The sequence below is a fragment of the Lysobacter sp. GX 14042 genome (assembly GCF_021390425.1).
GTDB lineage: Bacteria > Pseudomonadota > Gammaproteobacteria > Xanthomonadales > Xanthomonadaceae > Novilysobacter.
Map to the genome: position 1 here is coordinate 1 of NZ_JAJUWY010000009.1, position 56070 is coordinate 56070.

Consider the following 56070-nt stretch of genomic DNA (forward strand, 5'->3'; position numbering starts at 1 on the left):
CCACCTGCGCCAGGACAGCGTCGCGGTCGAGGCCGGCCAGCAGGTCGCCGCCGGCGACGAGCTCGGCCGCTGCGGCAACAGCGGCAACACCAGCGAGCCGCACCTGCATTTCCACCTGCAGGACAGCCCGGTGTTCGGCGAGGGCCTGGGCCTGCCGGCGTTCTTCAACGACTACACCGCCGACGGTGAGGCAGTCGAGCGCGGTGAGCCGGTGCAGGGCCAGGTGGTGCGGGCGGAATAACGTGGCCTCCCTCTTAACCCGCGGAATGCAAGGGTGGTCGCTCCGCCCCACCGGAGCCACTCCATGCCCTTGTCCGCCTTCGGCCTCAACTGCACGCTGACCGCCTCGCCTGCCGAGTCCTCCACCCAGCTTCTGCTCGACCAGGTCCTCGCGGAGCTGGCGAAGCACGACGTCGCCACCGACAGCACCCGCATCGTCGACCACGACATCAAGCCCGGCGTGCGCGCCGATGAAGGCAATGGGGACGAGTGGCCGGGCATCCGCCAGCGCATCCTCGACGCCGACCTGCTGGTGGTCGCCACGCCGATCTGGCTGGGCCAGCCCAGCAGCATCGCCAAGCGCGTGCTGGAACGGCTCAATGCCTTCCTCGGCGAGATCGACGACAACGGCTGCTTCCCCACCCATGGCCGCGTCGCCACGGTGGCGGTGGTCGGCAACGAGGACGGCGCCCACCACGTCACCGCCGAGCTGTACCAGGGCCTGGCGGACGTCGGCTTCACCATCCCCGCGAACGCGGCGAGCTACTGGGTCGGCGAGGCGATGCAGAAGACCGACTACAAGGACCTGCCGGAGACGCCGGAGAAGACCGCCTCGACCACCACAACCCTGGCCAGCAACGCGGTGCACCTGGCCCGGCTGCTGCAGGCGAACCCCTACCCGCCACCCAATCCCGGGTAAGGCACGCGCGCGCCGCAACCTGCGATCATGGCGGATGGCCACGCCCCCGACCTTCGCCTCCCTGCCCCTGTCCCCCGCCCTGCTGCCGGGCCTGGACGCGCTGGGCTACTCCAGCATGACCCCGGTCCAGGCCCAGGCGCTCCCGGCCATCCTGGAGCGCCGCGACGTCATCGCCCAGGCGCCCACCGGCAGCGGCAAGACGGCGGCCTTCGGCCTGGGCGTGCTGCAGGCGCTGGACCCGGAGGCGGTACGTACCCAGGCCCTGGTCCTGTGCCCCACCCGTGAGCTTGCCGACCAGGTCGGCAAGCAACTGCGCAGGCTCGCCACCGGCATCGCCAACCTGAAGCTGTCGGTGCTGTGTGGCGGCATCCCGCTCGGCCCGCAACTGGCCTCGCTGGGCCATGCCCCGCACGTGGTGGTGGGCACGCCTGGCCGGATCCAGGAGCTGGTGCGCAAGAAGGCGCTACGACTGGACGGCGTCCGCGTGCTAGTGCTGGACGAGGCCGACCGGATGCTCGACATGGGCTTCGAGGCACAGATCCGCGACATCGTGAAGCGACTGCCGAAGGACCGGCAGGCGCTGCTGTTCTCCGCCACCTTCCCGGAACCGATCCGGCTGCTGGCCAGCGAGATGCTGCGCGATCCCGTCGAGGTGAGCGTCGACAGCGCCGCGCCGGTGGCCATCGAACAGCGATTCTTCGAAGCCGAACACACGCGCAAGGCCCCGGTGCTGGCGGCGCTGCTGCTGCGCCACCGGCCGGAATCCTGCGTGGTGTTCTGCAACACCCGCCGCGACGTGGGGGAACTGGTCGGCTCCCTCGGGCACTACGGCTTCACCGCCCTGGGCCTGCACGGCGAGCTCGACCAGCGCGACCGCGAGGAAGTCCTGGTGCGGTTCGCCAACCGCAGCTGCAGCGTGCTCGTGGCCAGCGACGTCGCGGCACGGGGGCTCGACGTGGAGGGCATCGACGCGGTGGTGAACCACGAGCTGCCGACCGACGTGGAAACCTACCTGCACCGCATCGGCCGCACCGGCCGCGCGGGCCGCGCCGGGCTGGCCCTCAGCTTGTGCACGCCACGGGAGATGCCGCGCGCCCTGGCGATCGAGCAGCAACAGGGAGCACCACTGCGCTGGGAGCGGGTGGAACCCCTGTCCGGGAAACCGGCCCGGGTCCCGCAGGCGCCGATGGCCACCCTGCGCATCGACGCCGGCCGCGGCGACAAGCTGCGTCCGGGCGACATCGTCGGCGCCCTGACCGGCGAGGCCGGGCTGCACAAGGACTCGATCGGGAAGATCGACGTGTATGACACGCGCAGTTACGTGGCCATCGCGCGGGCCCAGGCAGTGCAGGCGCAGGCGCGGCTGCGCGCGGGGAAAATCAAGGGCCGCCGGTTCCGGGTGAATGCACTCTAGGCTTCGGTCTGCATGCCTCCCACGCCAGCGCTCCGCGAACGCGCGGCACCTCGATCACTGTCAAGTCTCCACTCCTTGTCGAACGCAGGCAGAAATGCCGACTGTAGATGCGTTTTCCGAGTCGGAATCGGCGAACCGATCTACCGATATCGCAGTCAGCACCGGCGGTGTGCGCCGGGCTTCGTCGCTGTCGGCAACTGCAAAGCACAATCGGGAATCGACGACGCGAACCTGCGCCTGCTGGTACATCCCGGCCGGCTGGGTGCAACCGCCGGTGGCGGGCAGGGCGGCAAGTCGGTCTCCCCTATCCCTTGGCGTCTTATCCGCTTCGTGTCCGCGCACGGGCATACACCCCAGCCCCCTCCCGCTTGCCCACGGCAATCACCGTGACAACGAGCACCCCATCGTCCACCTGGTAGACGAGCCGGTAACCGACGGCACGGAGCTTGATCTTGTAGCAATCCCGCAGTCCGTGCAGCCGCGCGGACGGCACGTGCGGGTTCTCCAGACGCTCACCCAAGCGTGCCTTGAACTGCTCGCGGATCGGCGGCGCGAGCTTGCGCCATTCCTTCAGTGCCGACGTTACGAATTCCAGTTCATAGCTCATCAAGCGTGACCTTTACCCGACGTTCCTTCGCACGGGCTCGGACAAGTTCAGCCAGCTCGAGGTCTTCCAGACGCTCCATGAGCCGTTCATAGGTCGCTGCGGGCACCAGGTATGCAGAAGGCCTGTTGTGTACCAGCACCGCAACGGAGGCCCCCTCCGCCGCGTCGATGATCGCGCTCGGGTTCCTCTTCAGTTCGGTGATGCTGACACTGGCGTCGGCAAGAATACGCTGCATATTTGGCACCTCTCAAGGTGCCAAATATGGCCCTTTCAAGGAATCCCGTCAATCCGGGGGCGCGGGGAGGACGGCAATCATGCCGGCTTCCCGATGGAGGCCGCGACCTGCCGCAGGGCCTGCTCGAACACCTCCACCGGCTGGCCGCCGGAAACCAGGTGCTTGCGCTCGAGGATGACCGCCGGCACCGAGCGGATGCCATGGGACTGGAAGAAGCGCTCGCCGATGCGGACCTCTTCGGCCCAGGCGCCGGACTCCAGCACCTCGCGCGCACCCTCCTCCGGCAGCCCGACCGAGGCCGCGATCGCGGCCAGCGTGTCGTGGTCGGACACGTCGCGCCCCTCGGTGAAATAGCCGCGCAGCAGCGCGTGCTTGAGCTCGCGCTGGCGGCCCTCCGCCTCGGCCCAGTGCAGCAGCCGGTGGGCGTCGAAGGTGTTGTAGATGCGCTGGCGCTTGTCCATGTCGAAGGTGAAGCCCACTGCGGCGCCGCGCTCGACGATCGCCTGCTGGTTGGCCTCGGCCTGTGCCGCCGGCATGCCGTACTTGCGTTGCAGGTGCCCGGCGGCGTCCTCGCCTTCGGCCGGCATGTCGGGATTGAGCTCGAAGGGCTGGAAGTGGATGTCGGCCTCGACTTCACCGCGGGTGCGCTCCAGCGCCTGCTCCAGGGAAGCCAGGCCGACCGCGCACCAGGGACAGACGACATCGGAGACGAAATCGATGCGCAGGCGCACCGGGGAAGGGGGTGGCTCGGCCATGGCTCGCGTGCTCCTGTTTCGGTACCGGTCCAGACTACCCCGCCGCGAGGCGCGGGCATGCCGCTGAATGCCGTTGCCGGGCGCCACCCTGGCAGGCGGGGCATGCCGCGGCAGGGTGTAAAATTGCCGGTTTTCCGCGGCGAACCATGGCGAAGGCATCACAAAGGGAGGCGGTTCCGGCTCCGGCGTTCATACGCCTGCTTGCGCGCCTGGCCGACGTGGACCTGCGCGCGCCGGGCCACGCGCTGGTGGACCGGCTGGGCGAGTGGATCGACTGGACCCGGGCCGTCGCCCTGTCCAGTGCGCTGGACGGCCGGCTGCCGGCGGCCCACCGCGCCCCGGAGGGTGACGGCGATGCGCAGCAGGAGTGCGCGCGCGTTCGCGCCGCGCTGGTGGCCGCCATCGGCGCCGACCCCGAAACCGCGGCCCCCAGGTGGCGGGGCAAGCAGCCCGGTCCGGACGGCTACGCGGTCTTCCGCGAGCGTTACCTGGACCTGCAGCGGATGATGCAGGCCGAGGTCGGGCGCCTGCGCGGCCAGCTGCGTGACCGGCTCGGCCAGGCCTCGGCGGAGCTGGCCCGGCTTGCCAAGGTGGATGCGGTCATGGATGCGACGCTGAGCCCGCGCGAACACGTGCTGCTGGCGACCGCCCCCGCCCTGCTGGGCCATCACTTCGAACGCCTGCGCGCCGATGCCCTGGTTCCGCAGGCGCACCTGGAGTTCCCGCCAGACCCCGGGACGACCGGCACCGGCGCATGGCTGGATGTGTTCCGCCAGGACATGCGCAACGTGCTGCTCGCCGAACTCGACGTCCGCTTCCACCCCGTTGAAGGGCTGCTTGCAGCGCTTCGCACCGAATAGCCCGAACCCCATGCTCAGAAACCTGCTTCACCTTCTTGTGTTCCTGGCCGGCCTGGCCGCCGTGTGCTGGATCGGCGCCGGTTATCTCGGCTCCAACCTGCCAGCAGCCACCATCACCGCGGTGATCGGCGCCTGCTACGTCGCCGGCGCACTGGAGCTGCACCGCTACCGCCAGGCCACTGCCACGCTGGCCCGGGTGGTCGCCGAGGCGGACGCGGCCACGTCCGGGCTCGGTGACTGGCTCGCCCGGCTGCACCCAAGCCTGCGCAACGCGGTGCGCTTGCGGGTGGAAGGTGAGCGCGTCGCCCTGCCGGCGCCCGCGCTCACGCCGTACCTGGTCGGACTGCTGGTGCTGCTGGGCATGCTCGGCACCCTGCTGGGCATGATGGCCACCCTGCGCGGCACCGGCCTGGCACTGGAGAGCGCCAGCGACCTGGACGCGATCCGCGGTTCGCTGGGCGCCCCGGTCAGGGGCCTGGCGTTCGCCTTCGGCACTTCGATTGCCGGCGTGGCCAGTTCGGCCATGCTCGGCCTGCTGGCCGCCCTGTGCCGGCGCGAGCGGCTCCACGCCGTGCACCTGCTCGACGTGCAGATCGCCACCACCCTGCGCCCGCACTCGCAGGCCTGGCAGCGCGAGGAGGCATTCCGCCTGCTGCAGCAGCAGGCCGGGCTGATGCCCACGCTGGTCGAGCGCCTGGACGCCATGACGGCTGCACTGGAGCAGCAGAACCGGGTGGCCGCGGAACAGTTGTCCGCACGCCAGGACGACTTCCACGCCCGCACCGAGGCGGCCTACACGCGTTTGGCCATGTCCGTCGAGCAGTCGCTGAAAACCGGCGTGGCCGAGAGCGCCCGCGCCGTCGGCACCGCGCTGCAACCGGTGATGGAGGCCACGATGGCCGGCCTCGCCCGCGAGACCGCGTCGATGCAGGCCGCCGTCACCGGCGCGGTGCAGCAGCAGCTCGACGGCCTGGCGGCCGGCATGGAAACCGCAAACACGACCGCGGCTGCCCACTGGGCGGGCGCCGTGGCGGAGCAGCAGCGCGCGAACGCCACGCTGGTGGAGGGCCTGCGTGAATCGCTGGCCCGGTTTACCGACAACTTTGAACAGCGCTCGACGGGGTGGCTGGAGTCCGTCTCGACCCGGATCGATGCGGCCACTGCCGCCACGGCGGACGCCTGGAGCAGCACACTGGCCCGCCAGGAGGCGGTCAACGAAGCACTTGCCGCGCGCAACGAGCAAGCGCTCGCCCACGCGGCGACCACGTTCCAGGAACGCGCCAGCGGCCTGGCCGGCGTGATGCAGCACTCGCATGCGGAGTTCCAGGAAGCCCTGGAGTCGCGCGACCAGCAGCGCCTCGAGCGCTGGACCGAAGCGTTCGGCGCGATGACGGCCCAGGCCCAGGCACAGGCCCGCGACACCATCGCCGAGATCTCCCGCCTCGTGGACGCCGCATCGGAAGCCCCCAGGGCCGCGGCCGAGGTGGTCGCCGAGCTGCGGCAGAAGCTGTCCGACAGCATGGTCCGCGACACCGCCCTGCTCGAGGAGCGCACCCGGTTGCTGGGCACGCTGGAAACGCTGCTCGACGCGGTCAATCATGCCTCTACCGAGCAGCGCACTGCCGTGGATGCCCTGGTCGGCACCTCGGCCGACCTGCTGGAGCGGGTCGGCACCCGCTTCACCGACCACGTCGAGGCCGAGACCGGCAGACTCGGCACCGCCGCCGCGCAGGTCACCCACGGCGCGGCCGAAGTGGCGGGACTGGGCGAGGCCTTCAGCGCCGCGGTGCGGCAGTTCGGCGACTCGGCCACGGCCCTGGGCGGGCAACTGCAGCAGATCGAGGCGGCGCTGGAAAAATCGCTGGTCCGCAGCGACGAGCAGCTGGCCTATTACGTTGCCCAGGCCCGCGAGGTCGTCGACCTCAGCACGCTGTCGCAGAAACAGATCATCGGCGAGTTGCAGCAGCTCGCCGGCTCGCGCAGCCCGGGCGGAGCCTGAACCGCATGAGCGACGAGATCGAGTTCGAAGGCGAGTCCACCGCGACGACCTGGACCGCGTTCGGCGACCTGATGTCGGTGCTTCTGGGCGCGTTCGTGCTGATCCTGGCGGGCGTCATCGGCATGCAGCTGCAGCTCTCGGACCGGCTTGATGAGGCCGTCAGCGAGGCGCAGCGCCTGAGGACGCTGGAGCAGGCGCTCGCCGCGCCCCTGGCCGAGGGCCGGATCACCGTGATCGACGGCCGCATCGGCATCAGCGGCAGCGTGCTGTTCGCGCTCAACTCCGACCAGTTGCAGCCGGAAGGCCACGAGTTGCTGCAAAGCCTGGCGATGCCGCTGTCGGGCTATCTGCAGTCGCGCGAGGAGATCCTGATGGTGAGCGGCTTCACCGATGACCGGCCGGTACTGGACAGCAACCGCCGCTTTGCCGACAACCTGGAACTGTCCGCCGCCCGTGCACTTACCGTCACCCGCGCCCTGGTCGCCAACGGCGTGCCGGCCGGACAGGTGTTCGCCGCCGCCTTCGGTGACCAGCAACCGGTTGCCTCCAACGCCGACGAGCAAGGACGGGCGAAGAACCGGCGGGTGGAAATCGCGCCGGTTCCAAGGCCGGGGACAGGGAGCACGTCGGATGCGGGCTGACCGCGCCAGCCGCAAGCCGGGGCCGCTGCGGGCGTTGCTCGACCACATCGAGGCATCGGCGGGCGCGCTCGAGCGCCCCACGCTGGAGGAATTCCAGGAGCTCTGGGGTCGCATCCGCAACGACAGCCAGGTGCGGCAATCACTGGCGGCGGTCCCCGAGGGCGCCGGGCCGCTCCACTCCAGTACCCTGCTCCACCGCGCGATGGGCCTGATGCGCGACGCCTCGCCGGGCTACCTGGAACACTTCATCGCCTACGCCGATGCGCTGTCGTGGATGGAGCAACTGCAGGACGGGGACTGCGACGGGAGCGGCAATCCCGCGAAGACGCGCGCACGCAAGCGCGGCACGTAAGTCGAGCCGGCCCATCGCGCGCCACGTGCCGCGGCAGGACTATCCTGCCCGGACCTTTCCCGTTCCGGCGCCAATGAACCTGCCCGCCCCGCACTTCTACGACCGCGAAGACTTCGCCCGGAGCCGCCATGCCAGGGGAGACGACGGGCAGGCTGCGGTGCTGGAGATCGACCTGCGCCTGGCAGGGGGCTGAGGGAGCGGGGCGGCATGTCCGTGCGGCACCGCCTCGGCCAGCGGCTCGCCCGCTACCTCGCCCGGCCACGCGCCGGACACAGCTCGCTGCCGGCCACCACGCCGGAGGACCTGGGCGCGGTCCTGCAGGTGGGCGACGTGCTGCTGGTGGAAGGCACCAGCCGGCTGTCGACGGTGATCAAGTACCTGACCCAGTCCACCTGGTCGCACGCGGCGCTGTATGTCGGCGACCGCCTCGGCGGCGCCGCGATGCTGGTGGAGGCCGACGTGGCCGAGGGCGTCCGGCGGGTGCCGTTGTCGCTGTACTCGGACCTGCACACGCGGATCTGCCGACCGGTGGGGCTTGGACCGGCGGATGTGGATGCGCTTCTGGATTTCGTGCGCACCCGGCTGGGCAACGCCTACGACCTGCGCAACGTGTTCGACCTGCTGCGCTACCTGGTACGGGTGCCGGTGCCGACCCCGATGAAGCGGCGGATGATCGCACTGGGCAGCGGCGACCCGACGCGGGCGATCTGCTCGACCCTGCTGGCGCAGGCGTTCGAATCGATCCGCTATCCGATCCTGCCGCAGGTCGAGTCGATCCCACCGGCACACCCCGGCGCGGCGCGGGTCCGCCGGGAGATCCTGCACATCCGTAACTACTCGCTGTTCGTGCCGCGCGACTTCGACGTCTCGCCGTACTTCCGCATCGTCAAGCCGCGGCTGGACGAGGACTTCGATTACCGCCGGCTGAGCTGGGGCGATACGGGACCGGCCGCGGGGGACGGGTGAGCGGCCCGCCCTTTCGATTCCTTCTTCCGGTGGCTCAGCGGGTCACGTTCCGCACGAGCCGGGGCAGGTGCCACGCCCCGCCGGGAGCCACAAGCCGGCAAAATCCGCTGCTGCTGTCGGCGGTCTGCACGAACCGCTCGCCATCCCAGGTCCAGCTCGCGTGCCAGAAGCAATCGCCGAGGCCGCGGCCCTTCTGCATCGCCTGGATCTCCCCGCCCTCATGCCTGCTGGCCGATGTGGTCACCAACTCCGGATCGTAGGGCGCCTCATCGTTCACGACCCAGTAGCCGATGCCCTCGTTGTAGGCACCCGTCCAGCAACGGGTCGACACCAGCAGCTTCTCCGCGTCGAGCCGCATGGCCTCAAGGGGCGTGGACCGCTCCTCGTCATTGAGATCCCGGCACTCTTCGGGATCCGGAAGGCTTTTCACCACGGCGGAACGCAGACCCGGAAGATGGGCCAGGCGATCATCGGCAGGTTGTGCCGCGACAGGCGCCACGGCGCGCACGACGGGTGCGGCGACTGGTGGCGGCACGGCGTCCTCGCTGCGCGTACCGCGCCGTACCAGTGCACCGGGCGTGCCCAGTCGCCCCTGGAATTCATCCATTTTCAGCAATACCGCAGTCGCGCCCTGGTCGGAGAGCACCCAAGGGCTGTCGGTGCCCTCTCCGTGGAAGACGATCGTGCTGTCGCGCTTCAGGGCGTGGATCAGCGCCTTGAGCTGCCCGGAAGACAGCTCGCCGGTGCCCTCCACACGGTTGAAGTCGACGCGCCCCAGATGCTGGTCATTGATCCGCAACTCCAGCGCGGCAGGCATCGCCGTTTCCTCGTACTGGCCCAGCATCACCCGGGCCTCGACCGGGGCGCCCGCGCCGGCGCGCCTTGTCAGCAACACCGAGACGGGAGAACCGGGGCCGGATTCCTTGCCGTAGCCCGCGGCACGACAGGTCCGCGTGTTGTCGCAGACCAGCAGCCAGTCGTGGTGCTGGAACTCCAGTCCTACCGCTTCGCCCGCCGTTGCCGTGGGCACCACGAGCAACAGCAGGCCGGCAGCCGCCAGGAGCGGGAGCCCGGATGCACGCCAGGGTCTTTCCAAATGCATCATCGGCTTCCCCTCAGTCGGTGTCCGGGCAGTCGGCTTCGACGTCATACCCGAGATAGTAGTAACCGCTCCAGAGGATCCCGCCCGCACCCGGAGCGCCCGAACGTACGCGAAAGCGGACCCCTTCGCCGGTAGCGCAGTGCTCGAAAACATCGCGCCGGCCATCGCGATCGACATCCAATGCATCATCCGGCGCCGCAACCTGCTCCGGCACCAGCACCCCGATTGCCAGCCCATCGGAAGCGTCGGGCTCGATGAGGTAGAACGACAGGCCGTCTGCCACGTTCACTTCGCGTCGATCGTCGTCCAGCGCGGGACAGGCATCACCCGGACCGGCACGTCGACCGACCTTCGCGCGCACCGCCTGCTGCGGCCCATCCAGCATCACCACCACAGCTCCGGTACCGGGGGCGACATCGGCTTCGGCCAGCGCAATGCAAGGGCCGTGCACCCAGCCGATCGGCGGCGGCCCACCGGCATCCCGCTTCACCACCGATGCGCAGGCCGACAACAGCAGGCAGGCCAGAACGGAAGCTCCCATGCGACAACGATGGGTCATGCGCCTATCTCCCGTTGAAAGACCAGTGGGGTGCATCGGAGCGCAGCTTGCGCACGCCGTAGGATGCGCCGACATCGTGCAGACCGAGGTTCGAATTGACGTTTGGCGTCCAGGTTACGGTCACCGCCGATCCATCCTTGCGCGGCAGCTCGATCACCCCGCTCCAGCGGATCGTCATGTCGATCGCTCGCCCCGAAATGTGATTGCTGGTCAACGCCGGCGGATGGATGCTGCGTGGCGGCATGGCCAAGCCGAACCCCCGGACCATTTGCAGCGCGCCAGTCCTGCTCGCGGCCTCGTCGTGATGGTCCCAACGGATACCCACCCCTGGCATGGAGATGGCCTCAGCGGCCATGCACTTGCCGTTCGCAATTTTCCATGACCAATGGAACAGGTACGCACGCTTGGGATTCCGACGCGTCGCGGAAACCTCGACGGTCGCTCCTGCATCCGCCAGTACGGCGAGGAAGGCCTCGACATCACGACGGAGCTTGCCTCAAGGTCTTCGATCCGTCGGCTGTTCCTGGCATGGGTGTTCGCCCACGCCACCCAGTGCGCGCCGCTTCTGGCGTCCATATTCTCCTCCTTGAGTCGGGTTCATCCTTGGTCGGCCGAGCAATCCGTGCGGCTGATGGCAGCCTACTGCAACTTGGGTGCCGTCACAGCATCGGCAGCTTGAGCCCCTGCTCCTTTGCACACTGCTTCGCGATCCCGTAGCCGGCGTCGGCGTGGCGCATGACACCGGTGCCCGGGTCATTCCACAGCACGCGGGCGATGCGCCTGTCGGCCTCCTCGCTGCCATCGCAGACGATGACCACGCCGCTGTGCTGGCTGTAGCCCATGCCGACGCCGCCACCATGGTGCAGGCTGACCCAGGTCGCGCCGCCGGCGACGTTGAGCATCGCGTTGAGCAATGGCCAGTCGCTGACCGCGTCGCTGCCGTCCTTCATGGCTTCGGTCTCGCGGTTGGGACTGGCCACGCTGCCGCTGTCGAGGTGGTCGCGGCCGATCACCACCGGCGCCTTCAGCTCGCCGTTGCGGACCATCTCGTTGAACGCCAGGCCCAGGCGGTGGCGCTGGCCGAGGCCGACCCAGCAGATGCGCGCCGGCAGGCCCTGGAAGTCGATGCGCTCGCGGGCCATGTCCAGCCAGTTGTGCAGGTGCGGATCGTCGGGGATCAGCTCCTTCACCCTGGCGTCGGTCTTGTAGATGTCCTCGGGGTCGCCGGACAGCGCCACCCAGCGGAACGGGCCGATGCCGCGGCAGAACAGCGGGCGCACGTAGGCCGGCACGAAGCCAGGGAAGTCGAAGGCGTTGGCACAGCCCTCGTCCCTGGCCATCTGGCGGATGTTGTTGCCGTAGTCGACGGTCGGGATGCCCTGCGCATGGAATGCCAGCATCGCCTCCACGTGCACGCGCATCGACTGCTTGGCGGCGTCACGGACGCGCCCCGGGTCCGCCTGCTGCTCCGCCAGCCACTGCTCCAACGTCCAGCCGACCGGCAGGTACCCGTGCACCGGGTCATGGGCGCTGGTCTGGTCGGTGACGCAGTCCGGACGCACGCCGCGCCTGACCAGTTCGGGCAGGATTTCGGCGGCGTTGCCCAGCAGGGCGATCGACTTCGCCTCGCCGGCAGTGGTGTACTTCGCGATCCGCGCCAGCGCGTCGTCCAGATCCACCGCCTGCTCGTCGACGTAGCGCGTGCGCAGGCGGAAATCGATGCTGGCCTGGCGGCATTCGATGGTCAGCGAGCTGGCGCCGGCCAGGGAGGCGGCCAGCGGCTGCGCCCCGCCCATGCCGCCCAGGCCCGCGGTCAGGATCCAGCGGCCCTCCAGGCTGCCGCCGTAGTGCTGGCGGCCCATCTCGACGAAAGTCTCGTAGGTGCCCTGCACGATGCCCTGGCTTCCGATGTAGATCCACGAGCCGGCGGTCATCTGGCCGTACATCATCAGGCCCTTGCGGTCGAGCTCGCTGAAGTGTTCCCAGTTGGCCCAGGCGGGGACCAGGTTGGAATTGGCGATCAGCACCCGCGGGGCGTCGGCATGGGTCGGGAAGATGCCGACCGGCTTGCCGGACTGCACCAGCAGGGTCTCGTCATCGCCCAGGGTGCGCAGCGACTCGAGGATCCTGTCGTAGGACTCCCAGTCACGCGCGGCGCGGCCGATGCCGCCGTAGACCACCAGGTCCTGCGGACGCTCGGCGACGTCCGGGTCCAGGTTGTTCTGGAGCATCCGGTACGGTGCCTCGGTCAGCCACGAGCGGCAGTTCAGCTCGGGGCCGCGCGGAGCGCGGACGGTACGGGTCGGATCATGACGGGTGGACATGGCGGCTCCTTGGACAGCGAACGGGCGATTATCGCAGGGCCGCCAAGCCGGATGCCTCCCCTCCGGTACACGAAGAGCCCGGCCGGAGCCGGGCTCCTGGATCGTGCGCCCCGGGGATCGGACGCGGCGCCGGAAACCTCAGCGGATCGCCGGATCGAGCCTGCGCAGGGCATCGGCGATATCGGTGGCCCCGGTGCTTTCCAGGTCGCGCCGGCTGTAGACCCGGCCGTTGGCCGCCACGCATCCGTCGCGGTCCAGCGATCCGACCTCGCCGCGCTCGACTGCGCGGTCGTCGCGGTCGCGCAGGTGGGTGCCGGTGTAGCGCAGGCAGTCACGGTCGGCGTCGACCCGGGCCTGCCTGCCGGCTTCGCGTTCCTGCGGCGGCGGCTCCGTGGCCTGGGCAAACGCGGCGACGGGGAGCGAGATCGCGATCAACATCAGCAGCTTCTTCATCGTCAGCCTCCTCGGATATGGGCCGGATGGCCATCTCGACCATACGCCGGCACCGGGCGGCATGCAGCCGACGACCGGCAACCATTCACCGGCACCCGTGACCAACGGGCCGCGGGACTGCAACACCGGCCCGATATCATTCGCCGGATGAGCATGTTCCGCACCGCGGCACTGGCCGCCTCACTCCTCCTCGCCGCCTGCGGCACCACCCCCGGCCCGGAGACCGCCCCCCAAGGCCCCGCGCAGGCCGCGGCAGAGCTCCGCCCGAGCGTGCTGCTGGTGTCCATCGACGGCTTCCGTGCCGACTACCTGGATCTCGGCCTCACCCCCAACCTGCAGCGCCTGGCCGACGGCGGCGTGCGCGCACAATGGATGACGCCCTCCTATCCCAGCCTGACTTTCCCCAACCACTACACCCTGGTCACCGGACTGCGTCCGGACCACCACGGGGTGATCCACAACACGATGCGTGATCCGGTGCTGGGCAAGTTCCGGATCAATGATCGCGAGGCCGTCGGCAGTGGCGCCTGGTGGGGCGGCGAGCCGATCTGGGTGGCCGCGGAAAAGGCCGGCCTGCCGACCGCGGCGATGTTCTGGGTCGGGTCCGAAGCCCCGGTCGCGGGCGTGCGGCCGACCCGCTGGTCGCGGTTCGATGCCGGCGTCGGCGTGGACGAGCGCATCGACCGGGTGCTGGGCTGGCTTGCCGAACCGGAGGAGACCCGGCCGCGCCTGGCGACGCTGTATTTCGAACACCTGGACAGCGCCGGCCACCGCAACGGCCCGCGCGCCCCGGAAACCCTGCAGGCACTGCGGGAAATGGACGCGGCGATCGGCCGTCTGGTGGAAGGCCTGGCCGCCCGCGGACTGCAGGACCGCGTCGACCTGGTGGTGGTGTCCGACCACGGCATGGCCGAGGTCCCGCCGGGCCACGTCGTCGTCGTGGAGGACATGGTCGAACCGGCCGACGTCGAACTGGTCAGCGCCGGACAGTCGGTCGGCTTCCAGCCGGTGGCCGGCCGCACGGCCGCCGCCGAGGCCCGACTGCTCGGGCGGCACGACCACTACGAATGCTGGCGGCGCGGCGAGCTGCCGCAGCGCTGGCACTTCGGCACCCATCCGCGGGTCCCGGCGATCGTCTGCCAGATGGACGAGGGCTGGGATGCCCGGCCCCGCGAATATGCCGCGCGCGGCGGCGACCGGCCCCGGGGGTCACACGGCTACGATCCGGCGCTGCCGTCGATGCGGGCGATCTTCATCGCCGACGGGCCGTCGTTCGTCGACGGGCTCGAGCTGCCGCCGATCGACAATGTCGATGTGTACCCGCTGCTGGCGGAACTGCTCGGGATCGAGCCGGCCGCCCACGACGGGGACCCGGCGGCGCTGCGCCCGGCATTGGACAGCGCCGGCGCTCGCTAGCGCTGCGGCGTAGTGGGGGTACCGGCACCGCCGTTGGTGACGCGGCTCGCCGGTACCGCCCCGCCGCCCTGGTGCCAGGTGAAGGTGTAACGGCCATCGGCATGGCGCTGCGGACGCAGTACGGCGTCGAACTGCAGTGGATAGAAGTCACCGGCGCTGTCGTAGCCCATCTGGAACACCGGCTGGCCCGCCGGCTCGATTTCCAGCCCGTCGCCGCTTCGCCGCAGTTGCACCCGCATCAGGCCGTCCAGCTGCCAGGTGCCTTCCAGGGCCTGGAGCAGTTCCGCCGGTGGCGTGGCGACCGTGCGCGGCCCGCCCAGCGGCACGCTGTCGTCGAGCAGGTGAAGGGCCAGGCTGCCCAGTCCCCCAAGCGAGTGCAGGGCGGTATCCGACAGCACCACCACCGCGCGCCCCTGCTCCCGGTCGAAGCCCACGAAGGAAGAGAAGCCGCCGGTGCCGCCCTCATGGGCGTGGATCGTGCGCCCGTTGAGCGGAGCCAGCATCCAGTTCATTCCGGTCGCCGGTCCACCGCCGTGGGCGACCGGTTGCCGGGTCATCTCCAGCGCGGCATATACCGGTGCCGTACCAGCGCCGAGCTGTCCCTGCACGTAGGCCAGCATGTCGCCGAGGGTGGCGTGGACCCCACCGACGCCGGCCAGGTCGGTGTGGAAGCTCCAGGCCGGGGTCGGCTGTCCGTTCGGCAGGTGGCCGGTGGCCACCCGCACGCCATCGGGCCGCTCGTTGACGTAGGCGTGGTCCATCCCCAGCGGGCTGAACAGGCGCTCATCGAGCAGGCGCTCAAAACCCATGCCCGCCCGGCGCGCGACCGCGTACGACAGCAGCATCGAGGCGTAGTTCGAATACTCGAACCGCGTGCCCGGCGCGCGCGTGAGCGAAATCCGCCCAAGCGCCTCCAGCAGGTCGTCCGGCGCCATCGCCGCGTACGGATCGGCCGGATCGGGGATCGGCACGCCCGGCGGCAGTGCCGGCAATCCACTGGTGTGGGTGACCACGTGGCGCAGCCTGATCGGCTCCCCTTCGAAGGCCGGCACCGCGGTAGCTTCCGGCAGCCAGTCCGCCAGCGGGTCCTCGAGCGAACCCTCGCCCCGCGCGATGAGCCCGGCCAGCAGCGTGGCGGTCATCGTCTTGGATACCGAGCCGATCTCGAAAGCGCTGTCGGGGCCGATGCGCCCGTCATCGGCGGGATCGGCGCAGGCGTAGGCGCGGCTGACGTTCCCGGAGTCGACCACCGCGGCCGCGAAGCACGCACCGGTACGGTCGCCGTGCAGTCGTTGCCCGACCAGTCCGGCAAGCTGGCCGTCGGTCATGGCGTGGGCCGCGCCGCTGGCAAGCAGGACGGCAAGCACCGCAGGGGCAAGGTTCATCGGCTTCATGGCGGTTCCCGTGTTGGAGGCTACTGCGCGGCCAGCATCCGCTCCACGGCGGTACGGTAATCGGCGGCGATGGAGTCCGCCCGCAGGTGCCGTCCGTTCTCGGCCAGGCACCGGCCACCCACCCAGGTCTCGCGGACCAGGTTGCGGTTGCCGCTGAATACCCAGCGGTCGATCGCATCGTCGTCGCTGGCGCCGGCGAACTGTGGCGCGCGCACGTCGAGCACCAGCGCGTCGGCGAAGCGGCCGGGTTGCAGCAGGCCGATGTCGTGTCCACTGGAGTCACCCGCACTGGCCGCGACCGCCCGCAGCAGGGTGTGGCCGACGCTCGGGCTGTCGCTGCCGACGGCGATGTTGCGGCGCCGGGTCACCAGCCGCTGGCCGTACTCGAGCCAGCGCAGCTCTTCCACCGGGGAAACCGAGATGTGCGAATCCGAGCCGATCCCCAGGCGCCCGCCGGCATCGAGGTACTGGCGCAGCGGGAACAGGCCATCGCCCAGGTTGGCCTCGGTGGTCGGGCAGACCGCCACCGTCGCCCCGCTGCGTGCCAGGTCCGCGACTTCCGCGTCATCCAGGTGGGTGGCGTGGACCAGGGTCCAGCGCGGGTCGGGACCGGCATTGTCCAGCAGCCACTGCACCGGCCGCGCGCCGCGGTGCTCGAGGCACTGCTCGACCTCGGCCAGCTGCTCGGCAATGTGGATGTGGATCCGGCTGTCGTCCGGCAGTCCTGCCAGCAGCTCGCGCATCGCCGCCTCCGGCACCGCGCGCAGGCTGTGCAGCGCGCAGCCGATCCGGACCGTGTCGCCCTGTTCCGCGCGCAGGCCGTCCAGCAGCCGCAGATAGCCGTCGACGTCGTGGCCGAAGCGCTGCTGGCGCGCGTCCAGTGCGCGGCCGTCGAAGCCGCCGGCCATGTAGAGCACCGGCAGCAGCGTCAACCGGATGCCGGTGTCGTGGGCGGCGGCGATCAGCGCCCGCGACATCGCCGCCGGGTCGTCGTACGGGCGGCCGTCGGGTGCGTGGTGCAGGTAGTGGAACTCGCAGACGGTGGTGTAACCGGCCTCCAGCATCTCCGCATACAGCTGCGCCGCGACCGCGCGCATGGCGTCGGGATCGAGCTGCTGGGCAAACCGGTACATCGCCTCGCGCCAGCTCCAGAACGAATCATCGGCACGCAGCTGGCGTTCGGCCATGCCGGCCATCGCGCGCTGGAAGGCGTGCGAGTGCAGGTTGGCGATCCCCGGCACCACGCGCTGGCCGATGGTGCCGCCGCGGACCGCCTCGCGGATGCGTCCGTACAGGTCGAGCCCGAACTTGAGGCCGTCCTGCCAGCCATCGGGCTGCCAGATACGGGCATTGGGAATGGTCGTCATGGTGTTGATTCTCGCCCGCCCGGCGCCAACTGGCGAGGGCACGCCGCCTACAATGGCCGGCCACGCGAACCGGGCCACTGCCCACGGAGCCTCCGATGACCGACGCCACCGCCATGCCGCCCCGACCCTGGGACGGGGTGATGCTGGGGGTTTCGCTGGCGACCATGGACGGCGGGGGCACCGGCCTGGCTGTCCCGGGCGAAGCCGTGGGCCGTGCCAGGGCGACCGGCTATGGAGAGGTGCGGGACGGGGCACTGGGGTGGCGGGACGGGGTGCTGACCTATGCCGGGCCGCGGGACGGGCTGCCGGGGGCACCGGAGGAACTGGCCGCCGAGGTGGTCGAGGCGACCGGCTGGATCACCCCGGGGCTGGTCGATTGCCATACCCATCTGGTGTTTGCCGGCGACCGCGCGCGCGAGTTCGAGATGCGCCTGGAGGGCGCCAGCTACGAGGAGATCGCCCGCGCCGGTGGCGGCATCCTCTCCACCGTGCGTGCGTTGCGCCGGGCCGGAGAGGATGAGCTGCTTCGCCAGTCGCTGCCGCGGGCCCGTGCCCTGGTGGCCGACGGCGCGACCACGATCGAGATCAAGTCCGGCTACGGCCTGGACCTGGAGAACGAGCGCAAGATGCTGCGGGTCGCGCGCCGGATCGGCGAGGCACTCGGCATCACCGTGCGGACCACCTGCCTGGCCGCCCACGCGCTGCCACCGGAGTACGCCGGCCGGCCGGACGAGTACATCGACGCGGTGCTCGGGTGGCTGCCGCAACTGCACGGCGAGGGGCTGGTCGACGCCGTCGATGCCTTCTGCGAGGGGATCGGCTTCAGCCCCGGCCAGACCCGCCGCGTCTTCGAGGGCGCGCGAGCCCTCGGCATGCCGGTGAAGCTGCACGCCGACCAGCTCAGCGACCTGGGCGGCGCCGGACTGGTGGCGGAGTTCGATGGCCTGTCGGCCGACCACGTCGAACACAGCAGCGTGGACGGGGTCCGTGCCATGGCCGCAGCCGGCTCGGTGGCGGTCCTGTTGCCCGGGGCGTTCCACGTGCTGCGCGAGACCCGGCTCCCGCCGCTGGCGGCATTGCGCGAACACGGTGTCGCGATGGCGGTGGCGACCGACTGCAATCCGGGGACCTCGCCGCTGCAGTCGCTGCGCCAGGCGATGCAGCTGGCCTGCACCCACTTCCGCCTGACTCCGGAGGAAGCACTGCGCGGTGCGACCGTGCACGCCGCCCGGGCGCTCGGCCTGGACGATCGCGGCAGGCTGCGCCCGGGCATGCGTGCCGATTTCGTGCTCTGGGACATCAACCATCCCGCCGAACTGGGCTACTGGCTCGGCGGGCAACTCGCGAAGGCAGTGTATGCCGGCGGCCGCGAGTTGCCGGTCCGCGACTGATACCCGCCAGCGGAACGCAGACCGGGCCACCCGCCGCCACAAACAAAAACCCCGCCGGACAGGCGGGGTTCCTTGAGACAGCGGGCGCCGGCTCTTACTCCTTCGCCAGGGTCTTCTTGGCGACGACCTTCTTCGAGGCGGTCTTGGCGGTCTTCTTCGCCACCGGCGCGTTGGCGGTACCGGCCGAGGCGGTCACCGCCCGGCTGCGGGCATTGCCGTAGCTGGAGTTGTAGCGCTTGCCCTTGGCGGTCTTGCGGTCGCCCTTGCCCATGGTGTTGCTCCCGGATGCTGTTCTTGATGATCGGAATGCCGCCGGCGGCCGCCTGCAACGCAGGGCCGCGATCCAGCGGGAAAGCGGCGTAGATTATCACACCGCCCGCGCTCGCCAGCTAGTGGGCGCAGCCGTGATGCCGGCAACTGCGCAGGTGCTGCATCCGCAGGTTTGCCAGATGGGCCAGGCCTACCAGCACGCCACCGGCCGTCATCGCCAGCGCGTGCGGCCACGTGCTCAGGTGCAGCGGCGCATACAGGACCGCCATCCACAACAGGCCCAGGCCGGGCAGCAGCAGCCCCAGTGCCCTCGCCTGCCCGTGGCGCCGGTAACCCCACACCAGGCTGAACAGCCCCAAGGCGGTGGCGAAGAGCACGAACCCGAACTCGACGCGCTCGTCCGCCAGCAGCGCAATGCCCAGTGACGGCAACAGCGCCAGCAGGGCGGGGAGCAGCGCGCAATGGATCGCGCACAACAGCGAGCCCCAGGCTCCAAGGCGATCCAGCAGATGGTGGGTTTGCGGCATGTGGCGGCCCGGTTTCAGGGGTGGACTCGATGGTGGAACAATATAACATTCCGATTCCCCGATCCACACCAAACATGCACATGACCCGACAATTCAATCGCCTTCCGCTGTTCCTTGCCTTGGCCGCCCTCCTGCCGCTGCCCGCGCTGGCGCAGGAACCCGCACACGACGACCACCTCCACGACCTGGTCGACCTGGATGGCATCCAGGTGCGCGCCACGCCGATCCGCAGCACCGCCGACCAGCTCACCCGCCCAGTGGAGGTGCTGGCCGGCGAACGCCTGGACGCGGTCAAGTCCGCGACTTTGGGCGAGACCGTTTCGCGGCTGCCCGGCGTGCAGTCGTCGTGGTTCGGCCCCGGCGTTGGTCGCCCGGTGATCCGCGGCTTCGACTCCGCACGCGTCCAGGTCCTCAGCGACGGGCTGGGCAGCGGCGACGTCTCGACTGTCAGCGTCGACCACGCGGTGTCGATCGAACCGTTCCTGGCCGACCAGATCGAGGTGCTGAAAGGCCCGTCCACCCTGCTCTATGGCTCCGGCGCGATCGGCGGCGCGGTCAACGTGGTCGACGGCCGCGTGCCCGAGCGCGCGACCTACGAGCCCCTGGAAGGCCGCGCCGAGCTGCGCGCCGGCACGGTCAACGACGAACGCACCGGAATGCTGCGGCTGGACGGCACCTCCGCGGGCGGCTCGCTGGTCTTCCACGCGGATGCGCTGCACCGGGAAACCGGTGACCACGACATCCCCGGCTTTGCCGAGGTCCCCGGCCTGCCCGGCGATCACGCGGACGACCACGAGATGGCCAGGGACGTGTTGCCCAACAGCGCCCTGCGCACCGACAGCGCGGCGCTGGGGCTGTCGTGGATCGGCTCGCGCGGCTTCATCGGTGGCGCTGCATCCATGTACAGCAGCCGCTACGGCGTGCCGGGCCATTTCCACCCCGAGGGCGACGGCCACGGGCACGACGACCACGACCATGATCACGACCACGACCATGGCGATCACGACCATGACCACGGGGACGAAGCGGTCCAGATCGTGATGGACCAGCGGCGCACCGAACTGCGCGGCGGCCTGGACGACCTGGGGGTGTTCCGTTCACTGCGGGCCAGTGCCGCCCACACCCGCTACACCCATACCGAATTCGAGGGCGATGCCGTCGGCACGGTGTTCGACAGCGACAGCGTCGAGGCGCGGGTCGAACTGGTGCACCAGCCGCTGGCGGGATGGGAGGGCGCCCTGGGGGCGCAATGGTCGCAGCGCGATTTCCGCGCCGTGGGGCTCGAGGCCTTCGTGCCGGACTCCACCGGCCGCGACCTCGGGCTGTTCTGGCTGGGCGAGCGCGGCTTCGGTCCGCTGCGGCTGGAGGCCGGGGTCCGCCACGACCACATCGAGCTCGACCTGGACACCGCCACCCGCGCGGCGCCGTCGCGCCGCTTCGACAACACCAGCGCCTCGGTCGCGCTGCGCTGGGACGTCACCGACGGCACCCACCTGATGCTGGGGATGGACCGGGCGCAGCGTGCTCCGACCGCCGAGGAGCTCCATTCCTCCGGCTACCACGTGGCGACCGGCTCGGTGGAGATCGGCGACCCCACCCTGGACAGCGAGACCGCGCGGCGGGTGGAGCTGGGGCTGCACTGGCACCGTGGGCCACTGGCGCTGCAGCTGGCGGCCTTCCACGTGCGCTACGACGACTTCATCCACCTGGCGGCGACCGGCGTGGACGACGGCGGCCCGGTCCATGTGTGGAACCAGGCCGACGCCCGCTTCAACGGCGGCGAGGCCAGCCTGGACTGGACGATCGCGGACAACCACACCGGTGCCTGGAACCTGCGCCTGTTCGGCGACGTGGTCCGCGCCAGGCTGGCGGGCGGACCGGACCGCGTGGTCGACATCGCCGTCCCGCATGGCGACCACGCCCACCAGCACCAGGTCACCCTGCCCGGCCAGGGCAACCTGCCGCGCATCGCGCCGCGGCGCGCCGGCGCCGAGCTGGGCTGGATACAGGGTCCGTGGCGCGCCTCGCTGGGCGCGATCCGCTACGACGCACAGGACAGGGTGGCGCTGTACGAGACCACCACCGACGGCTACACGCTGGTCAACGCCAGCCTGGCCTGGCACCTGGACAGCGCGGCGGGGAGCGGGCTGGAGCTGTTCGTGGAGGGCAGCAACCTGCTCGACGAGGAGGCCCGCGTGCACACCTCGCCGCTCAAGGACCTGGCGCCGATGCCCGGTCGCGGGATCTCCTTCGGCGTCCGCGCGTTCTTCTGACCGCGCCTACGGGGTGCCCGGCCCGCTGGCGCAGGTGGCGCACAGGCCGTGCACCTCGAGCGTCTGCGCCCGCGGGATGAACCCGTGGGCGCGGGCGCGTGACTCCAGCGTGGCGACCACGTCCTGGTCCTCCAGTTCCACGGCGCGCTGGCACCGGTCGCAGATCAGGAACGGCACCGCGTGGGCCTCCGCCCCGGGGTGATGGCAGGCGACGAAGGAATTGATCGAGGCGAGCTTGTGGATGAAGCCGTTCTCGAACAGGAATTCCAGCGCGCGGTAGACGGTCGGCGGCGCGGCCGACTCATGGGTCTGCTTCATCCGGTCCAGCAGCTCGTAGGCCTTCACCGGGCCGCCGGCATCGGCGATCAGGCGCAGGGCCTGGGCGCGGATCGGCGTCAGGCGCAGGCCACGGGCGCGGCAGGCGCGCTCGACCTCATGGACGTAGGCGTCGGCGTCCTCGACGTGGTGGTGCGGATCGGTGCAGGGATGACTGGCCACGGGACAACTCTAGCGCCGGTTGCGGCGGGCGGCGAGCCGTCGCGGCCAAAACCGCCTACTCCTCCTGCGGGCACATCGCGATGGCGGCCTGGATGCGCGCCAGTGCCTCCTCGCGCCCCGCGAGGTACACGGTGTGGCCGATGTCCGGGCTGACCTGGCTGCCGGTGATCGCCACCCGCAGTGGCTGGGCGACCTTGCCCATGCCCAGCTCCAGCGCCGCCGCGGTCTCGGCCAGGGCGGCATTGATCGCCTCCGGGGTCCAGGCTGGCAGCGCCGCCAGGCGATCCCGCGCATCCTCCAGCGGCGCGCGGGCAGCGCCTTTCAGGTGCTTGGCCACCGCCTTGTCGTCATACGCCGTGATCGGCCCGAACCAGACTGCGGCGCGCTCGGCCATCTCGGCCAGGGTCTGGACCCGGTCGCGCAGCGCGACGACCACGTCGGCCGCCGCGGGGCCCTTTTCCAGGTCGTGGCCGGCCTGGCGCAGCTGCCACTCCAAGTGGCGGGCGACCTGGGCCGGCGCGTCGCTCTTGAGGTACTGCTGGTTGAGCCAGCCGAGCTTGGCCGAGTCCAGCCGCGCCGCCTTGGCGTTGACGTCCTTGAGGTCGAACAGCTGCTGCATCTCGGCGATCGAGAAGATCTCCTGGTCGCCATGCGACCAGCCCAGCCGGACCAGGTAGTTGAGCAACGCATGCGGCAGGTAGCCGGCATCGCGGTACTGCATGACGTCGGCGGCGCCGGTACGCTTGGACAGCTTGGCGCCCTGCTCGTCGAGGATCATCGGCAGGTGGGCGAAGGCCGGCACCGGTGCGCCCAGCGCCTGGTAGAGGTTGATCTGGCGCGGGGTGTTGTTGATGTGGTCGTCGCCGCGCACCACGTCGGTGATGCGCATGTCGAGGTCGTCGACCACCACCGCGAAGTTGTAGGTGGGATAGCCGTCGGGGCGGAAGATCACCAGGTCGTCGAGCTCGCTGTTGGCGATCTCGATCCGGCCCTTGACCTTGTCGTCCCAGGCCACGACGCCGTCCAGCGGGTTCTTGAAGCGGATCACCCGGTTCGGGTCGTCACGGTACGGCAGGCCGGCCTCGCGCGCGGCGCCGTCGTAGCGCGGCTTGCCGCCGGCGGCCATCGCCGCCTCGCGCATCTTCTCCAGTTCGTCCTTGCTCTCGTAGGCGTAGTACGCGTGCCCGGAAGCCAGCAGCTGCTCCGCTACCTCGCGGTACCGCTCCAGGCGCTGTGTCTGGTAGAACGGGCCTTCGTCGTAGTCCAGCCCGAGCCAGTCCATTGCCTCCAGGATCGCGTCGATCGCGGCCTGGGTGCTGCGCTCGCGGTCGGTGTCCTCCACCCGCAGGATGAACTGCCCGCCGCGCCGGCGCGCCTCCAGCCAGCAGTACAGCGCGGTGCGCGCGCCGCCGATGTGCAGGTAGCCGGTGGGACTGGGCGCGAAGCGGGTGCGGCAGGTCATGCGCGGGTGCTCGGTGAACGGGGCGCGCCATTCTAGCCCGGGCACCGCAAGGCCCGCGCCATACAATGGCGCGATGACGACGCTCTTCATCGCCGACCTGCACCTGGACGCCGAGCGCCCGCAGATCACCGAACTGCTCGGCCGTTTCCTGCGCGAGGAGGCCCGCGGGGCCGACGCGCTGTACATCCTCGGCGACCTGTTCGAGGCCTGGGTCGGGGACGACGATCCGTCGGAAACCGGGGCGTTCGTGGCCGCCGCGCTGCGCCAGGTCGCCGATGCCGGCACGCCGGTGGGGTTCATCCACGGCAACCGCGACTTCCTGCTGGGCCGCGGCTACGCCGCCCGCGCCGGCATGTCGCTGCTGGCCGAGCCCAGCGTGGTGATGCTGTACGGCCGTCCCGCGCTGCTCTCGCACGGCGACACCCTGTGCACCGGCGATGTCGCCTACCAGCAGTTCCGCGCCCAGACCCGCGACCCGGCCTGGCAGGCACAGTTCCTCGCCCAGCCGCTGCAGGCGCGGCTGGCCTTCGCCCGCCAGGCGCGCCAGGCCAGCCGGGCGCACCAGTCCGGCCTGGCCGATGCGGGCACGATGGAAACCATCACCGATGTCGCGCCCGCCGCGGTGGCGGCGACCTTCGCGCTGTACGGCGTGGACCTGATGATCCACGGCCATACCCACCGCCCGGCGGTACACGAACTGGAGGTGGACGGCCGCCCGCGGCAGCGGATCGTGCTCGGCGACTGGTACGAACAGGGCTCGGTGCTGCGGGTGGACCGCGGCGGGTCGAGGCTGGAAGCGCTGGCCTGATCCGCGCTGCCGGCCCGGCTGGCCGCGTCAGGACTCCGGCGGCAGTTCGCCGACCGGATCGGACCCGCGCCGCGCGCAGCCGGCCAGGACCCGCCCGCCCCACGCGAACCGGGAGCGGAAGTCGTGCATCCAGCCCGACATCGAGTCCTGGCACGGCTCCTGGTGCAGTTCCAGCACGAACGGCGCCCCGTCCGCCTCGCCGCTGAAACGCAGGACCCCGCCGGACTCCTCGCGCGTGGCCTGCAGCACCTGGCCGTCGAGGTCGTCCGGCGTGCTGTAGACCAGGGTCCCGCCGCTGGCGCGGACCGACCAGAACGGCTCGTTTCCGGTGGCGACGTAGTCGGCGGCGCCGGCGTCCACCCCGTCCTGCGACGGCTCGCCAGCCGGAGCCGCCGTCGCCGGGCCGCGTTGTTGCTGCCCGGCCCGGGAGGCGTCGTCGGCGGCACAGCCGGCAAGCAGGGCCGCGCACACCAGCGCGGGGGCAAGGCTGGAGAACTGCATGGCTTTCCCTTCGATGGACCTGTGAGCGCAGACCATAGCGGCCCGCGATCAGTCCGTCGTGAGCAGGCTTTCTTCCAGCATCCGCAACTCGTCCGCGCTGAAGCCGGCGCGGCTGCGCGCCTCGTGGTTGAACGGGCCGTACAGCACGGCGCGCGCGTACTCGGCCAGCAGGCGGCGGAAGGTCGGAAGCGGCGCCACCCCGGCGCGCTCGCAGTACCAGCGGAACCAGCGCGAACCGGCGGCCACGTGCGCCACTTCCTCGCGCAGGATCACCTCCAGGATCTCCACCGTGGCGGTGTCGCCCACGTCCTGCAGGCGCCGGATCATCCCCGGGGTGACGTCGAGGCCGCGGGCCTCCAGCACCCGCGGCACCAGCGCCATGCGTGCCAGTCCGTCGTGGGCGGTCTTCTCGGCCATTTCCCACAGCCCGTTGTGGGCATCGAAATCGCCGTATGCGTGGCCCATCGTGCGCAAGCGCGCCTGCAGCATGGCGAAGTGCCGCGCCTCGTCCCGGGCGCAGGACACCCAGTCGGCGTAGTACTGCGCCGGCATGCCGCGGAAGCGGTAGACCGCGTCCCAGGCCAGGTCGATGGCATTGAACTCGATGTGGGCGATGGCGTGGATGAAGGCGGCGCGGCCCTGCACGCTGCCCAGCCCGCGCCGCGGCAGCCCGCGGGGGTGGACCAGCTGCGGGCGCGCGGGCCGGCCGGGCATGCGGACCGGCTCCGGTGCCGGCGCATCGTCGGGCACCACCAGTTCGCCGCGGCCGAAGGCGGCCGTCGCCGCGAACGTGGCATCGAGCTTGGCCGCGACGCTGGCGGCGTCAAGGCAGGCGCGTGCGGCTTCGAACAGGGAACCGGGCATGTCCTGGCGATCGCGGCCATGGCCGCTCCTCGCCGCTCCTCCTACAGGGGCTGGCGGCGGGTGGTCTTGGCGGCGTCCGAGCGCAGCTGGCGGATGCGCTCGAAGTAGTCCTCGCCCGGGCCGGTGACGTACTCGCCATTGAAGCAGGAGCAGTCGAACCGGGTCGGCCCGCCCTTCGGGCTGGCGACCGAGTCCTCCAGGTCGGCCAGGTCCTGGTAGACCAGCCAGTCCACGCCGAGCAGCGCCTCGATCTCCCGCTCGCTGCGGCCGTGGGCGATGAACTCCTCGGCCGCCGGCATGTCGATGCCGTAGATGTTCGGGTAGCGCACCGGCGGTGCCGCCGAGGCCAGGTAGACCTTGCGCGCGCCCACGTCGCGGACCATCTGCACGATCTGCCGCGAGGTGGTGCCGCGCACGATCGAGTCGTCGACCAGCAGCACCACCCGGTTGCGGAACTCCAGCGGGATCGGGTTGAGCTTGCGCCGCACCGACTTCGTGCGCTGCTCCTGGCCGGGCATGATGAAGGTCCGGCCGACGTAGCGGTTCTTGACGAAGCCCTCGCGGTACTTGACCCCCAGCACGTTGGCGACTTCGAGCGCGGCATCGCGCGAGGAGTCGGGGATCGGGATCACCGTGTCGATGTCGTGGCCGGGCCGCAGGCGCAGGATCTTCTCGCCCAGCTTCTGGCCCATGCGCATGCGCGCCTTGTGCACCGAGACCTCGTCGATCATCGAGTCCGGCCGGGCCAGGTAGACGTACTCGAAGATGCACGGGGTGTGCTCGCCGGGCTCGGTGCACATGCGCGAGTGCAGCCGGCCGTCCGCGGTGATCACGATGCCCTCGCCCGGGGCCACGTCGCGCACCCGCTCGAAGCCGATCAGGTCGAAGGCGACCGACTCGGAGGCCACCGCCCATTCGTCGCCGGCCGGCCCGCTGCGCCGGCCCAGCACCAGCGGCCGGATGCCGTTGCGGTCGCGGAACGCCACCAGGCCCAGGCCCAGCACCATGGTCACCGCGGCGAACCCTCCGGTGCAGCGCCGGTAGACGTTCTCCAGCGCGCGCAGGGCCGCCTCGGGCGAAAGCTCGCGCTGCTTGTCGAGCTCATGGGCGAAGACGTTCAGCAACACTTCCGAGTCGGACTCGGTATTGACGTTGCGCCGGTCCTGGGCGAACACCTCCGCGCGCAGCGCCTCGGTGTTGACCAGGTTGCCGTTGTGGGCGAGCGCGATGCCGTATGGCGAGTTGACGTAGAACGGCTGCGCCTCCTCGTGGCCCTCGCTGCCCGCGGTCGGGTAGCGGCAGTGGCCGACCCCGATGTGGCCGACCAGCTTGCGCATGGCGGCCGCGTCGAACACGTCGCTGACCAGGCCGTTGCCCTTGTGCACCAGCAGCCGGTGGCCATGTGCGGTGGCGATGCCGGCGGCATCCTGGCCGCGGTGCTGCAGCACCATCAGTCCGTCGTAGAGCTGCGCCGCGACGTCGTGTTGGCCGACGATTCCGATGATGCCGCACATGGTCGTATGTCCTGCTGTATTGCGGAAAGAAGAAGCTCAGGCGCCCTCGGGCGCCGGGAGCGGGGCGATCAGCGCGGGACCGCTGCGCTCGCCGCGCAGGTCCAGCTCGGCCGCGACCCAGCCGGGCAACAGGCCTGCCAGCCACGACGCGCCGGGAAGGAAAACCGGCAGCAAGCGCGACTGCTGCCAGGCCGGCTCCCGGGGCAGCTCGCTCAGGCCCAGCAGCAGCACCAGCACGCAGGCGATCAGCACGCCACGTGCCAGGCCGAGCAGCAGGCCGAGGAAGCGGTCCATCGCCGACAGACCGATGCCGTGCACCAGCTTGCGCAGCAGCCAGCCGGCGATGCCGACCACCAGCAGCACGCCGATGAAGGCCAGCGCATAGCCGCCAAACAGCTGGGCCGTCCCCGGGACACCATCGGGCTCCAGCATCCGCGCCACTTCGGCGCCGAAACGGAAGGCGCCCCAGCCGGCGAGGATCCAGGCGGCCAGCGAGGCCAGCACCCCGATCAGGCCGCGGAAGGCGCCGAAGACCGTGGACACGGCGACGATCGCCAGCAACACCAGATCGATGGCGGTCATCCTGGGCCCCGCCGGTCAGGGATGGGAGTGGACCAGGCCGTCGATCTGCAGCCGCGCCTTGGCCTGCACCCTGAGCTGTTCGGCGGCGGCGCGGTCGGCCACCGGGCCGACCTGCACCCGGTGCACGCGACCCTTGTCGGTCTGCACCGCCTCCACGAACGCGCTCAGCCCCTGGCTGCGGGCACGGTCGCGCAGGGCGTTGGCCGAGGCCTCGCTGCTGAACGAGCCCAGCTGGACGGCGAAGCCGGTGCCGACGGCGGCGGCCGGCGGCGTGGTGGCCGGCGGCGTAGCGGCCGTCGGCTTTGGCGCTGCAGGGGCGGCCGGCGCATCGGGCTCCGGCTGCCGGGCCACGGCCGGCTGGCGTTCGGAGCCCGACCCGGTCTGGCGCGCGGGCTGCGGGTCCGGTTTGCGGACCGGCCGCTCCTGCGGCGCATCGGCCAGCTCGGCGGCATCCGGATGACGGGCCGCATCGAGCACCACCACCTGCGAGCCCACGTCGTCGCGCACATGGGCCGCGCGCAGGCGCGCGACCTCGGCGGTGGCACGCGAGTCGAACGGGCCGATGCGCACCCGGTGCAGGGTCCGGCCGTCACGCTGCTCCGGCTCCTGGTAGCCGGCCAGTTGCGAGGCCAGCAATGCCGCGACCACGCGCTGGGCGTCGGCCGGGTTGGCATAACTGCCAAAGCTCACCGCGAATCCGCCCCCGGCGGTCGCCGGCGGCATCATTTCCGACTCTGCTTCGGCCTGCTCCGCCGAGGCGGCCTGGGCGCGTTCCCCGGCGGTGTCGACGGTCGGCAGCCCGCCACCCGCGACGAGTCCTTCTTCGTCTTCCCCGCCTTGCGCCGGTGCCGGCGTGCGCGGCGGCAGCAGTGGCAGCTCGCGGGTCTCGAACTCGCCCGCGGGCTCCGGCGGCACGTCCAGCGGGATATCGCCCACGCCGCTCTCCGGCGCAGGCCCCTTGATCAGCATCGGCAGGAAGATGACAGCCAGCGCCACCAGCACGGCGGCACCGACCAGGCGCTGTTTCAGGGCAGGTTCCATCTGGGCTCGATGCAGGGGAATGCCCGGCGATTATAGCCGTGCCGCCCGCCCTGCCCGGGCCGCCGCGTACCGGCGTTCATCCCGGCGCAGCCTGCAGCAGGCGCAACGCGGCCGCAGCGGTGTGGAATGAGCCGAACACCAGGACCCGGTCACCCGGGATCGACGCGGCGAGCGCGGCCTCCAGCGCACCGGCGACATCGGCGTGCACGCTGCCCGACGCCGCGTCGGTCCCGGCCAGGCGCGAGCGCAGGCCGGCGCCGTCACAGGAGCGCGCGCCCTCGCCTTCCAGCCCCGCCAGGTGCCAGTGGGCGATCCGGCCGGCCAGTTCGGCGACTACCCCCGCCGCGTCCTTGTCGGCCAGCGCGGCGTAGACCGCACGGGTGGCGCCGGTGGCCGGGTGGTCGACCAGCCATTGCGCCAGCGCGGCCGCGGCCTGCGGGTTGTGGCCGACGTCGACCAGCACTTCGATCCCGTCGCGCTGGAAACGCTGCAGCCGCCCGACCAGCCGCGCCGCCACCAGGCCCTCCCGGATCGCCCGCTCCGCCGGCGGCTGCTCCAGCGCGCGCAGGGCGGCGATGGCGACCGCGGCGTTGCGCAGTTGCACCGGGGCGGCCAGCGCGGGCCGCGGCAGGTCGAACCGGCAGCCGACCTCGCGCCAGCGCCACAGGCCCGGCTCCGCGTCCGCCGGTGACGGCTCGAAGAAAAAGTCGCAGCCCACCCGCAGTGCGCTGGCGCCGATCGCATAGGCGCGCTCGAGCACGCTGGAGGGCGGGTCGTCATCCCCCAGCACCAGCGGCTTCCAGGCCCGGGCGATGCCGGCCTTCTCGCGGCCGATGCTCTCGCGATCCGGGCCCAGCCAGTCGGCATGGTCGATGTCGACGGTGGTGATCACCGCCACGTCCGGCTCGACGATGTTGGTCGCATCCAGCCGCCCGCCCAGGCCGACCTCCAGCAATGCCAGGTCCAGCCCGGCGCGCCCGAACAGCCACAGCGCCGCCAAGGTGCCCATCTCGAAGTAGGTCAGCGCGACGGCCCCGCCACCCCGTGGCGCCCGGGCCGCCTCCACCGCCTCGAAGGCCTCGACCAGCGCGGCATCGTCCACCGGCTCGCCATCGATCCGCACCCGCTCGTTGTAGGCCAGCAGGTGCGGCGAGGTGTAGCTGCCGACCCGGCGCCCGTCGGCACGGGCGATCGCCTCCATGAAAGCGACGGTCGAACCCTTTCCGTTGGTCCCGGCGACCAGTACCACCTCGGCCGCCGGCCGGCCGAGGCCCATGCGGGTGGCGACCCCGCGCACCCGGTCCAGGCCCAGCGCGATCCCGGCCGGGTGCAGCTGCCCGATGCGTTCGAGCCACCCGGCAAGGTCGAGGCGCTCAGCCATGGCCGGGAATCAGTCGGCCAGCCCCATCTCGCGCAGCACTTCCGGCGCGGGATAGACCTCTTCCATGATCCAGCGCATGTAGCGCCCATCCACGGCGATGACGCGGGTCAGCTCCGGGTTGAACACCCAGTTGGAGGCGACCGACTCCCAGTTCATGTCGAACACCAGGCCGACCAGCTCGCCGCGGGCGTCCAGCACCGGGGAGCCGGAGTTGCCGCCGGTGATGTCCAGGTCGGCGGTGAAGTTGACCGGGACGGTACCCAGCTCCTCGCTGGCCAGGCCGGCGTACTCGCCGGCGGCGATCTTCTCCAGCTGCACCTGCGGGGCGTTGAACGGATCCTCGCCGGTGTGCTTGGCAGGGATCTGCTCCAGTGTGGTGAACGGCGGCAGCTCGACGCCGTCGGGACGGGTGTAGCCCTGGACGTTGCCGAAGGTGATGCGCAGCGAGGAGTTGGCGTCCGGGTAGACATGCCCGCCCTGGCTGCGGCGGTAGTCGGCCGCGGCCTGCAGCCAGGTCGGCCGTGCCAGCAGCTCCACGCCCTCGCGGTCCTTCCGGGCCTGTTCCTGGGCAGTGAAGTACGGGGCCATCGCCACGGCCAGTTCGATCGCCGGATCCCCGCTCGCTTCCAGCGTGGCCTGGTCGGATTCCAGCAGCGCCAGCCGGGTGTCCAGCCCGCCCAGCGCGGTGCCGGCCAGGCGGTCCAGCGCCGCCTGCACGGCTGCCTCGCCGTCACCGCCGAGCCACTGGTCCAGGGCCGGGACGCGCTGGTCCTGCGGCAGGGCGACGTACTGGCGCAGCCAATATTCCTGCAGCTGGCGGTCCATGTCCGGGTGATAGCGGCGGTCCATCTGCCGCATCGCGCCCTCGATGCCCGGCAGGTCGCGCTGCTGGTAGCCCGCTTCGCGCTCGGCATCGGGCCTGGCACGCTCGATCGACAGCCGGTGCAGGGTGCGCGCGGTTCCCAGGGCACCGGTGCGGAACAGCTGCGGGACCACCAGGTCGCGCTCGCGGGTGGCGTTGCCCTGCTCCAGCAACTCGACCAGGGTGGCGTGCGCGTCCAGCGCCGCCTGCCCTTCGGCACCCTGGCCGCGCAGCCAGTCGAGCACGGCCTGCTCGTCGCGGTGCTTGATCGCGCTGGCGCCCATGCGCTCGAAGCCCTCGAGCTGGCCGCCGTAGTTCTTCATCACGTTGTGCCAGCCCCGCACGGTGCTGGCGTACTTGACCTCGATGTCCTTGTCGGCCGCGCCGGCGGCTTCGACCAGCCCGACCAGGTCCTGGTAATGATCCCGGGTGGTCGGGTAGCTCCAGCCGGTGGTGGCATCGAACTCGTCGGCCAGTGCCCAGCGGAAGGTGCGCCCCGGGTAACCGGCGACCATGACGAAGTCACCGGCCTCCAGCGGCTGGCTGGCGACCTTCAGCCAGTGCTTCGGCTGGTAGGGCACGTTGTCTTCGCTGTACGGCGCGGGCTTGCCATCGGGTCCGACGTAGGCGCGGTAGAAGCTGAAGTCGCCGGTGTGGCGCGGCCACATCCAGTTGTCGATGTCGCCGCCGTAGCTGCCGACGCTGTTGGGCGGGGCGTGGACCAGGCGGACGTCGCGGATCTCCAGGTTGCGGAACAGCCGGTAGTCGTTGCCGCCCAGGAAGCTGTACAGGTGGCAGCGGTAGCCCGGCTCGGTCTCGCAGTCGGCGACCAGCTGCTTTTCCAGGGCGTCCAGCGCGTGGGTGCGGGCACGGCCGTCGCCGGCCGCCTCCAGCGTTGCGCGGACCTGCGCGGTGACGTCGGTGATCCCATCGAGGACGTAGATGCGGGCGTTCGGCCCGGCGGAGAGCTCGCCTTCCTTCGTCCCGGCATTGAAGCCCAGTTCGATGAGGTTGTTCTCGGCGGTGGAGTTGAGCTGGATCGCGCCATAGGCGCAGTGATGGTTGGTGACCACCAGGCCCTGCGGGGAGACGAAGCTGGCGGTGCACCCGCCAAGCGAGACCACCGCGCCCATCGGGTCGCCGGTCAGGTCGGCGAGCTGCTCCGGCGCCAGCTCCAGGCCGGCCTGTTTCAGCGGGCCGGCGATGTCGGGCAGCTGCTGGGGCACCCACATGCCCTCTCCGGCCATGGCGGTACCGGTGCCCGCCAGCGCGATGGCGACGGCCAGGATGGAATGACGCATGGGTACGCTCCTCGGGAATGGAAACCCGCCGAGTGTAGCCGTGCCGCGGCCGCGCCGGCAGGGTCGCCGGTCATGCCGCCGCCCCGGTGCGGGGCGGCGGACCAGGAGCCCTCAGTCGACCGGCAGGGCCATCTCGCCGAGCAGGTGGTGCGCCGGGTAGACCTTGTCCATCAGCCAGCGCATGTAGCGCATGTCGACGTGGATCGCCCGCTTGTAGCGTGGGTCGTACATCCAGCTGGCGCTGACCGACTCCCAGTTGCTGTCGAAGTTCAGGCCGATGATCCGGCCTTCGGCGTCGAGCACCGGCGAGCCGGAGTTGCCGCCGGTGGTGTCCAGGTTGGTCATCAGGTTGACGGTCTGGGTGCCCAGCGCGGCATCGGCGGTGTTGCCGAAGTCGCCGGCGGCGATCGCCTCCAGCAGGCGCTCCGGGGCGTCGAACGGCGCCTGCCCGGTGTGCTTCTCGACGATCCCGGCCACCGTGGTCAGCGGCTGGTAGAGCACCCCGTCGCGTGGCCGCAGGGTGCTGACCCGGCCGTAGCTGACCCGCAGCGTCGAGTTGGCATCCGGATACACCGCACGGTCCTGCGAGTGGCGGTACCCGACCAGCGTGCGCATGTAGGACGGCCGCAGGCGCAGCAGTTCGCCCTCGCGGGCCTTGGCCTCGTCCTCGATGCGCAGCAGCGCCGGCAGCAGGGTGGCGGCGGCCCGCAGCAGGGAATCGTCCGCGGCGGCGAGCGCGGCCGGGTCGGCCTGCAGCCAGTCCAGCCGCGCCTGCGCCTGGTCCAGCGTGGTGCCGGCGTAGAGCGCGTCGATGCGTTGGTCGAGCGCGGCCGGGTCGGTGCCGAACACCCGGTCGAACTCCGGCAGGTGCTGGTCGGCCGGCAGGGCCAGGTACTGACGCACCAGGCTGGCCAGCAGGGCCTTTTCCACCGGCTCGGCGTAGCGGCGCTGCACCCGCTCCAGGCCGGCGCGGATCAGCGGCTCGTCGCGCAGCTGGTAGCCGGACTCGCGCCGCGCGTCGGGCTTGCCGCGCTCCAGCGCCAGCCGCTGCAGGCGCAGGGCGGCGTCGAAGACCTCGGTGCGTCCCAAGGTGGCGACCAGCTGATCGCGCTCGCGGGTGGCACTGGCTTCGGCGAGCACCGCGCGCACGGCGTCGATATCGGCCAGGGTGGCCTCCGCATCGCCCCGCGAACGCAGCCAATCGAGCATCGCCGCCTCGTCGGCGGCGCGAACCTCGACCGCATCGCTGCGCTGCAGGCCCTCCAGCTCCCCCCGGGCGCGCTTGAGGTTGTTCTCCAGGCTGGCCACGGTCGCGGCGTAGCGCACCTTGAGCTCCGGCTGGCCTTCGGTGCGTTCGGCGATGGTGTCGAGCAGCCCGCCGTACAGCGCCACCCGCGATGGCAGCTGCCAGCCCACCTGTTCGGCGAACTCGGAGGCCATGCGGTGGCGGAAGGTCCGCCCCGGGTAGCCGGCGAGCATGGCGAAATCGCCCTCCTCCACCGCCGCGGTGGACACCTGCAGGTGCGCCGGCGGGGTGTAGGGCACGTTGTCGGGGGAGAAGTCCGCCGGCCGCCCGTCGGGGCCGACGTAGGTGCGCAACAGGGTGAAATCGCCGCTGTGGCGGGGCCACATGAAATTGTCGATCTCCCCGCCGTAGCCGCCGATCGCGTCCGGCGGGGCGTAGGCCAGGCGGATGTCGCGCAGCTCCAGCTGGGTGACCAGGTAGAAGTCGGCGCCGTAGTGCACGTCGACCACGCTGCAGCGGTTGCCGGGCTCCTGCTCGCACTCGGCCACCAGTGCCTTGCGCGCGTCCTCGACGGCGTCGTGGTAGGCGCGGCCGGTCTTGCCGCGGGCGCCGGCGAGGACCCGGTCGGTGACGCGGTCGAAGCCGGTGGTCACCCGCACCCGGTAGTCCGGGTTGGCCGGCAGCTCGTCGTCCCGGGTGGCCGCGACATAGCCGTTTTCGATCAGGTCGCGATCGGGCGTGGAGTTGTACTGGATCACCCCGAAGGCCACATGGTGGTTGGTCAGCAGCAGGCCATCGGCGGAGACGAACGCACCGGTGCCGCCGCCCACCCGCACCACCGCATTGAGCGGCGGCCGGGTGAGGTCGGCCAGCGCGGCCGGCTCGCCCTGGAAGCCGGCTTCGCGCAGCTGGGCGGCGATCTCCGGCAGCTGCGCGGGCAGCCACATGCCCTCGTCGGCGTGGGCGGCCAGCGCGGTGCCGGCGGCAAGTGCGAGTGCGGCCAACCGGGGGCCGCGGCGGAGCGTGCGGTGGTCAGTCATGGGGCAGTCCCATCTCCTCGAGCAGGTGCTCGGCGTGGTCGACCTCGTCCATCACCCAGCGCATGTAGCGGGTGTCGACGTGGATCGAGCGGGTGAGTTCCGGGTTGAAGATCCAGCCGGCGTTGAGGCTCTCGTAGTTGCCGTCGAACAGCAGTCCGACCAGCTCGCCGTCGGCGTTGAGGGTCGGCGAGCCGGAATTGCCACCGGTGGTGTCGACGTCGCTGAGGAAGTTCACCGGCACGTCGCCCAGCGACTCCATGCGGTACTGCGCGCCGCGCCCTTCGGCGATCGCGTCCAGCTGCGACTGCGGCGAGGCGAACGGCTCCTTGCCGGTGACCTTGGCCACCAGCCCGTCGAGGGTGGTGAACGGCACCATCCGCACGCCATCACGCGGGGAATAGCCGCGCACGGTGCCGAAGGTGATCCGCAGCGAGGAGTTGGCGTCCGGGTAGACGGCACGCCCCTGGTCGGCGTTGAAATCGATCATCGCCTGCATGAACTGCGGGCGCAGCGCGGAGACCCGGCCGGCGCGGGCCTCTTCGAGCTCCTCGTCGGCCAGCAGCACCGGCATCAGGCCCACCGCGAACTGCAGCGCCGGGTCCGCGGAGGCCTCGATCGACGCGGCATCGGCCTGCAGCCAGCGCAGGCGCTCGGCCTGGTCGCCCAGCGCGGAGGCATAGAGTGCGTCCAGCCGCGCATCCAGCTCCGGGATGGTGGTGTCGGCGGCGCCGATCCCCAGCCAGGCGTCCAGCTCCGGCACCCGCTGCGCGGCGGGAACGCGTTCCGCATAGCGCTGCAGGCGCAGGGCCATCAGCGCACGGTCGACGGCCGGGTCGTAGCGCTTGTCGAAGGCCTCCAGCGCGCCCCGCAGCCGGGCCGCGTCGCGCTCCTGGTACCCGGTCTTGCGCTCGGCATCCGGCTTTGCCTGCTCCAGGGCGTTGCGATAGAGCTGCACCGCCACCCCGGCCAGTCCGCCGTTGACGTTGCCCAGCCACAGGTCGCGCTCGCGGGTGGTCCGCTCTTGCTCGAGCTCCCGGGCCAGTTCGTCGATCGCGGCGATCGTCTCGCGCCCCCGCGCGCCCCCGTCCGCCAGCCACGCGCGCAACGCGTTCTCGCGATCGCGCTTCATGCCGACCGGGTCTTCCATCCGGGCGAAGCCGTCCAGGTTGCCCTGGTAGAGCTTGAGCACGTTGTTGTAGCCGGCCACCGTGGAGGCGTACTTCAGCGCCGCGGCCCGGTCGCCGGCGGTGGTGCGCTCGATGGTCTCCAGCGAATCGCGCAGGTACTGCACCGTCACCGGATACTGCCAATCGATGACCTGCTCGACCTCGTCGGCCAGCCGGTAGCGGTTGGTCCGGCCCGGGTAGCCGGTGACCATCACGTAGTCGCCCTCGACCAGCGGCTGCTGGGACACCGTCAGCCAGCTGGCCGGCTCGAACGGCACGTTGCCTTCCGAATACGGCGCCGGCTTGCCGTCCGGGCCCACGTAGGCGCGCAGGAAGGCCCAGTCGCCGGTATGGCGCGGCCACTCGAAGTTGTCCTCGTCGCCGCCGAACTTGCCGATCAGTTCCGAGGGGGCATAGACCAGGCGCACGTCCTGGATCTCCAGCTGGCGGATCAGCGAGAACTGCAGCCCGCCGTGGAAGTTGTAGACGTTGCAGCGCAGCCCGCCCGGCGCCTCGCACCCGGCCACCAGCGCCTTGCTGCGCGATTCGATGGCATCGAAGCGCTGCTTGCCGTCCATGCCCTCCAGCCCGTCGGTCACCTGCGCGGTGACGTCACGGATGTCCTGGGTGACGTAGATGCGCGAGGTCGGCGCCGCCGGCAGCTCCTCGGCCAGGTCGCGGGCGACGAAGCCGTCGGCCAGCAGGTCGCGCTCCGGGGTCGAGTTGTACTGCAGGTTGCCGTAGGCGCAATGGTGGTTGGTCACCACCAGCCCCCGAGGGGACACAAAGCTGGCGGTGCACCCGCCGAGGCTGATCACCGCATCGAGCGGCTTGGCCGCCAGGTCGGAGAGTGCCTCCGGCTCCATCCGCAGGCCGAGCGCCTTGAGCCGTCCGGCGAGCTCGGGCATCTGCGAGGGCTGCCACATGCCTTCGTCGGCATGGGCGGCAGGGGCGTTGAGCAGGGCGGCGGGCAGCAGCGAGAGCGCCAGCGCGGCCGGGAGGATACGGATCTTCATGGGATTCCCCGATGGGTCGACCGGTGAAGATAGGCAGGCCCGTGCGTGCGCTGCAAGGCCCGGCAGTCACGCCCCGCGGGGTCCGGCATTCACCGCCGCGCCGGTACAATCTGCGGTCACGTTTCCCCTGCAGGCCCATCCGATGCCCCACGCCAATCCCGCCCCCGAGCTGCCCACCACCATGCGCGCGCTGGTCAAGCGCGAGGCCGCCCGGGGCATCTGGATGGAAGAGGTCCCGGTCCCCACGCCCGGCGCCAACGAGGTGCTGATCAAGGTCGAGAAGACCGCGATCTGCGGCACCGACCTGCACATCTACCTGTGGGACGAGTGGAGCCAGCGCACGATCGAGCCCGGGCTGGTGATCGGCCACGAGTTCGTCGGCCGCGTGGTCCGGGTCGGCCCCGGGGTCACCGGTTACCAGGTCGGCCAGCGGGTCTCGGCCGAAGGCCACATCGTCTGCGGCCACTGCCGCAACTGCCGCGGCGGGCGCCAGCACCTGTGCCCCAATACCGTCGGCATCGGCGTCAACCGCGATGGTGCGTTCGCCGAGTACATCGTCATGCCGGCCACCAACCTGTGGCCGATCCCGGACCAGATCCCCTCCGAGCTGGCCGCCTTCTTCGACCCTTATGGCAATGCGGCGCATTGCGCGCTGGAGTTCGACGTGGTCGGCGAGGACGTGCTGATCACCGGCGCCGGCCCGATCGGCATCATCGCCGCCGGCATGTGCAAGCACATCGGTGCGCGCAACGTGGTGGTCACCGACGTCAACGACTACCGCCTGAAGCTGGCCGCCGACATGGGCGCCACCCGCGTGGTCAACGTCGCCAACACCTCGGTGAAGGACGTGATGGCCGAACTGCACATGGAAGGCTTCGACGTCGGCCTGGAGATGAGCGGCAACCCGCGCGCCTTCAACGACATGCTCGACTGCATGTACCACGGCGGCAAGGTCGCCCTGCTGGGCATCCTGCCCAAGGGCGCCGGCATCGACTGGGACCGGATCATCTTCAAGGGCCTGACCGTGCAGGGCATCTACGGCCGGAAGATGTACGAGACCTGGTACAAGATGACCCAGCTGGTGCTCGGCGGCTTCCCGCTGGGCAAGGTGCTGACCCACCAGCTGCCGGTGGATGAGTTCCAGCAGGGCTTCGACCTGATGGAATCCGGCAGGGCCGGGAAGGTCGTACTGGGCTGGTAAGGGCAGTACCCGTCATTCCCGCCCACGCGGGAATCCACGCCGGGCATGCGCCCGTATCCGGGTGGCTGGCGCCACGGGCCCATCCGGGCAAGAACAACGTCCATGGGTCCCCGCGTTCGCGGGGATGACGGACCGAATCAAGGAGTTTTCCATGTCCCTGACCGAACGCTACGAACACACCCTCGACGAAATCCGCGGGCAGGGGCTGTTCAAGTCCGAGCGGATCATCACCGGCCCGCAGTCCGCGGAGGTCACGCTGGAGGACGGCCGCACGGTGCTGAACTTCTGCGCCAACAACTACCTGGGCCTGGCCGACCATCCGGCGATGATCCAGGCCGCCCGCGAGGCGCTGGACACCCACGGCTTCGGCATGGCCTCGGTGCGCTTCATCTGCGGCACCCAGGACCTGCACAAGGAGCTGGAGAAGACCATCGCGGATTTCTTCGGCACCGAGGACACCATCCTCTACGCCGCCTGCTTCGACGCCAACGGCGGGTTGTTCGAGCCATTGCTGGGACCGGAGGACGCGATCATCTCCGACAGCCTCAACCACGCCTCGATCATCGATGGCGTGCGCCTGTGCAAGGCCAGGCGCTACCGCTACGCCAACTGCGACATGGCCGACCTGGAGAAGCAGCTCCGGCAGGCCCGCGAGGACGGCGCGAACACGATCATGATCACCAGCGATGGCGTGTTCTCGATGGACGGCTTCATCGCGCCGCTGGACGAGATCACCGCACTGGCCGAAAAGTACGACGCGCTGGTGCACATCGACGAGTGCCACGCCACCGGCTTCATCGGCGCCACCGGCCGCGGCTCGGCCGAGGTCAAGGGGGTGATGGAGAAGATCGACATCTTCACCGGCACCCTGGGCAAGGCCATGGGCGGCGCGGTGGGCGGCTTCACCACCGCGAAGGCCGAGGTGATCGAGATGCTGCGCCAGCGCTCGCGCCCCTATCTTTTCTCCAACTCGCTGCCGCCGCACGTGGTGGCCGCGGGCACCAAGGCCTTCCAGATGCTCGACCAGGCCGGCGAACTGCGCGAGCGGCTGGCGCAGAACACCGCCTGGTTCCGCGGGCGCATGGAGGCCGCCGGCTTCGACCTGAAGCCCGGCACGCATCCGATCGTGCCGGTGATGCTCTACGACGCCCCGCTGGCCCAGCGTTTCGCCGAGCGCCTGCTGGAGGAAGGCATCTACGCGATCGGCTTCTTCTTCCCGGTGGTGCCGCAGGGGCAGGCCCGGATCCGCACCCAGGTATCGGCCGCACACACCCGCGAGCAGCTGGAGCGTGCGGTCGACGCGTTTACCCGCATCGGCCACGAGCTGGGCGTGCTCAAGGACTGACCCGCTCCGGCAGCGCAACGGAAAACGGCCGCGTTCAATGCGGCCGTTTTCATTCGTGCGTACGACCGGCCAAGCGGTTATTCGACTTTGATCCCTTCCTCGGCGGCACCCTCCGGCGCCTGGGGCAGCAACTCCCCGGCGGCGGCATCGCCCTCGACCGGCGTGCGACCCTTCGCCACCCGCACGCCCTTGGCCTCCATCCACGCGGCAAAGGCATCGGCGGTCATGCGCTCGCCGTTCTGGTTCATGTTGAACCGCCACGGCGTATTGTCGAATTCGGTCCGCGGCTTGTAGGTCGCCGCATCGATGAGCTCCGGCGCAGGTGCCGCCGGAGTGGCGCTGGCGACCATCGCCCCGGCGCCCGGTACGACCTCCAGCTCCGCGGGTGCCGCGTCCATCGGAGGCACGCCGGAAACCGACGGAACCTCCATCGCGCCACCCGATATCGGCTGCACGCTTGCGAGCTGCGCGCAACCCTCCAGCTGCTGGCGGTAAAGCACCTGCTCGGCGGACAAATCGCCGGTGAGCGACTGGTCGAGCACCCCGCCGGCAATGCCAAGCGGCTGCGCCGGCAATTCCAGTTCACCGGCAACCGGCGCGATGTCGGTGGCGGCGGGTGCCAGCTGGGGCGCGGCGAGTGCAGCGCAGTCGGCCGGCGCCTGCGCGTGTGCGAGGCTGGCGAGGGACATCAGTACGGCGGCCGCGATGACGCGTTCCATGGGTGCTCTCCTGCATATGGACCGGCGGCCGTGCACCGCCCGTTCGACCGCGGCAGTGTAGGCCCGCACGGGCCGGAGCGACAACCATTCAGGGCACATTCGGTGAGCGCAAAAGAGGAAGCCCGGCACAAGGCCGGGCTTCCTGGTACTGCTGGAGGAGATCCCCCGTGCAGCGGGCTCAGTTCTGGACGTTGAGCTCGGTGCGGCGGTTGGTCTCGCTCTTGCACTGCGGCAGGGTCTGCGGGGTGTTCTCGAGCGGACGGCTCTCGCCGAAGCCGTTCGGGCCCACCAGGCGCGAGGCGGCAATGCCGTTGCTGGTCAGGTAGTCGTACACCGCATTGGCGCGACGCTCCGACAGCGACTGGTTGTAGGCGTCGGCACCGCACAGGTCGGTGTGGCCGGCGACTTCAACGCGCAGGTCCGGGTAGCGCTGCAGGATCTGCACCGCCTCGCCCAGCACCGCCACCGCGTCCGGACGCAGGGTCGACTTGTCGAAGTCGAAGTTCACGCCGCGCAGGTCGATCGACACCGGCACCGGGCAACCGTCCGGACCGATGGTCTGGCCGGGCTGCGAGTTCGGGCACTTGTCGTCGCAGTTGTTCACGCCGTCGCCGTCGTCGTCCAGGTCGGCACAGCTCGGGGCGGCAGGCGCCGGCGCCGGGGCAACCGGGGCGACCGGCTCCGGACCCAGCGGCACCACGACGCCGACCGAGGCCAGCAGGTCGCCGAACCAGTCCTCGTTCGGGGCATTGACGCTCTGGTCGTCGAAGTCGGCGCGGTAGGCCAGCTCGGTGCGGATCTTCACCCGACCGGCGTCGCCCTGGGCACCGAAGCCGACCTTGGCCGCCAGGTTGCCGTCTTCGCGCTCACCCGGGGAAACCGGGTTCGGGAACGCGTCGAACTCCTCTTCGGCGCGCTGGTAGCCCAGGCCCATCAGCAGGTACGGATTCCAGCCACGGCCCTCCACCACGAAGTGGCGGCGCAGGTCGAGCGAGATGCCGTACTGGCTCCAGTTCAGGTCGCGGTTGGCGTCCTTGTTGGGGTTCTGGTAGTTCAGCTCGGCGTCCAGCGACCAGTTCGGGTCGATGAACTTGCCCACGCCGATCGCCCCGAACGGGGTATCACGGGTACCGCGATCGTTGTCCTGGATGTTCATGCCGGCCGAACCGGTGACATACCAGCGATCATCGAACTCCTGCGCGTTGGCCGTGGCGGTCAGCGCCAGGCCCGCGAGAAGCGCCGTGCCAAGCAGGCGAGTCTTCATCAGTTGTGCTCCTTCGGGGGATGTGAAACGGGGTGAACGCGCCGAATCATACACATTCAGCAACCTGTCTACACGGCAGGACTGCATCCGCAACAAAGACGAAGCCCGGCGAACCGGGCTTCGCTCGAGGCGGTTTCACGCCTCTATCCGCGTGTGGACGCCGTGCTCAGTTCTGGACGTTGAGCTCGGTGCGGCGGTTGGTCTCGCTCTTGCACTGCGGCAGGGTCTGCGGGGTGTTCTCGAGCGGACGGCTCTCGCCGAAGCCGTTCGGGCCCACCAGGCGCGAGGCGGCAATGCCGTTGCTGGTCAGGTAGTCGTACACCGCATTGGCGCGACGCTCCGACAGCGACTGGTTGTAGGCGTCGGCGCCGCACAGGTCGGTGTGGCCGGCGACTTCAACGCGCAGGTCCGGGTAGCGCTGCAGGATCTGCACCGCCTCGCCCAGCACCGCCACCGCGTCCGGACGCAGGGTCGACTTGTCGAAGTCGAAGTTCACGCCGCGCAGGTCGATCGACACCGGCACCGGGCAACCGTCCGGACCGATGGTCTGGCCGGGCTGCGAGTTCGGGCACTTGTCGTCGCAGTTGTTCACGCCGTCGCCGTCGTCGTCCAGGTCGGCACAGCTCGGGGCGGCAGGCGCCGGCGCCGGGGCAACCGGGGCGACCGGCTCCGGACCCAGCGGCACCACGACGCCGACCGAGGCCAGCACGTCGCCGAACCAGTCGGCGCCATCGTCGCGCGGCACGTCGTCGTTGAGGAATGCGCCGATGCTGTCGTCGTCCGCATCGATGCGGTAGGCCAGCTCGGTACGGATCTTCACCCGGCCCACGTCACCCTGCGCACCAAAGCCGACCTTGCCGGCGATGTTGCCTTCCTTGCGCTCGCTTGGCGCGCCATTGCGCTCGAAGCGCGCGGGCAGCAGCGGGTTGGAGGGATCGAACTCCTCCTCGGCGCGCTGGTAGCCCAGACCCATCACTACGTACGGATTCCAGTTACGGCCTTCGGCGATGAAGTGGCGGCGCACGTCGAACGAAATGCCGTACTGGCTCCAGTTGAGGTCCTGGTTACGGTCGGTGTTGGGGTTCTGGTAGTTCAGCTCGGCGTCGACCGACCAGTTCGGGTTGATGAACTTGCCCAAGCCGATCGCGCCGAACGGTGCATCGCGGGTACCACGCTCGTTGTCCTGGATATTCATGCCGGCCGAACCGGTGACGTACCAGCGATCGTCGAATTCCTGCGCACCGGCGGCACCGGCCACGCCCAAGCCACCGATGAGGGCGGCGCAGAGAAGTTTCTTGTTCATGTGTTTCTCCTTGAAGAGTCCAAAATCCGAAACCGGCTTGTGCGTGGTTCCCGAATTGCGTGGGGACGGCCGCCTAGTGACGCCATCGCGGCGCAGGTTAGGTTTGGCTCTGTGAAAGCAGTGTTAACGCGCATCTAACAACCCACGCCTGGCCAGCGGACGGCGATCAGCCGGCAAGGCCGGCAGTTGCCCGGTGCTTCTATCCCGCCGTGGACGGTCGGCACGTGAATCAACCGTTCACGCTGTGTTTATTTTGCGGCCGGTACCGTGCCGCGACTTTTCCGTCCGCCCAAGTCGGCGGCGGCACCCTCGCCCGACCCGCGTTGACCGCGGACCAGGCGCCGGGGCAAAGCGCGCCATCTAGAGCCGCAGCCCTCCCCAGTACGTCCGGCCATGCCCGCCTTCTTCCGTTGCAGTCCGGAAGCAGGCGGATGCGCCTACGGAGCAAGGAGACACCTATGAAACTGGCATGGATCCTGTGGCTGGCCTCCATCCTGCCGCCACAAACCGCAGATTCCCTGTGCCTGAGCACCACGCTTTACCTGGAGGCACGCAACCAGTCCATCCAGGGCCAGCAGGCCGTGGCCGAGGTCGCCCTGCGCCGCCGCGACAGCGGACTTTGGGGTGACAGCGTGTGCGAGGTGGTGACCGCGCGGAAGCAGTTCGCGCCGACCCTGGTCTCGCCGAACTACCGGCTGCACAACACCGAGGCGTGGGCACGTGCGGTGACCATCGCCCTTGACGCCCAGCGCAACTGGGAACTGCCCCCCGGCGAGCGCCAGGAGCTCGTGCCCGGCGCGAGCCACTTCGCGGCGCTGGCGATCGCCAGCCCCAACTGGCAGAACGCATACCGGGTGGCGACCATCGGCGACCACACCTTCCTGCGGGTACAGAACCTCGCCCCCGGCGGGACCTGAGCGCGAGACAGCGTTTCAGCGCGAAAACACGGACATGACGGGCGGGTCGGCGAGAATGCCGGCCCGCTTTCCCTTCCGGAGTCCGCATGAAGCTCTACACCAAGCCCGGCGCGTGCTCGACCGCCGACCACATCGCGCTGGAGTGGACAGGCACCGAGTACCAGGCCGAGGTGATGACCCCCGAGTCGCTGAAGTCGCCCGCCTACCTGCGGATCAATCCCTCGGGCGCGGTCCCGGCACTGGTCGATGGCGATTTCGTACTCACCCAGAACGCCGCGATCATGGGCTACATCGCCGATACCCATCCCGGAGCCGGCCTGGCCGGGAACGGGAGCGCACGACAGCGGGCCGAGGCCACCCGCTGGCTGGCCTTCGTCAACGCCGACCTGCACCCGGCCTTCCTGCCGCTGTTCGCCCCGGCCCTGTTCGCCGCGCCCGATGGCGCCCCGGACGCGCTGCGGCAGGCGACGCTCGGCCGGATCCGCCGACTGCTGGAAAGTGCCGACCGCCAGCTGCAGGGCAAGCAGTGGCTGGCGGGCTTCCGCAGCTTCGCCGATCCCTACTTCTACATGACGCTGCGCTGGGCCGGTGCCATGGGTGTCGACCTGGCCGGCCTGGACAATATCGAGGCGTTCAGGCGGCGCATGGAAGCCGACCCGGGCGTGCAGGCGGTGCTGCGTGCCGAGGGCCTGGACTGACTCCCGGGGGGAATCGCCCCACCCCGGAAACGGAAAGGCCGCGCCCCGGGGCGCGGCCTTTCCTTATATATGCGTGTCCGTTTGCCGGATCCGCCGGTCCCGCCGGTTCAGCGCGATTCCAGCGGTGGATACTCGCGGTTCTCCGGACCGGTGTAGTTCGCGCTGGGGCGGATGATCTTGCCGTCCTCGCGCTGCTCGATCACATGGGCGCTCCAGCCGGTGGTGCGCGCGATCACGAACAGCGGGGTGAACATGGGGGTCGGGATGCCCATCATGTGGTACGCGCTGGCGCTGTACCAGTCCAGGTTCGGGAACATCTTCTTGGTGTCCATCATCAGGTTCTCGATGCGCTCGGACACGTCGAACAGCACCGGGTTGCCGCCCTCGGCACACAGGTCGCGGCTGATCTGCTTGATGACCGGGTTGCGCGGATCGCCGATGGTGTAGACCGGGTGGCCGAAGCCGATGACGATCTCCTTGCGCTCCATGCGCGCGCGGATGTCGGCCTCGGCCTCGTCGGCCGAGCCATAGCGGCTGATGATGTCCATCGCCACCTCGTTGGCACCGCCGTGCTTGGGCCCGCGCAGCGCGCCGATCGCGCCGGTGAGGCAGGAGTACAGGTCCGACCCGGTGCCGGCGATCACCCGCGCGGTGAAGGTGGAGGCGTTGAACTCGTGCTCGGCGTAGAGGATCAGCGACTTGTCCAGCGCATCGACGTGCAGCTGGCCCGGCGGCTCGCCGTGCAGCAGGTGCAGGAAGTGCCCGGCCACGGTGTCGTCGTCGGTCTCGGTGTCGATCCGGCGGCCGTTGCGGGTGAAGTGCCACCAGTACAGCAGCATCGAGCCGAAGCTGGCGATCAGCCGGTCGGCGATGTCGCGCGCCTCGGCCGCCGGGTGGCCCTCGCGCTCGGGCAGCACGGTGCCCAGCACCGAGCAACCGGTGCGCAGCACGTCCATCGGGTGGGCCGCGGCCGGCACCAGCTCCAGCGCTTCGGTGACGATTGCCGGGAGCCCGCGCAGGCGGCGCAGCTTGGTCCGGTAAGCCTTGAGCTGCCCGTGGGTCGGCAGGTCGCCGTGCACCAGCAGGTGGGCGACCTCCTCGAAGCTGGAGCGGGTCGCCAGGTCCTTGATGTCGTAGCCACGGTAATGCAGGTCGTTGCCGCTGCGGCCGACGGTGCACAGCGCGGTGTTGCCGGCGGCGGTGCCCGACAGGGCAACGGACTTCTTGGGCTTGGGCAGGGTGGTGGTTTCGGTCATGTAATCGTTCCTCGTATCTTCAATCCCTTCTCCCGCGGGCGGGAAAAGGGAGCTCAGTCCTTCGACGTGGCGAACAGCGCGTCGAGCTTGTCCTCGTACTCGTGGTAACCGAGGAAGTCGTAAAGCTCGGCGCGGGTCTGCAGCCGGTCGATGATGTTCTTCTGGGTACCTTCGCGGCGCACCGTCTCGTAGAAGCCCAGCGCCGCCTTGTTCATCGCCCGGTACGCGCCACAGCAGTACAGCGCGATGTCGACGCCGGCACCGCGCAACTCCCCGGTGGTGAAGAACGGGGTGGAGCCGAACTCGGTGAGGTTCGCCAGGATCGGCACCTTCACCGCGTCCTTGAACCTGCGGTAGTCCGCGAGCGTCTTCATCGCCTCGGGGAAGATCATGTCGGCGCCGGCCTCGACATAGGCCACCGCGCGCTCGATCGCCGAATCGATGCCCTCGGCCGCGGCGGCGTCGGTGCGGGCCATGATCACGAAGCCGCCGTCATGGCGGGCGTCGACCGCGGCCTTGACCCGGTCGACCATCTCGCCCTTCGACACCACTTCCTTGCCCGGACGGTGGCCGCAGCGCTTCTGGCCGACCTGGTCCTCCATGTGCACCGCGGCCACGCCCACGCGCTCGAAGCTGCGGACGGTGCGGGCGATGTTGAACGCTCCGCCCCAGCCGGTGTCGATGTCCACCAGCAGCGGCAGCCCGGTGGCATCCACGATCCGGCGCGCGTCGGTGAGCACGTCCTCCATCGTCGATATCCCCAGGTCCGGCATGCCCAGGGAATTGGCCGCGACCCCGCCGCCGGACAGGTACAGGGCCTTGTAGCCCACCCGCCTGGCCATCAGGCCGGCGTAGGCGGTGATGGCGCCCATCACCTGCAGCGGGGATTCTTCGGCGACGGCCGCGCGGAAGCGCGCGCCTGCGGAGCGGGTCTGGGACATGGCGGTCCTGGTGGGTGCGGGGCCGGTCATTCTACCTTCGCGGGCGCGGCCTCCCCTGCCCTGGGGCCGGCATCGCGCACGTAGCGGTCGAACCAGGCCAGCATCTCGGCCACGAAGTGCTCGTTCGACTCCCGCGCGGTGTACCAGTGCGGCTCGAAGGGCAGCATCACCAGGCGCGTGGTGCCGCCGGTGCCGCGGATGGCCTGGAACAGACGCGGCGATTGCAGGGCCTCGGTGCCGGGATTGGCATCGTCGGCGCCGTGGACGATCAGCAGCGGCTCGTCGACCTTGTCGGCGTGGAAGAAGGTCGAGGCCTGGTCGTAGACCCCGGGCGCATCCCAGAACGAGCGGCGCTCGTTCTGGAAGCCGAAGGGCGTCAGGGTCTTGTTGTAGCCGCCACTGGACGCCACGCCGGCCCGGAACAGGTCGGTGTGCGCCAGCAGGTTGGCCGCCATCAGCGCGCCGTGGCTGTGGCCGGTGACCCCGATGCGGTCGGGATCGACCACGCCCAGTTCCACCGCCTTTTCCACCGCCGCCCCGGCGTTCGCCACCAGCTGCTCGAGGTAGGTGTCGTAGGCATTGCGCGGGTCGCCGACGATCGGGAACGCCGCGTTGTCGATGATGGCGTACCCGGCCAGCAGCAGCAGGCGGTAACCGGCCAGCCGGGTGAAGGTCTGCTCCGAACCGCTGACCTGGCCGGCCGTGGACGGGTCGGCGTAGTCCATCGGATAGGCATAGAGGATCGCCGGGACCCGCTCGCCTTCCCGGTAGCCGGGCGGCGTGTACAGGGTGAACGAGAGTTCCACGCCGTCGTCGCGGGTGTAGCTCACCAGGCGCTTGCGGACCCCGCGCACCAGCGGCGTCGGGTCGGGGAAGGCGGTGAGCCGGCGCGCGCTGGAGGCGACCGCGGCCTCGCCTTCGGCCGCGTCCGCCAACACGTCGCCGTATTCGCGCAGATGCAGGTTGGGCGGATCGGCCGGCGACTGGTGCCAGGTCAGCAGCCGCGAGGTGTCGCCGGCGACGAAGCCGACGAAGCTCTCGTAGGCGTCCGGGGCGCTGCGGAACAGCCGGGTGGTGGTGCCGCTGGCCAGCTCGAAGCGGTCCAGGAACGGCCGGTCGCCCTGCGGCGTCGCCCCGGCGCCGGACAGGAACAGCGCGCCATCCTCCTCGTGCAGGACCGCGGCCCCATTGGCCAGGCGGCGGACCTCGGGGCTGCCCGGATCGGCGTAGCGTTCGTTGGCCGACAGGTCCCACAGTACGCGGTACGGCTGCGAGGGGTCATCGAGGTCCTGCAGGCGCGTGGTCACCCAGTTGCGGTTGGCATCGTATCCGTAGACCAGGGCGCGCCCGCCGTCGGCGAACCAAACGGTGCCGGCGTGGCGCTGCGGCAGGCGGGCAATCTCGCGCGGCGCCGCGGTGAACGGGGCCGCCAGGGTCAGCAGGCGGTCGCGCTCGGGCACGTCGTTCTTCCAGTCGCCGCCGTCCAGTGCTTCGGTCCAGACCAGGGTGGCCGGCTGGTTCGCGCGCCAGGCATGGCTGCGCGGACCGGTCGGCACGCCCCGCACCGGCACCCTGTCGGCCACCGGAAGTTCGGCCAGGACACGGGTGCGGCCGCTGTCGAGGTCCAGCACCACCACGTCGTGGGCGAAGCGGTTCCAGGCGGTGACATAGGAATACGGCCGCTTCAGCACGTGCATCAGCACGTGGCGTCCGTCCGGCGCGGCGCTGACCCGGCCGATGGCCGCGGACCCGCCGACCGGCACGACCTGGCCGCTGGCCACGTCCACCGTCGCCAGCCGCGCGGTGGCGTAATGCTCGAACAGGGCCTCGTCCGCGGGGCTGGACAGCGTGTCGCGCGCCTCGTAGGTGCTGCTTTCGCCGCCACTGCCGTCGGTGGCGTCGGTGATTTCGGGCCCGGACGGGACCTCCGCCTTCACCGGCGCCGGCCCCAGGTCCGCGGGCACCCGCTTCACCAGCAGGCGGTCGCTGCCGCCCAGCCACTGCAGCGCGTAGTCGAGGACCGGATTGAGCTGCACGTCCTCGATGCGTCGCGCCTCACCGGTGGCGGCATCGCCGACCCAGAGTTCGACGCCTTCGGCGGTGGTGTTGTCGAAGGCGAAGCGCCGCCCGTCCGGCGACCACGAGGCGAAGCCCGGACAGGCGCCCTCGGGCAGCGCCACGGCGGTCTCCTCGCCCGTGGCCAGTTCGAACAGGCTGAAGCCTTCCAGGCAGGTGCGGATGCCGTAGCCGCTGGAGCGGTCGTGGCGGCTGTGGTTTGCCGGCGTGATCCGCACCCCGGCCAGCCTCAGGTGCGGCTCGGCCACGCGCGCGATCGAGGGAAAGGGCGACTGCCGCACCAGCAGCGCGCGGCTGCCGGTGGGATCGATCGAGGGCGAGGGATTCAGCGGCGCGCGCATCACCCCGAGCAGGGGTTCGGGAGGCTGCAGGTAAGCACCCGGCGCAGGCGCTCCCGCGCCGTCGGCAGGTGCGGCAACGGCCGGAAGTGCCAACGCGCCCGCAAGCAGGCACGCACCCAGCGATCGAACGAGGCCTTCCATGCTTTCTCCAGGCATCCACCAGTCAGGGGCCCGGAACGTAGCACGGTGAAAACCGGCCGGGATGGCCCGAAAGCCACCCCGCCGGGCCGGCCCCGACCGCCGCCCAGGGCAGGTTGGCGGTTAGACTCGCCCGCACCGGGGAGGGATCCGAATGCCACAACGTCCGTCTTTCGCGTCCCTGCAGGCATTGCGCGCGATCGCGGCGCTGCTGGTGGTGCTGTTCCACCTGCGGATCGTCGAAGCCCGCTACGGCGACGGGGCGCCCCTCCTGCCCGGCGCGATGCGCTTCGCTGACGGGGGCGTGGACCTGTTCTTCGTCATATCCGGCTTCATCATGGCCACGATCACCGCGGGCGCGTTCCGGGGGCCGGCGGCCGCAGCGCGGTTCATGGGTCGCCGCGCGTGGCGGATCCTGCCGCCGTACTGGCTCTACACCACCCTGGTGGTGATCCTGCTGGCCGTGGCCCCCGGCATCGCCAACAGTTCCTACCAGGACCAGGGCACCCTCGCCTCCTACCTGCTTTGGCCGCAGGAGCAGCTTCCGCTGCTGACCGTGGGCTGGACCCTGATCCACGAGATGTACTTCTACCTGGTCATCGCCGCGTTGATCGCATCCGGCTGGCGGCGGCTCACCCCTGCCTTGCTCGCCTGGGCGGCGCTGGTCGTGCTTGCCAACATGAGCACCGTTGCCGGGGCGCCCTGGTACGCCCTGGTCACCAACGTGATGACGCTGGAGTTCATTGCCGGCGCATTGCTGGGCCTGTACTGGCGGCGGATTCCCGCGGCATTGGGCACGTCGCTGCTGGCCTGCGGAGCGCTGGGCTTCCTCGTGGCGCTTCCGCTGCTTGAGCTGCTGGGCGCCGAACAGGGGCCCGTGCTGCGTACGGCGGTGTTCGGCACGGCATCCACGCTTCTGGTGGCGGGCGCGGTGATGCTGGAAAGCCGCGGCGGGTTCAGGGTGCCCGCCCGGCTCCGGGCGGTGGGCGACAGTTCCTATTCGCTTTACCTGTCGCACGTGTTCGTGCTTTCCGCCACCGGACGGCTGTGGCACATGAGCGGACTGACCGGAACCTGGTGGCAGCACGCGGGTTTTATCGCCTGCGCACTGGCGCTGTCGGTACTGGCCGGCCTTGCTTCGTATCGCTGGCTGGAGCGCCCCCTGCATCGCGCCGGCAGCGACCTGCTCCGTCCACCGGTGCGCACGGCGGCGACGCAATCCGCCTGACCGGGGCCTGCAACGCAAGAGGGCGCACCGCAGTGCGCCCTCTTGCAGCAGCCGTCCCGCCGCGCTCAGAGCAGGTGGGCCACGCCCTCGCGCTCTTCCTCCAGCTCGGCCAAGGTCTTGTCCATGGCCGCACGGCTGAAGTCATCGATCTCCAGGCCTTCCACGCGGGTGTACTCGCCGTTTTCGGTGGTCACCGGCACGCCGTAGATGATCCCCTCGGGGATCCCATAGCTGCCGTCCGACGGCACGCCCATGGTCACCCACTCGCCGTCGCTGCCCAGCACCCAGTCACGGATGTGGTCGATCGCGGCGTTGGCCGCCGAGGCCGCCGAGGACAGGCCGCGGGCCTCGATGATGGCGGCACCGCGCTTTCCGACCTTCGGGATGAACTCGCTGGCATTCCAGTCGGCGTCGTTGACCTTGTCCTTCAGCGACTCGCCGTTGGCGGTCGCGAAGCGGTAGTCCGGGTACATGGTCGGGCTGTGGTTGCCCCACACCACCAGCTTGCGGATGTCGCCGACCGGCACGCCGGCCTTGCCCGCCAGCTGGCTCAGCGCGCGGTTGTGGTCCAGGCGCAGCATCGCGGTGAAGTTCTTCGCCGGCAGGTCCGGCGCCGACTTCATCGCGATGTACGCGTTGGTGTTGGCCGGGTTGCCGACCACCAGCACCTTGACGTCGCGGCTGGCCACCTTGTTCAGCGCCGCGCCCTGCGCGGTGAAGATCTTGGCGTTCTCCAGCAGCAGGTCCTTGCGCTCCATGCCCGGTCCGCGCGGACGGGCACCGACCAGCATGGCGATGTCGGCGTCCTTGAACGCGACCTCGGCATCGTCGGTACCGACCATCCCGGCCAGCAGCGGGAAGGCGCAGTCCTCCAGCTCCATCATCACGCCCCTGAGGGCGGCCTGGGCCTTCTCCATGGGCAGCTCGAGCATCTGCAGGATCACCGGCTGGTCCTTGCCGAGCATCTCGCCGGAAGCGATGCGGAACAGCAGGGAATAACCGATCTGGCCGGCGGCGCCGGTCACCGCTACGCGGACGGGGGATTTCATGTGGGGGATGCTCCTGTCAGCTCAGTTCGTTGAAGAATTCGCGGATGCGCTCCATGCCCGGCATCAGCTGCGGCGTCGGGCAGGTGTAGCTGATGCGCATGGAACGCGGCTCGCCGAAGGCCGAGCCGGGCACGCAGGCCACCGCCTTGGCCTCCAGCAGCACGCTGCAGAACTCCACGTCGTTGCCGATCGTCTTGCCGCTCGGCCCGTGGGTCCTGCCAAACGCGCAGCTGATGTCCGGGAACACGTAGAACGCGCCCTGCGGCCGCGGGCAGACCACGCCGTCGATGCCGGCCAGCACGTCCATGACCTGGTCACGCTTGGCCTGGAACTCGGCGCACTTCTCGCGCGGGACGTCCTGCGGGCCGGCCAGCGCCGCGGCGGCGGCCGCGGTGGTGATCTCCGGCAGGCTGGTGATGTGGTTGGAGTTGAGGGTGACGATCGCCTTGGCGACCTCCTCCGGACCGGCCATGAAGCCGACCCGCCACCCCGGCATGCCATAGGTCTTGGACAGCGAGTCCACGAAGATCACCCGGTCGCGCAGCTCCGGGCGGACGTGGACGAAGTTGTGGTAACCCACGCCGTCGAAGACCATCTTGTTGTAGATGTCGTCGGTGATCACCCAGGTGTCCGGGTACTTCGCGATCACGTCGGCCAGGGCGCTGATCTCGTCCTTCGTGTAGACCATGCCGGTCGGGTTGGACGGGTTGTTGAACAGCAGCACCCGCGGCTTTTTCGCCAGCGCCTCGTCCAGCTGCGCGGGCGTCAGCTTGTAGTCCTGCTCCGGCGGGCACGGCAGCAGCATCACCTTGGCATCGACGATCTCGGCGATGTCCAGGTAGCTGGTCCAGTACGGGGTCGGGAAGGCGATGGTGTCGCCGTCGTCCAGCAGGGCCTCGGCCAGGTTGAACAGCACCTGCTTGGCGCCGATGCCGGTGGCCAGGTTGGCCTTGGTGTAGCCGGTCAGGCCCAGCCCGTCCAGGTGCCCGAGGAACGCCTCGAGCATCGCGTCGCCGCCGCGGTTGCTGCCGTACTGGCCGCTGTCGTTGTCCAGCGCCTCGCGCGCGGCCTGGTAGACGTGCTCGCCGGGCAGGAAGTTCGGGACGCCGATCGAGAAGCTGATGACATCGCGGCCTTCGGCCTTCAGGCGCTTGGCCTTCTCGGCAATCTGCATGATTGCGCTGGGCTTGGCGCGGCCGATCCGGCGGGAAAGCTGGGGCATCTTGGACCTCGTGACGGGGGCAGGCGGACAGCCGGAACTCCGGCCGGAAAGACCGCAAATATTAACACGTCGCCCCTTCCCCCCATCCCGGCGGCGCAGGGCGCGACAGCCGCAAAGCGGCCCATGGCGCCCTGCGCGTACAGGTCAGGCGGCGTCGAGGGTCCTGTTCCACTCGGCGACCCGGTCGGCCTTTGCCGCCAGGGCGGCATCGACGTCGCCCTCCAGCTTGACCGACTTGATGGTGTCGCCCTGCTTGATGGCGTCGACCACCTCCATGCCCTCCAGCACCTTGCCGAAGACGGTGTGCTTGCCGTCCAGCCACGGGCACGGCACGTGGGTGATGAAGAACTGGCTGCCGTTGGTGCCGGGACCGGCGTTGGCCATCGACAGCACGCCGCGCTCGTGGGTCAGGCCGTTGCCGGTCTCGTCCTCGAAGCGGTAGCCCGGGCCACCGGTGCCGGTCCCCTGCGGGCAGCCACCCTGGACCATGAAGTCGTTGATGACCCGGTGGAACTTCAGCCCGTCGTAGAAGCCGCGCCGCGCCAGGTTGGCGAAGTTGGCGACGGTCAGCGGCGCCTTCTCCGGCTCCAGCTGGACGCGGATCGGGCCGCGGTCGGTGTCGAAGGTTGCAGTCAGGCTCATCGGGAGGCTCCGGTGGGGAATGTGACCGCGAAGCATAACGCAGCGCCACCGCTGTACCGGATGCAGGGGCCCGCCGGATATACTGGCTGACTTTCCTCAGAAAAGTGGCCCTGCGGCCACCCCTCCCCATGTCCGCCGACCCGTCAGTCCAGCGCCTGCGCAACATCGCCATCGTCGCCCACGTCGACCATGGCAAGACCACCCTCGTCGACCAGTTGCTCAAGTCTTCGGGCACCCTCAGCGAACGTGCGGCGGTCCCCGACCGGGTGATGGACAGCGGTGACATCGAGAAGGAACGCGGGATCACCATCCTGTCCAAGAACACCGCGATCCGCTGGACCGATCCCCAGGGCGAGCAGTGGCACATCAACATCGTCGACACCCCGGGCCACGCCGACTTCGGCGGCGAGGTCGAGCGCGTGCTGTCGATGGTCGACTCGGTGCTGGTGCTGGTCGATGCGATGGACGGGCCGATGCCGCAGACCCGCTTCGTCACCCAGAAGGCCTTCGCGATGGGCTTCAAGCCGATCGTGGTGATCAACAAGGTCGACCGTCCCGGCGCACGCCCGGCTTGGGTGCTGGACCAGACCTTCGACCTGTTCGACCGGCTCGGGGCCAACGAGGAGCAGCTCGACTTCCCGGTGGTCTACGCCTCGGGGCTGCAGGGCTTCGCCAGCCTCGACGAGAGCGTGCGCGAGGGCGACATGACCCCGCTGTTCGAGGCGATCTGCCGGCACGTGCCCGCGCCCGACGTGGACCCCGAGGGTCCGTTCCAGATGCGCGTGTCCAGCCTGGACCACAACAGCTACGTCGGCATGATCGGCGTGGGCCGGATCCAGCGCGGCAAGGTCCGCACCAACCAGGTGGTCACCGTCGTCGACCGCGAGGGCAAGACCCGCAGCGGCAAGGTGCTGCAGGTGCTGGGCTTCATGGGCCTGGAGCGGGTGGAAGTCGAGCAGGCCAGCGCCGGCGCGATCATCGCCTTCTCCGGCATCGACCCGCTGGGCATCTCCGACACCCTGTGCGATCCCGCCGCGGTCGAGCAGCTGCCGGTGCTGACGGTCGACGAGCCGACCATCTCGATGACCTTCCAGGTCAACGACTCGCCCTTCGCCGGGACCAAGGAGCACAGTGGCGGCAAGTTCCTGACCAGCCGCCAGTTGCGCGACCGGCTGGTGCGCGAGACCGCCCACAACGTGGCGCTGCGCGTGGAGGACACCGCCGACGCCGACAAGTTCAAGGTCTCCGGACGCGGCGAGCTGCACCTGTCGATCCTGATCGAGAACATGCGCCGCGAGGGCTACGAGCTTGCGGTCTCGCGCCCGGAGGTGATCATGCGCGAGATCGACGGGGTCATGCAGGAGCCCTACGAGAGCCTGGTGGTGGACCTGGACGAGCAGTACCAGGGCAACGTCATGGGCCGGCTGGGCGAGCGCAAGGCGATCCTCCAGAACATGGAGGCCGACGGAAAGGGCCGGGTGCGCCTGGAGTTCATCATTCCCGCGCGCGGGCTGATCGGCTTCCAGACCGAGTTCAAGACCCTCACCGCCGGTACCGGCATGATGTTCCACGTGTTCGACCACCACGGCCCGCGCAGCAGCGGCGAGGTGGGCCAGCGGCAGAACGGCGTGCTGATCTCCAACGCCACCGGCCCCTCACCCGCCTACGCGCAGATCGCGATGCAGGAGCGCGGCCGGCTGATGATCGATCCGGGCCAGGAGATCTACGAGGGCCAGATCGTCGGGATCCACGCCAAGGACAACGACCTGACGGTCAACGCCCTGCGCGGCAAGCAGCTGACCAACTTCCGCGCCTCCGGCAAGGACGACGACGAAGGCCTGGTGCCGCCGGTCAGGTTCTCGCTGGAGCAGGCGCTGGAGTTCATCGACGACGACGAGCTGGTGGAGATCACCCCCAAGGCGATCCGCCTGCGCAAGAAGCACCGCACCGAGGTCGACCGCAAGCGCGCCTCGCGCAGCGCGGGGTAATCCCGCCTGCAGGGCGCATCAGGACCTGGTGCGCCCTCTACGCGTTCGTGGTGCCGGCGCCGTGCTTGCGCACCACCAGCATCGCCAGTTCCAGTGCCTGCTCGTAGTTGAGCCGCGGATCGACGCTGGAGCGGTAGGCACGCTCCAGGTCGCGTTCGGTCAGCTCCCGGGCGCCGCCCAGGCACTCGGTCACGTCTTCGCCGGTCAACTCCAGGTGCACGCCGCCCAGCCGGGTGCCGGCCGCGGCATGCAGGTCGGCGGCCTGCTCCAGCTCGGAGGCGATGTTGGCGAAGCGGCGGGTCTTGTAGCCGTTGGAGGTGCTCTCGGTATTGCCGTGCATCGGGTCGCAGACCCACAGCACGCGGCTGCCCTCGCGCCGCACCGCGTCCAGCAGCGGCGGCAGGCCCCCGGCGATCGCCCCGGCCCCCATCCGGTGTATGAGCGTCAGCCGGCCGGGCTCGTTGCCCGGGTTCAGTGCCTCCACCAGCCGCAGCAGCGCATCGGCCTTCATCGCCGGGCCGACCTTGACCGCGACCGGATTGCGGATGCCGCGGAAATACTCGACGTGCGCGCCGTCCAGCGCCGCGGTGCGCATCCCGATCCAGGGGAAGTGCGTGCTCAGGTTGAACCAGCCCC

At 70.3% G+C, this 56070-nt stretch carries 51 protein-coding genes (1 of these 51 only partly in view); 18 read left to right on the top strand and 33 right to left on the bottom strand.

Going from position 1 to position 56070, the window contains the following annotated elements; genetic code table 11:
• The 3 genes from LY625_RS11505 to dbpA all read left to right on the top strand — a co-directional run.
• On the top strand, positions 1 to 241 hold a 241-nt coding region (locus tag LY625_RS11505), incomplete at its 5' end, for a M23 family metallopeptidase (protein WP_233740355.1).
• Positions 242 to 304: 63 nt separating this feature from the next.
• Positions 305 to 919, top strand: a complete 615-nt coding sequence (locus tag LY625_RS11510; protein WP_233740356.1) for an NAD(P)H-dependent oxidoreductase — start codon at positions 305 to 307, stop codon at positions 917 to 919.
• Positions 920 to 953: 34 nt separating this feature from the next.
• The gene (gene dbpA / locus LY625_RS11515; RefSeq protein ID WP_233740357.1) at positions 954 to 2333 is read left to right on the top strand and encodes an ATP-dependent RNA helicase DbpA; all 1380 of its coding nucleotides are present in this window, start codon (positions 954 to 956) and stop codon (positions 2331 to 2333) included.
• A 319-nt stretch (positions 2334 to 2652) separates the two neighbouring features.
• Here dbpA and LY625_RS11520 read toward each other — a convergent pair whose 3' ends face one another.
• The 3 genes from LY625_RS11520 to LY625_RS11530 all read right to left on the bottom strand — a co-directional run bounded on the left by LY625_RS11520 (position 2653) and on the right by LY625_RS11530 (position 3930).
• Entirely contained in the window at positions 2653 to 2940 is a 288-nt protein-coding gene (locus LY625_RS11520) for a type II toxin-antitoxin system RelE/ParE family toxin (RefSeq protein ID WP_233740358.1), read from the bottom strand.
• The gene (locus tag LY625_RS11525; RefSeq protein ID WP_233740359.1) at positions 2930 to 3175 is read right to left on the bottom strand and encodes a type II toxin-antitoxin system prevent-host-death family antitoxin; all 246 of its coding nucleotides are present in this window, start codon (positions 3173 to 3175) and stop codon (positions 2930 to 2932) included. The genes LY625_RS11520 and LY625_RS11525 overlap by 11 nt, the downstream gene beginning before the upstream one ends.
• Positions 3176 to 3252: 77 nt before the next feature.
• On the bottom strand, positions 3253 to 3930 hold the full coding sequence (locus LY625_RS11530; protein WP_233740360.1) for a DsbA family oxidoreductase: 678 nt from the start codon (positions 3928 to 3930) through the stop codon (positions 3253 to 3255).
• A gap of 146 nt (positions 3931 to 4076) precedes the next feature.
• Here LY625_RS11530 and LY625_RS11535 point away from each other — a divergent pair, with 146 nt between their 5' ends.
• The 5 genes from LY625_RS11535 to LY625_RS11555 all read left to right on the top strand — a co-directional run bounded on the left by LY625_RS11535 (position 4077) and on the right by LY625_RS11555 (position 8748).
• Complete coding sequence (locus tag LY625_RS11535; RefSeq protein WP_233740361.1) at positions 4077 to 4790, top strand: DUF3348 domain-containing protein; 714 nt, start codon at positions 4077 to 4079, stop codon at positions 4788 to 4790.
• 10 nt (positions 4791 to 4800) lie between these two features.
• The gene (locus LY625_RS11540; RefSeq protein WP_233740362.1) at positions 4801 to 6789 is read left to right on the top strand and encodes a DUF802 domain-containing protein; all 1989 of its coding nucleotides are present in this window, start codon (positions 4801 to 4803) and stop codon (positions 6787 to 6789) included.
• Between the two features lie 5 nt (positions 6790 to 6794).
• On the top strand, positions 6795 to 7430 hold the full coding sequence (locus tag LY625_RS11545; RefSeq protein ID WP_233740363.1) for an OmpA family protein: 636 nt from the start codon (positions 6795 to 6797) through the stop codon (positions 7428 to 7430).
• Positions 7420 to 7782, top strand: a complete 363-nt coding sequence (locus LY625_RS11550; protein ID WP_233740364.1) for a DUF2894 domain-containing protein — start codon at positions 7420 to 7422, stop codon at positions 7780 to 7782. The genes LY625_RS11545 and LY625_RS11550 overlap by 11 nt, the downstream gene beginning before the upstream one ends.
• Positions 7783 to 7989: 207 nt before the next feature.
• Positions 7990 to 8748, top strand: a complete 759-nt coding sequence (locus tag LY625_RS11555) for a YiiX/YebB-like N1pC/P60 family cysteine hydrolase (RefSeq protein WP_233740365.1) — start codon at positions 7990 to 7992, stop codon at positions 8746 to 8748.
• A gap of 34 nt (positions 8749 to 8782) precedes the next feature.
• On the opposite strand, the gene LY625_RS11560 is transcribed toward LY625_RS11555, so the two are convergent.
• The 5 genes from LY625_RS11560 to LY625_RS11580 form a co-directional block, all read right to left on the bottom strand.
• Positions 8783 to 9853 carry a DUF1176 domain-containing protein gene (locus tag LY625_RS11560; RefSeq protein WP_233740366.1) on the bottom strand — a complete coding sequence of 357 codons (1071 nt, stop codon included), beginning with the start codon at positions 9851 to 9853 and terminating at the stop codon, positions 8783 to 8785.
• 10 nt (positions 9854 to 9863) lie between these two features.
• On the bottom strand, positions 9864 to 10409 hold the full coding sequence (locus LY625_RS11565) for a hypothetical protein (RefSeq protein WP_233740367.1): 546 nt from the start codon (positions 10407 to 10409) through the stop codon (positions 9864 to 9866).
• Between the two features lie 4 nt (positions 10410 to 10413).
• Positions 10414 to 10764, bottom strand: a complete 351-nt coding sequence (locus LY625_RS11570) for a hypothetical protein (RefSeq protein WP_233740368.1) — start codon at positions 10762 to 10764, stop codon at positions 10414 to 10416.
• A gap of 304 nt (positions 10765 to 11068) precedes the next feature.
• Entirely contained in the window at positions 11069 to 12733 is a 1665-nt protein-coding gene (hutU, locus tag LY625_RS11575) for a urocanate hydratase (RefSeq protein ID WP_233740369.1), read from the bottom strand.
• Positions 12734 to 12871: 138 nt separating this feature from the next.
• Positions 12872 to 13186, bottom strand: a complete 315-nt coding sequence (locus LY625_RS11580) for a hypothetical protein (RefSeq protein WP_233740370.1) — start codon at positions 13184 to 13186, stop codon at positions 12872 to 12874.
• A gap of 147 nt (positions 13187 to 13333) precedes the next feature.
• Here LY625_RS11580 and LY625_RS11585 point away from each other — a divergent pair, with 147 nt between their 5' ends.
• On the top strand, positions 13334 to 14602 hold the full coding sequence (locus tag LY625_RS11585; protein ID WP_233740371.1) for an ectonucleotide pyrophosphatase/phosphodiesterase: 1269 nt from the start codon (positions 13334 to 13336) through the stop codon (positions 14600 to 14602).
• Here LY625_RS11585 and LY625_RS11590 read toward each other — a convergent pair.
• Positions 14599 to 15996, bottom strand: coding sequence for a serine hydrolase domain-containing protein (locus tag LY625_RS11590; RefSeq protein WP_233740372.1), 1398 nt, complete (start codon positions 15994 to 15996; stop codon positions 14599 to 14601). The genes LY625_RS11585 and LY625_RS11590 overlap by 4 nt on opposite strands.
• 20 nt (positions 15997 to 16016) lie before the next feature.
• Positions 16017 to 17363, bottom strand: coding sequence for a formimidoylglutamate deiminase (locus tag LY625_RS11595; protein WP_233740373.1), 1347 nt, complete (start codon positions 17361 to 17363; stop codon positions 16017 to 16019).
• A 95-nt stretch (positions 17364 to 17458) separates the two neighbouring features.
• Between LY625_RS11595 and hutI the strand changes: the two genes are divergently transcribed.
• Positions 17459 to 18754, top strand: coding sequence for an imidazolonepropionase (gene hutI, locus LY625_RS11600; RefSeq protein ID WP_233740374.1), 1296 nt, complete (start codon positions 17459 to 17461; stop codon positions 18752 to 18754).
• Between the two features lie 94 nt (positions 18755 to 18848).
• Here the strand turns inward: hutI and LY625_RS11605 are convergent, their stop codons facing one another.
• On the bottom strand, positions 18849 to 19025 hold the full coding sequence (locus tag LY625_RS11605; RefSeq protein WP_233740375.1) for a 30S ribosomal protein THX: 177 nt from the start codon (positions 19023 to 19025) through the stop codon (positions 18849 to 18851).
• 118 nt (positions 19026 to 19143) lie between these two features.
• A complete protein-coding gene (locus LY625_RS11610) occupies positions 19144 to 19551 on the bottom strand; it encodes a MerC domain-containing protein (protein ID WP_233740376.1) in 408 nt (135 codons plus the stop codon).
• Between the two features lie 80 nt (positions 19552 to 19631).
• On the opposite strand from LY625_RS11610, the gene LY625_RS11615 reads away from it, so the two are divergent.
• The gene (locus tag LY625_RS11615; RefSeq protein ID WP_233740377.1) at positions 19632 to 21824 is read left to right on the top strand and encodes a TonB-dependent receptor; all 2193 of its coding nucleotides are present in this window, start codon (positions 19632 to 19634) and stop codon (positions 21822 to 21824) included.
• Positions 21825 to 21830: 6 nt separating this feature from the next.
• Here LY625_RS11615 and LY625_RS11620 read toward each other — a convergent pair whose 3' ends face one another.
• Positions 21831 to 22322: a transcriptional repressor gene (locus LY625_RS11620; protein ID WP_233740378.1), complete on the bottom strand. Its 492-nt coding sequence runs from the start codon at positions 22320 to 22322 to the stop codon at positions 21831 to 21833.
• A 55-nt stretch (positions 22323 to 22377) separates the two neighbouring features.
• Entirely contained in the window at positions 22378 to 23784 is a 1407-nt protein-coding gene (gene gltX, locus LY625_RS11625) for a glutamate--tRNA ligase (protein ID WP_233740424.1), read from the bottom strand.
• Positions 23785 to 23857: 73 nt separating this feature from the next.
• Here gltX and lpxH point away from each other — a divergent pair, with 73 nt between their 5' ends.
• Positions 23858 to 24592, top strand: a complete 735-nt coding sequence (gene lpxH, locus LY625_RS11630) for a UDP-2,3-diacylglucosamine diphosphatase (protein ID WP_233740379.1) — start codon at positions 23858 to 23860, stop codon at positions 24590 to 24592.
• Positions 24593 to 24619: 27 nt separating this feature from the next.
• Here the strand turns inward: lpxH and LY625_RS11635 are convergent, their stop codons facing one another.
• The 9 genes from LY625_RS11635 to LY625_RS11675 form a co-directional block, all read right to left on the bottom strand.
• Positions 24620 to 25093, bottom strand: a complete 474-nt coding sequence (locus LY625_RS11635) for a hypothetical protein (protein WP_233740380.1) — start codon at positions 25091 to 25093, stop codon at positions 24620 to 24622.
• Between the two features lie 48 nt (positions 25094 to 25141).
• A complete protein-coding gene (locus LY625_RS11640) occupies positions 25142 to 25957 on the bottom strand; it encodes a ferritin-like domain-containing protein (protein ID WP_233740381.1) in 816 nt (271 codons plus the stop codon).
• A 41-nt stretch (positions 25958 to 25998) separates the two neighbouring features.
• A complete protein-coding gene (gene purF, locus LY625_RS11645) occupies positions 25999 to 27471 on the bottom strand; it encodes an amidophosphoribosyltransferase (protein ID WP_233740382.1) in 1473 nt (490 codons plus the stop codon).
• A gap of 36 nt (positions 27472 to 27507) precedes the next feature.
• Positions 27508 to 28053: a CvpA family protein gene (locus tag LY625_RS11650; protein ID WP_233740383.1), complete on the bottom strand. Its 546-nt coding sequence runs from the start codon at positions 28051 to 28053 to the stop codon at positions 27508 to 27510.
• A gap of 15 nt (positions 28054 to 28068) precedes the next feature.
• On the bottom strand, positions 28069 to 29094 hold the full coding sequence (locus LY625_RS11655; RefSeq protein WP_233740384.1) for an SPOR domain-containing protein: 1026 nt from the start codon (positions 29092 to 29094) through the stop codon (positions 28069 to 28071).
• Between the two features lie 76 nt (positions 29095 to 29170).
• Positions 29171 to 30475, bottom strand: coding sequence for a bifunctional tetrahydrofolate synthase/dihydrofolate synthase (gene folC, locus LY625_RS11660; protein WP_233740385.1), 1305 nt, complete (start codon positions 30473 to 30475; stop codon positions 29171 to 29173).
• 9 nt (positions 30476 to 30484) lie between these two features.
• Entirely contained in the window at positions 30485 to 32569 is a 2085-nt protein-coding gene (locus tag LY625_RS11665; protein WP_233740425.1) for a S46 family peptidase, read from the bottom strand.
• A 180-nt stretch (positions 32570 to 32749) separates the two neighbouring features.
• The gene (locus LY625_RS11670; RefSeq protein ID WP_233740426.1) at positions 32750 to 34831 is read right to left on the bottom strand and encodes a S46 family peptidase; all 2082 of its coding nucleotides are present in this window, start codon (positions 34829 to 34831) and stop codon (positions 32750 to 32752) included.
• An 85-nt stretch (positions 34832 to 34916) separates the two neighbouring features.
• Positions 34917 to 37106, bottom strand: a complete 2190-nt coding sequence (locus tag LY625_RS11675; protein ID WP_233740386.1) for a S46 family peptidase — start codon at positions 37104 to 37106, stop codon at positions 34917 to 34919.
• A gap of 169 nt (positions 37107 to 37275) precedes the next feature.
• Between LY625_RS11675 and tdh the strand changes: the two genes are divergently transcribed.
• Together tdh and kbl are read left to right on the top strand one after the other, a co-directional pair.
• Positions 37276 to 38307, top strand: coding sequence for an L-threonine 3-dehydrogenase (gene tdh / locus LY625_RS11680; RefSeq protein WP_233740427.1), 1032 nt, complete (start codon positions 37276 to 37278; stop codon positions 38305 to 38307).
• Positions 38308 to 38431: 124 nt separating this feature from the next.
• Complete coding sequence (gene kbl, locus LY625_RS11685; RefSeq protein WP_233740387.1) at positions 38432 to 39652, top strand: glycine C-acetyltransferase; 1221 nt, start codon at positions 38432 to 38434, stop codon at positions 39650 to 39652.
• A 77-nt stretch (positions 39653 to 39729) separates the two neighbouring features.
• On the opposite strand, the gene LY625_RS13530 is transcribed toward kbl, so the two are convergent.
• The 3 genes from LY625_RS13530 to LY625_RS11700 form a co-directional block, all read right to left on the bottom strand.
• Entirely contained in the window at positions 39730 to 40371 is a 642-nt protein-coding gene (locus tag LY625_RS13530; RefSeq protein ID WP_343223488.1) for a hypothetical protein, read from the bottom strand.
• Positions 40372 to 40549: 178 nt separating this feature from the next.
• A complete protein-coding gene (locus LY625_RS11695) occupies positions 40550 to 41635 on the bottom strand; it encodes an OmpA family protein (protein ID WP_343223489.1) in 1086 nt (361 codons plus the stop codon).
• 166 nt (positions 41636 to 41801) lie between these two features.
• Positions 41802 to 42938, bottom strand: coding sequence for an OmpA family protein (locus LY625_RS11700; RefSeq protein WP_343223490.1), 1137 nt, complete (start codon positions 42936 to 42938; stop codon positions 41802 to 41804).
• 458 nt (positions 42939 to 43396) lie between these two features.
• On the opposite strand from LY625_RS11700, the gene LY625_RS11705 reads away from it, so the two are divergent.
• Complete coding sequence (locus LY625_RS11705; RefSeq protein WP_233740388.1) at positions 43397 to 43855, top strand: cell wall hydrolase; 459 nt, start codon at positions 43397 to 43399, stop codon at positions 43853 to 43855.
• Between the two features lie 86 nt (positions 43856 to 43941).
• Positions 43942 to 44553: a glutathione S-transferase N-terminal domain-containing protein gene (locus LY625_RS11710; RefSeq protein ID WP_233740389.1), complete on the top strand. Its 612-nt coding sequence runs from the start codon at positions 43942 to 43944 to the stop codon at positions 44551 to 44553.
• A 107-nt stretch (positions 44554 to 44660) separates the two neighbouring features.
• On the opposite strand, the gene prpC is transcribed toward LY625_RS11710, so the two are convergent.
• Genes prpC through LY625_RS11725 form a run of 3 tightly spaced genes read right to left on the bottom strand, consistent with a single transcriptional unit; the run spans position 44661 to position 49308 of the window.
• Positions 44661 to 45809 carry a 2-methylcitrate synthase gene (prpC, locus tag LY625_RS11715; protein WP_233740390.1) on the bottom strand — a complete coding sequence of 383 codons (1149 nt, stop codon included), beginning with the start codon at positions 45807 to 45809 and terminating at the stop codon, positions 44661 to 44663.
• A 53-nt stretch (positions 45810 to 45862) separates the two neighbouring features.
• Positions 45863 to 46750: a methylisocitrate lyase gene (gene prpB, locus LY625_RS11720; RefSeq protein ID WP_233740391.1), complete on the bottom strand. Its 888-nt coding sequence runs from the start codon at positions 46748 to 46750 to the stop codon at positions 45863 to 45865.
• Between the two features lie 26 nt (positions 46751 to 46776).
• On the bottom strand, positions 46777 to 49308 hold the full coding sequence (locus LY625_RS11725) for a prolyl oligopeptidase family serine peptidase (RefSeq protein WP_233740392.1): 2532 nt from the start codon (positions 49306 to 49308) through the stop codon (positions 46777 to 46779).
• A gap of 151 nt (positions 49309 to 49459) precedes the next feature.
• Here LY625_RS11725 and LY625_RS11730 point away from each other — a divergent pair, with 151 nt between their 5' ends.
• Complete coding sequence (locus LY625_RS11730; RefSeq protein ID WP_233740393.1) at positions 49460 to 50533, top strand: acyltransferase; 1074 nt, start codon at positions 49460 to 49462, stop codon at positions 50531 to 50533.
• A gap of 65 nt (positions 50534 to 50598) precedes the next feature.
• On the opposite strand, the gene LY625_RS11735 is transcribed toward LY625_RS11730, so the two are convergent.
• The 3 genes from LY625_RS11735 to LY625_RS11745 form a co-directional block, all read right to left on the bottom strand.
• Positions 50599 to 51582 (bottom strand): malate dehydrogenase, encoded by a 984-nt coding sequence (locus LY625_RS11735; protein ID WP_233740394.1) that lies wholly within the window; start codon positions 51580 to 51582, stop codon positions 50599 to 50601.
• Positions 51583 to 51598: 16 nt separating this feature from the next.
• The gene (locus tag LY625_RS11740; RefSeq protein WP_233740395.1) at positions 51599 to 52804 is read right to left on the bottom strand and encodes an aminotransferase class I/II-fold pyridoxal phosphate-dependent enzyme; all 1206 of its coding nucleotides are present in this window, start codon (positions 52802 to 52804) and stop codon (positions 51599 to 51601) included.
• 144 nt (positions 52805 to 52948) lie between these two features.
• Complete coding sequence (locus tag LY625_RS11745) at positions 52949 to 53446, bottom strand: peptidylprolyl isomerase (protein ID WP_233740396.1); 498 nt, start codon at positions 53444 to 53446, stop codon at positions 52949 to 52951.
• A gap of 128 nt (positions 53447 to 53574) precedes the next feature.
• Between LY625_RS11745 and typA the strand changes: the two genes are divergently transcribed.
• Positions 53575 to 55434, top strand: a complete 1860-nt coding sequence (typA, locus tag LY625_RS11750; RefSeq protein ID WP_233740397.1) for a translational GTPase TypA — start codon at positions 53575 to 53577, stop codon at positions 55432 to 55434.
• A 37-nt stretch (positions 55435 to 55471) separates the two neighbouring features.
• On the opposite strand, the gene LY625_RS11755 is transcribed toward typA, so the two are convergent.
• On the bottom strand, positions 55472 to 56070 hold the 3' portion of the coding sequence (locus tag LY625_RS11755; RefSeq protein ID WP_233740398.1) for a 3-deoxy-7-phosphoheptulonate synthase class II. Its footprint extends 790 nt past the window's final position; the window shows 599 of its 1389 coding nt (coding positions 791-1389); the start codon falls outside the window, past its right edge; it ends in the stop codon at positions 55472 to 55474.

Excerpts from the sequence above, each read along its gene's own strand:
- LY625_RS11700 (WP_343223490.1), bottom strand. The coding sequence starts at position 42,938 with ATGAACAAGAAACTTCTCTGCGCCGCCCTCATCGGTGGCTTGGGCGTG.
- LY625_RS11560 (WP_233740366.1), bottom strand. The coding sequence starts at position 9,853 with ATGATGCATTTGGAAAGACCCTGGCGTGCATCCGGGCTCCCGCTCCTG.
- LY625_RS11580 (WP_233740370.1), bottom strand. The coding sequence starts at position 13,186 with ATGAAGAAGCTGCTGATGTTGATCGCGATCTCGCTCCCCGTCGCCGCG.
- hutU (WP_233740369.1), bottom strand. The coding sequence starts at position 12,733 with ATGTCCACCCGTCATGATCCGACCCGTACCGTCCGCGCTCCGCGCGGC.
- LY625_RS11525 (WP_233740359.1), bottom strand. The coding sequence starts at position 3,175 with ATGCAGCGTATTCTTGCCGACGCCAGTGTCAGCATCACCGAACTGAAG.
- LY625_RS11510 (WP_233740356.1), top strand. The coding sequence starts at position 305 with ATGCCCTTGTCCGCCTTCGGCCTCAACTGCACGCTGACCGCCTCGCCT.
- typA (WP_233740397.1), top strand. The coding sequence starts at position 53,575 with ATGTCCGCCGACCCGTCAGTCCAGCGCCTGCGCAACATCGCCATCGTC.
- LY625_RS11545 (WP_233740363.1), top strand. The coding sequence starts at position 6,795 with ATGAGCGACGAGATCGAGTTCGAAGGCGAGTCCACCGCGACGACCTGG.
- folC (WP_233740385.1), bottom strand. The coding sequence starts at position 30,475 with ATGGCTGAGCGCCTCGACCTTGCCGGGTGGCTCGAACGCATCGGGCAG.
- LY625_RS11540 (WP_233740362.1), top strand. The coding sequence starts at position 4,801 with ATGCTCAGAAACCTGCTTCACCTTCTTGTGTTCCTGGCCGGCCTGGCC.
- LY625_RS11610 (WP_233740376.1), bottom strand. The coding sequence starts at position 19,551 with ATGCCGCAAACCCACCATCTGCTGGATCGCCTTGGAGCCTGGGGCTCG.
- LY625_RS11555 (WP_233740365.1), top strand. The coding sequence starts at position 7,990 with ATGTCCGTGCGGCACCGCCTCGGCCAGCGGCTCGCCCGCTACCTCGCC.
- hutI (WP_233740374.1), top strand. The coding sequence starts at position 17,459 with ATGACCGACGCCACCGCCATGCCGCCCCGACCCTGGGACGGGGTGATG.
- LY625_RS11695 (WP_343223489.1), bottom strand. The coding sequence starts at position 41,635 with ATGAAGACTCGCCTGCTTGGCACGGCGCTTCTCGCGGGCCTGGCGCTG.
- LY625_RS11520 (WP_233740358.1), bottom strand. The coding sequence starts at position 2,940 with ATGAGCTATGAACTGGAATTCGTAACGTCGGCACTGAAGGAATGGCGC.
- LY625_RS11655 (WP_233740384.1), bottom strand. The coding sequence starts at position 29,094 with ATGGAACCTGCCCTGAAACAGCGCCTGGTCGGTGCCGCCGTGCTGGTG.
- LY625_RS11550 (WP_233740364.1), top strand. The coding sequence starts at position 7,420 with ATGCGGGCTGACCGCGCCAGCCGCAAGCCGGGGCCGCTGCGGGCGTTG.
- lpxH (WP_233740379.1), top strand. The coding sequence starts at position 23,858 with ATGACGACGCTCTTCATCGCCGACCTGCACCTGGACGCCGAGCGCCCG.
- LY625_RS11670 (WP_233740426.1), bottom strand. The coding sequence starts at position 34,831 with ATGTGGCTGCCCGCGCAGCTGCCGGAGATCGCCGCCCAGCTGCGCGAA.
- prpC (WP_233740390.1), bottom strand. The coding sequence starts at position 45,809 with ATGACCGAAACCACCACCCTGCCCAAGCCCAAGAAGTCCGTTGCCCTG.
- LY625_RS11710 (WP_233740389.1), top strand. The coding sequence starts at position 43,942 with ATGAAGCTCTACACCAAGCCCGGCGCGTGCTCGACCGCCGACCACATC.
- LY625_RS11745 (WP_233740396.1), bottom strand. The coding sequence starts at position 53,446 with ATGAGCCTGACTGCAACCTTCGACACCGACCGCGGCCCGATCCGCGTC.
- LY625_RS11730 (WP_233740393.1), top strand. The coding sequence starts at position 49,460 with ATGCCACAACGTCCGTCTTTCGCGTCCCTGCAGGCATTGCGCGCGATC.
- dbpA (WP_233740357.1), top strand. The coding sequence starts at position 954 with ATGGCCACGCCCCCGACCTTCGCCTCCCTGCCCCTGTCCCCCGCCCTG.
- LY625_RS11590 (WP_233740372.1), bottom strand. The coding sequence starts at position 15,996 with ATGAAGCCGATGAACCTTGCCCCTGCGGTGCTTGCCGTCCTGCTTGCC.
- purF (WP_233740382.1), bottom strand. The coding sequence starts at position 27,471 with ATGTGCGGCATCATCGGAATCGTCGGCCAACACGACGTCGCGGCGCAG.
- LY625_RS11740 (WP_233740395.1), bottom strand. The coding sequence starts at position 52,804 with ATGCCCCAGCTTTCCCGCCGGATCGGCCGCGCCAAGCCCAGCGCAATC.
- LY625_RS11565 (WP_233740367.1), bottom strand. The coding sequence starts at position 10,409 with ATGACCCATCGTTGTCGCATGGGAGCTTCCGTTCTGGCCTGCCTGCTG.
- LY625_RS11605 (WP_233740375.1), bottom strand. The coding sequence starts at position 19,025 with ATGGGCAAGGGCGACCGCAAGACCGCCAAGGGCAAGCGCTACAACTCC.
- LY625_RS11705 (WP_233740388.1), top strand. The coding sequence starts at position 43,397 with ATGAAACTGGCATGGATCCTGTGGCTGGCCTCCATCCTGCCGCCACAA.
- LY625_RS11650 (WP_233740383.1), bottom strand. The coding sequence starts at position 28,053 with ATGACCGCCATCGATCTGGTGTTGCTGGCGATCGTCGCCGTGTCCACG.
- LY625_RS11615 (WP_233740377.1), top strand. The coding sequence starts at position 19,632 with ATGACCCGACAATTCAATCGCCTTCCGCTGTTCCTTGCCTTGGCCGCC.
- gltX (WP_233740424.1), bottom strand. The coding sequence starts at position 23,784 with ATGACCTGCCGCACCCGCTTCGCGCCCAGTCCCACCGGCTACCTGCAC.
- LY625_RS11640 (WP_233740381.1), bottom strand. The coding sequence starts at position 25,957 with ATGCCCGGTTCCCTGTTCGAAGCCGCACGCGCCTGCCTTGACGCCGCC.
- LY625_RS11585 (WP_233740371.1), top strand. The coding sequence starts at position 13,334 with ATGAGCATGTTCCGCACCGCGGCACTGGCCGCCTCACTCCTCCTCGCC.
- LY625_RS11595 (WP_233740373.1), bottom strand. The coding sequence starts at position 17,363 with ATGACGACCATTCCCAATGCCCGTATCTGGCAGCCCGATGGCTGGCAG.
- kbl (WP_233740387.1), top strand. The coding sequence starts at position 38,432 with ATGACGGACCGAATCAAGGAGTTTTCCATGTCCCTGACCGAACGCTAC.
- LY625_RS11665 (WP_233740425.1), bottom strand. The coding sequence starts at position 32,569 with ATGTGGGTGCCCCAGCAGCTGCCCGACATCGCCGGCCCGCTGAAACAG.
- LY625_RS11675 (WP_233740386.1), bottom strand. The coding sequence starts at position 37,106 with ATGAAGATCCGTATCCTCCCGGCCGCGCTGGCGCTCTCGCTGCTGCCC.
- LY625_RS11735 (WP_233740394.1), bottom strand. The coding sequence starts at position 51,582 with ATGAAATCCCCCGTCCGCGTAGCGGTGACCGGCGCCGCCGGCCAGATC.
- LY625_RS11570 (WP_233740368.1), bottom strand. The coding sequence starts at position 10,764 with ATGGCCGCTGAGGCCATCTCCATGCCAGGGGTGGGTATCCGTTGGGAC.
- LY625_RS13530 (WP_343223488.1), bottom strand. The coding sequence starts at position 40,371 with ATGGAACGCGTCATCGCGGCCGCCGTACTGATGTCCCTCGCCAGCCTC.
- LY625_RS11530 (WP_233740360.1), bottom strand. The coding sequence starts at position 3,930 with ATGGCCGAGCCACCCCCTTCCCCGGTGCGCCTGCGCATCGATTTCGTC.
- LY625_RS11535 (WP_233740361.1), top strand. The coding sequence starts at position 4,077 with ATGGCGAAGGCATCACAAAGGGAGGCGGTTCCGGCTCCGGCGTTCATA.
- LY625_RS11725 (WP_233740392.1), bottom strand. The coding sequence starts at position 49,308 with ATGGAAGGCCTCGTTCGATCGCTGGGTGCGTGCCTGCTTGCGGGCGCG.
- prpB (WP_233740391.1), bottom strand. The coding sequence starts at position 46,750 with ATGTCCCAGACCCGCTCCGCAGGCGCGCGCTTCCGCGCGGCCGTCGCC.
- LY625_RS11635 (WP_233740380.1), bottom strand. The coding sequence starts at position 25,093 with ATGCAGTTCTCCAGCCTTGCCCCCGCGCTGGTGTGCGCGGCCCTGCTT.